Source organism: Paractinoplanes toevensis, from assembly GCF_018332695.1.
In the GTDB taxonomy this organism is placed as follows: Bacteria; Actinomycetota; Actinomycetes; order Mycobacteriales; family Micromonosporaceae; genus Actinoplanes; species Actinoplanes toevensis.
The window spans coordinates 55,841-111,267 of sequence record NZ_BOQN01000095.1 but is presented as its reverse complement, the minus strand read 5'-3'; the positions used below and the strand labels follow the sequence as shown (position 1 = coordinate 111,267).

55 protein-coding genes, 1 tRNA gene and 1 pseudogene (1 of these 57 cut by a window edge) are annotated in these 55,427 nt (G+C 70.8%); 15 read left to right on the top strand and 42 right to left on the bottom strand.

From position 1 onward, the window contains the following. The first annotated feature begins 51 nt into the window (after positions 1-51). Positions 52-417, top strand: a complete 366-nt coding sequence (locus Ato02nite_RS36875; protein ID WP_213011318.1) for a hypothetical protein — start codon at positions 52-54, stop codon at positions 415-417. A gap of 65 nt (positions 418-482) precedes the next feature. After that, a tRNA-Tyr gene (locus tag Ato02nite_RS36870) sits at positions 483-615 on the top strand. Between the two features lie 125 nt (positions 616-740). Here Ato02nite_RS36870 and Ato02nite_RS36865 read toward each other — a convergent pair. The 6 genes from Ato02nite_RS36865 to htpX all read right to left on the bottom strand — a co-directional run bounded on the left by Ato02nite_RS36865 (position 741) and on the right by htpX (position 5,995). Next, positions 741-1,430 (bottom strand): hypothetical protein, encoded by a 690-nt coding sequence (locus tag Ato02nite_RS36865; RefSeq protein ID WP_213011317.1) that lies wholly within the window; start codon positions 1,428-1,430, stop codon positions 741-743. 203 nt (positions 1,431-1,633) lie between these two features. After that, on the bottom strand, positions 1,634-2,644 hold the full coding sequence (locus tag Ato02nite_RS36860; protein ID WP_213011316.1) for an LLM class flavin-dependent oxidoreductase: 1,011 nt from the start codon (positions 2,642-2,644) through the stop codon (positions 1,634-1,636). Between the two features lie 49 nt (positions 2,645-2,693). Next, the gene (locus tag Ato02nite_RS36855) at positions 2,694-3,146 is read right to left on the bottom strand and encodes a DUF1707 SHOCT-like domain-containing protein (protein WP_213011315.1); all 453 of its coding nucleotides are present in this window, start codon (positions 3,144-3,146) and stop codon (positions 2,694-2,696) included. A gap of 22 nt (positions 3,147-3,168) precedes the next feature. Further along, positions 3,169-3,639 carry a DUF4396 domain-containing protein gene (locus Ato02nite_RS36850; protein WP_213011314.1) on the bottom strand — a complete coding sequence of 157 codons (471 nt, stop codon included), beginning with the start codon at positions 3,637-3,639 and terminating at the stop codon, positions 3,169-3,171. A gap of 93 nt (positions 3,640-3,732) precedes the next feature. Further along, positions 3,733-4,986, bottom strand: coding sequence for an MFS transporter (locus tag Ato02nite_RS36845; RefSeq protein ID WP_213011313.1), 1,254 nt, complete (start codon positions 4,984-4,986; stop codon positions 3,733-3,735). A 139-nt stretch (positions 4,987-5,125) separates the two neighbouring features. Continuing rightward, positions 5,126-5,995 (bottom strand): zinc metalloprotease HtpX, encoded by an 870-nt coding sequence (htpX, locus tag Ato02nite_RS36840; protein WP_213011312.1) that lies wholly within the window; start codon positions 5,993-5,995, stop codon positions 5,126-5,128. Between the two features lie 102 nt (positions 5,996-6,097). Between htpX and Ato02nite_RS36835 the strand changes: the two genes are divergently transcribed. The 3 genes from Ato02nite_RS36835 (at position 6,098) to Ato02nite_RS36825 (ending at position 8,138) form a co-directional block, all read left to right on the top strand. Next, positions 6,098-6,571: a GNAT family N-acetyltransferase gene (locus tag Ato02nite_RS36835; protein WP_213011311.1), complete on the top strand. Its 474-nt coding sequence runs from the start codon at positions 6,098-6,100 to the stop codon at positions 6,569-6,571. Between the two features lie 71 nt (positions 6,572-6,642). Next, on the top strand, positions 6,643-7,482 hold the full coding sequence (locus Ato02nite_RS36830) for a GNAT family N-acetyltransferase (RefSeq protein WP_213011310.1): 840 nt from the start codon (positions 6,643-6,645) through the stop codon (positions 7,480-7,482). Positions 7,483-7,547: 65 nt separating this feature from the next. Beyond that, on the top strand, positions 7,548-8,138 hold the full coding sequence (locus Ato02nite_RS36825; RefSeq protein WP_213011340.1) for an MOSC domain-containing protein: 591 nt from the start codon (positions 7,548-7,550) through the stop codon (positions 8,136-8,138). Here the strand turns inward: Ato02nite_RS36825 and Ato02nite_RS36820 are convergent. The 6 genes and pseudogenes from Ato02nite_RS36820 to Ato02nite_RS36795 form a co-directional block, all read right to left on the bottom strand. Further along, entirely contained in the window at positions 8,131-9,579 is a 1,449-nt protein-coding gene (locus Ato02nite_RS36820; RefSeq protein WP_213011309.1) for an NADH-quinone oxidoreductase subunit N, read from the bottom strand. The two genes, Ato02nite_RS36825 and Ato02nite_RS36820, sit on opposite strands and share 8 nt — an antisense overlap. Then, positions 9,576-11,045, bottom strand: coding sequence for a complex I subunit 4 family protein (locus Ato02nite_RS36815; RefSeq protein ID WP_213011339.1), 1,470 nt, complete (start codon positions 11,043-11,045; stop codon positions 9,576-9,578). The genes Ato02nite_RS36820 and Ato02nite_RS36815 overlap by 4 nt, the downstream gene beginning before the upstream one ends. A gap of 17 nt (positions 11,046-11,062) precedes the next feature. Beyond that, on the bottom strand, positions 11,063-12,961 hold the full coding sequence (locus Ato02nite_RS36810) for an NADH-quinone oxidoreductase subunit 5 family protein (RefSeq protein ID WP_213011308.1): 1,899 nt from the start codon (positions 12,959-12,961) through the stop codon (positions 11,063-11,065). Further along, positions 12,958-13,332, bottom strand: a complete 375-nt coding sequence (gene nuoK, locus Ato02nite_RS36805) for an NADH-quinone oxidoreductase subunit NuoK (protein WP_213011307.1) — start codon at positions 13,330-13,332, stop codon at positions 12,958-12,960. Before nuoK ends, Ato02nite_RS36810 begins: the two co-directional genes overlap by 4 nt. 517 nt (positions 13,333-13,849) lie before the next feature. Next, positions 13,850-14,345 (bottom strand): annotated as a pseudogene (locus tag Ato02nite_RS36800) (NADH-quinone oxidoreductase subunit J family protein); the annotation flags it as partial. Next, positions 14,342-14,977 carry a NuoI/complex I 23 kDa subunit family protein gene (locus Ato02nite_RS36795; RefSeq protein WP_246607900.1) on the bottom strand — a complete coding sequence of 212 codons (636 nt, stop codon included), beginning with the start codon at positions 14,975-14,977 and terminating at the stop codon, positions 14,342-14,344. The pseudogene Ato02nite_RS36800 and the gene Ato02nite_RS36795, both read right to left, overlap by 4 nt. Positions 14,978-15,088: 111 nt before the next feature. Between Ato02nite_RS36795 and Ato02nite_RS36790 the strand changes: the two genes are divergently transcribed. Further along, positions 15,089-15,301, top strand: coding sequence for a hypothetical protein (locus tag Ato02nite_RS36790; protein WP_213011306.1), 213 nt, complete (start codon positions 15,089-15,091; stop codon positions 15,299-15,301). On the opposite strand, the gene nuoH is transcribed toward Ato02nite_RS36790, so the two are convergent. From nuoH to Ato02nite_RS36760, 6 genes are read right to left on the bottom strand one after another with little or no spacing between them, the layout of a single operon-like run. Beyond that, complete coding sequence (gene nuoH, locus Ato02nite_RS36785) at positions 15,302-16,261, bottom strand: NADH-quinone oxidoreductase subunit NuoH (RefSeq protein WP_213011338.1); 960 nt, start codon at positions 16,259-16,261, stop codon at positions 15,302-15,304. It abuts the gene before it with no gap. Beyond that, the gene (locus Ato02nite_RS36780) at positions 16,261-16,872 is read right to left on the bottom strand and encodes an NADH-quinone oxidoreductase subunit C (RefSeq protein ID WP_213011305.1); all 612 of its coding nucleotides are present in this window, start codon (positions 16,870-16,872) and stop codon (positions 16,261-16,263) included. Before Ato02nite_RS36780 ends, nuoH begins: the two co-directional genes overlap by 1 nt. 23 nt (positions 16,873-16,895) lie before the next feature. Continuing rightward, on the bottom strand, positions 16,896-18,191 hold the full coding sequence (locus Ato02nite_RS36775) for a DUF2252 domain-containing protein (RefSeq protein ID WP_213011304.1): 1,296 nt from the start codon (positions 18,189-18,191) through the stop codon (positions 16,896-16,898). A 10-nt stretch (positions 18,192-18,201) separates the two neighbouring features. Further along, the gene (locus Ato02nite_RS36770) at positions 18,202-18,759 is read right to left on the bottom strand and encodes an NADH-quinone oxidoreductase subunit B (RefSeq protein WP_213011303.1); all 558 of its coding nucleotides are present in this window, start codon (positions 18,757-18,759) and stop codon (positions 18,202-18,204) included. A gap of 9 nt (positions 18,760-18,768) precedes the next feature. Beyond that, entirely contained in the window at positions 18,769-20,214 is a 1,446-nt protein-coding gene (locus Ato02nite_RS36765) for a pyridoxal phosphate-dependent decarboxylase family protein (protein WP_213011302.1), read from the bottom strand. Positions 20,215-20,223: 9 nt separating this feature from the next. After that, positions 20,224-21,564, bottom strand: a complete 1,341-nt coding sequence (locus tag Ato02nite_RS36760; protein WP_213011301.1) for an MFS transporter — start codon at positions 21,562-21,564, stop codon at positions 20,224-20,226. 49 nt (positions 21,565-21,613) lie between these two features. Here Ato02nite_RS36760 and Ato02nite_RS36755 point away from each other — a divergent pair, with 49 nt between their 5' ends. Then, the gene (locus Ato02nite_RS36755; protein WP_213011300.1) at positions 21,614-23,005 is read left to right on the top strand and encodes a gamma-glutamyltransferase; all 1,392 of its coding nucleotides are present in this window, start codon (positions 21,614-21,616) and stop codon (positions 23,003-23,005) included. 4 nt (positions 23,006-23,009) lie between these two features. Here Ato02nite_RS36755 and Ato02nite_RS36750 read toward each other — a convergent pair whose 3' ends face one another. Then, a complete protein-coding gene (locus Ato02nite_RS36750) occupies positions 23,010-23,942 on the bottom strand; it encodes an NAD(P)H-binding protein (protein ID WP_213011299.1) in 933 nt (310 codons plus the stop codon). Positions 23,943-24,044: 102 nt separating this feature from the next. On the opposite strand from Ato02nite_RS36750, the gene Ato02nite_RS36745 reads away from it, so the two are divergent. Next, positions 24,045-24,728 (top strand): TetR/AcrR family transcriptional regulator, encoded by a 684-nt coding sequence (locus tag Ato02nite_RS36745; protein WP_213011298.1) that lies wholly within the window; start codon positions 24,045-24,047, stop codon positions 24,726-24,728. On the opposite strand, the gene Ato02nite_RS36740 is transcribed toward Ato02nite_RS36745, so the two are convergent. Then, entirely contained in the window at positions 24,712-25,515 is an 804-nt protein-coding gene (locus Ato02nite_RS36740) for a class I SAM-dependent methyltransferase (RefSeq protein ID WP_213011297.1), read from the bottom strand. The genes Ato02nite_RS36745 and Ato02nite_RS36740 overlap by 17 nt on opposite strands. Next, entirely contained in the window at positions 25,515-25,817 is a 303-nt protein-coding gene (locus Ato02nite_RS36735) for an MGMT family protein (RefSeq protein ID WP_213011296.1), read from the bottom strand. The genes Ato02nite_RS36740 and Ato02nite_RS36735 overlap by 1 nt, the downstream gene beginning before the upstream one ends. A 61-nt stretch (positions 25,818-25,878) precedes the next feature. On the opposite strand from Ato02nite_RS36735, the gene proB reads away from it, so the two are divergent. Next, entirely contained in the window at positions 25,879-26,991 is a 1,113-nt protein-coding gene (gene proB / locus Ato02nite_RS36730; protein ID WP_213011295.1) for a glutamate 5-kinase, read from the top strand. A gap of 12 nt (positions 26,992-27,003) precedes the next feature. After that, positions 27,004-28,251, top strand: a complete 1,248-nt coding sequence (locus Ato02nite_RS36725; RefSeq protein ID WP_213011294.1) for a glutamate-5-semialdehyde dehydrogenase — start codon at positions 27,004-27,006, stop codon at positions 28,249-28,251. Here Ato02nite_RS36725 and Ato02nite_RS36720 read toward each other — a convergent pair. The 6 genes from Ato02nite_RS36720 to Ato02nite_RS36695 all read right to left on the bottom strand — a co-directional run bounded on the left by Ato02nite_RS36720 (position 28,248) and on the right by Ato02nite_RS36695 (position 35,344). Then, positions 28,248-29,054, bottom strand: a complete 807-nt coding sequence (locus Ato02nite_RS36720) for a prenyltransferase/squalene oxidase repeat-containing protein (RefSeq protein ID WP_213011293.1) — start codon at positions 29,052-29,054, stop codon at positions 28,248-28,250. The genes Ato02nite_RS36725 and Ato02nite_RS36720 overlap by 4 nt on opposite strands. Before the next feature lie 91 nt (positions 29,055-29,145). Continuing rightward, complete coding sequence (gene moeZ / locus Ato02nite_RS36715; RefSeq protein ID WP_213011292.1) at positions 29,146-30,327, bottom strand: adenylyltransferase/sulfurtransferase MoeZ; 1,182 nt, start codon at positions 30,325-30,327, stop codon at positions 29,146-29,148. A gap of 107 nt (positions 30,328-30,434) precedes the next feature. Continuing rightward, a complete protein-coding gene (locus Ato02nite_RS36710) occupies positions 30,435-31,211 on the bottom strand; it encodes a DUF3152 domain-containing protein (protein ID WP_213011291.1) in 777 nt (258 codons plus the stop codon). A 141-nt stretch (positions 31,212-31,352) separates the two neighbouring features. Beyond that, positions 31,353-32,219, bottom strand: coding sequence for a DUF3152 domain-containing protein (locus Ato02nite_RS36705; RefSeq protein ID WP_307854176.1), 867 nt, complete (start codon positions 32,217-32,219; stop codon positions 31,353-31,355). Between the two features lie 39 nt (positions 32,220-32,258). Beyond that, positions 32,259-33,230, bottom strand: coding sequence for an alpha/beta fold hydrolase (locus tag Ato02nite_RS36700; protein ID WP_213011290.1), 972 nt, complete (start codon positions 33,228-33,230; stop codon positions 32,259-32,261). Continuing rightward, on the bottom strand, positions 33,227-35,344 hold the full coding sequence (locus tag Ato02nite_RS36695) for a Daple (RefSeq protein WP_213011289.1): 2,118 nt from the start codon (positions 35,342-35,344) through the stop codon (positions 33,227-33,229). The genes Ato02nite_RS36700 and Ato02nite_RS36695 overlap by 4 nt, the downstream gene beginning before the upstream one ends. 248 nt (positions 35,345-35,592) lie before the next feature. Here Ato02nite_RS36695 and Ato02nite_RS36690 point away from each other — a divergent pair, with 248 nt between their 5' ends. From Ato02nite_RS36690 to Ato02nite_RS36680, 3 genes are all read left to right on the top strand, one after another. Then, on the top strand, positions 35,593-36,252 hold the full coding sequence (locus Ato02nite_RS36690) for a TetR/AcrR family transcriptional regulator (RefSeq protein ID WP_213011288.1): 660 nt from the start codon (positions 35,593-35,595) through the stop codon (positions 36,250-36,252). A 38-nt stretch (positions 36,253-36,290) separates the two neighbouring features. Further along, complete coding sequence (locus tag Ato02nite_RS36685) at positions 36,291-36,515, top strand: DUF3107 domain-containing protein (protein ID WP_213011287.1); 225 nt, start codon at positions 36,291-36,293, stop codon at positions 36,513-36,515. Between the two features lie 245 nt (positions 36,516-36,760). Next, on the top strand, positions 36,761-38,698 hold the full coding sequence (locus Ato02nite_RS36680; protein WP_213011286.1) for a DEAD/DEAH box helicase: 1,938 nt from the start codon (positions 36,761-36,763) through the stop codon (positions 38,696-38,698). Positions 38,699-39,112: 414 nt separating this feature from the next. Here the strand turns inward: Ato02nite_RS36680 and Ato02nite_RS36675 are convergent, their stop codons facing one another. Then, a complete protein-coding gene (locus tag Ato02nite_RS36675; RefSeq protein ID WP_213011285.1) occupies positions 39,113-39,412 on the bottom strand; it encodes a DUF2470 domain-containing protein in 300 nt (99 codons plus the stop codon). 19 nt (positions 39,413-39,431) lie between these two features. After that, entirely contained in the window at positions 39,432-40,064 is a 633-nt protein-coding gene (locus tag Ato02nite_RS36670; RefSeq protein ID WP_213011284.1) for a biliverdin-producing heme oxygenase, read from the bottom strand. 130 nt (positions 40,065-40,194) lie between these two features. Between Ato02nite_RS36670 and Ato02nite_RS36665 the strand changes: the two genes are divergently transcribed. Then, on the top strand, positions 40,195-41,331 hold the full coding sequence (locus tag Ato02nite_RS36665) for a class I SAM-dependent methyltransferase (RefSeq protein ID WP_213011283.1): 1,137 nt from the start codon (positions 40,195-40,197) through the stop codon (positions 41,329-41,331). On the opposite strand, the gene Ato02nite_RS36660 is transcribed toward Ato02nite_RS36665, so the two are convergent. The 5 genes from Ato02nite_RS36660 to Ato02nite_RS52680 all read right to left on the bottom strand — a co-directional run bounded on the left by Ato02nite_RS36660 (position 41,324) and on the right by Ato02nite_RS52680 (position 47,219). Then, positions 41,324-42,475: a DUF8832 domain-containing protein gene (locus tag Ato02nite_RS36660; protein WP_246607899.1), complete on the bottom strand. Its 1,152-nt coding sequence runs from the start codon at positions 42,473-42,475 to the stop codon at positions 41,324-41,326. The genes Ato02nite_RS36665 and Ato02nite_RS36660 overlap by 8 nt on opposite strands. After that, positions 42,468-42,680 carry a heavy-metal-associated domain-containing protein gene (locus Ato02nite_RS36655; protein ID WP_213011282.1) on the bottom strand — a complete coding sequence of 71 codons (213 nt, stop codon included), beginning with the start codon at positions 42,678-42,680 and terminating at the stop codon, positions 42,468-42,470. Before Ato02nite_RS36655 ends, Ato02nite_RS36660 begins: the two co-directional genes overlap by 8 nt. Before the next feature lie 32 nt (positions 42,681-42,712). Further along, a complete protein-coding gene (locus tag Ato02nite_RS36650; protein ID WP_213011281.1) occupies positions 42,713-43,018 on the bottom strand; it encodes a metal-sensitive transcriptional regulator in 306 nt (101 codons plus the stop codon). Positions 43,019-43,333: 315 nt separating this feature from the next. Continuing rightward, positions 43,334-45,487, bottom strand: a complete 2,154-nt coding sequence (locus Ato02nite_RS36645) for a RecQ family ATP-dependent DNA helicase (protein WP_213011335.1) — start codon at positions 45,485-45,487, stop codon at positions 43,334-43,336. 172 nt (positions 45,488-45,659) lie between these two features. After that, positions 45,660-47,219 (bottom strand): nucleotide disphospho-sugar-binding domain-containing protein, encoded by a 1,560-nt coding sequence (locus tag Ato02nite_RS52680; RefSeq protein ID WP_213011280.1) that lies wholly within the window; start codon positions 47,217-47,219, stop codon positions 45,660-45,662. Positions 47,220-47,331: 112 nt separating this feature from the next. On the opposite strand from Ato02nite_RS52680, the gene Ato02nite_RS36635 reads away from it, so the two are divergent. After that, positions 47,332-47,730 carry a hypothetical protein gene (locus Ato02nite_RS36635; RefSeq protein WP_213011279.1) on the top strand — a complete coding sequence of 133 codons (399 nt, stop codon included), beginning with the start codon at positions 47,332-47,334 and terminating at the stop codon, positions 47,728-47,730. Between the two features lie 3 nt (positions 47,731-47,733). Here Ato02nite_RS36635 and Ato02nite_RS36630 read toward each other — a convergent pair whose 3' ends face one another. The 8 genes from Ato02nite_RS36630 to Ato02nite_RS36595 all read right to left on the bottom strand — a co-directional run. Then, positions 47,734-48,462, bottom strand: coding sequence for an SDR family NAD(P)-dependent oxidoreductase (locus Ato02nite_RS36630; protein ID WP_246607903.1), 729 nt, complete (start codon positions 48,460-48,462; stop codon positions 47,734-47,736). Between the two features lie 19 nt (positions 48,463-48,481). Continuing rightward, positions 48,482-50,260: a serine/threonine-protein kinase gene (locus tag Ato02nite_RS36625; RefSeq protein WP_213011277.1), complete on the bottom strand. Its 1,779-nt coding sequence runs from the start codon at positions 50,258-50,260 to the stop codon at positions 48,482-48,484. A 145-nt stretch (positions 50,261-50,405) separates the two neighbouring features. Further along, positions 50,406-51,872 carry a fused MFS/spermidine synthase gene (locus Ato02nite_RS36620; protein WP_213011276.1) on the bottom strand — a complete coding sequence of 489 codons (1,467 nt, stop codon included), beginning with the start codon at positions 51,870-51,872 and terminating at the stop codon, positions 50,406-50,408. After that, on the bottom strand, positions 51,869-52,870 hold the full coding sequence (locus tag Ato02nite_RS36615) for a coiled-coil domain-containing protein (RefSeq protein WP_213011275.1): 1,002 nt from the start codon (positions 52,868-52,870) through the stop codon (positions 51,869-51,871). Before Ato02nite_RS36615 ends, Ato02nite_RS36620 begins: the two co-directional genes overlap by 4 nt. A 63-nt stretch (positions 52,871-52,933) precedes the next feature. Further along, the gene (locus Ato02nite_RS36610) at positions 52,934-53,707 is read right to left on the bottom strand and encodes an SDR family NAD(P)-dependent oxidoreductase (RefSeq protein WP_213011274.1); all 774 of its coding nucleotides are present in this window, start codon (positions 53,705-53,707) and stop codon (positions 52,934-52,936) included. Then, complete coding sequence (locus Ato02nite_RS36605; protein ID WP_213011273.1) at positions 53,704-54,489, bottom strand: inositol monophosphatase family protein; 786 nt, start codon at positions 54,487-54,489, stop codon at positions 53,704-53,706. Before Ato02nite_RS36605 ends, Ato02nite_RS36610 begins: the two co-directional genes overlap by 4 nt. A gap of 16 nt (positions 54,490-54,505) precedes the next feature. Beyond that, entirely contained in the window at positions 54,506-54,961 is a 456-nt protein-coding gene (locus Ato02nite_RS36600; protein WP_213011272.1) for a response regulator, read from the bottom strand. Beyond that, a protein-coding gene (locus Ato02nite_RS36595; protein WP_213011271.1) for a sensor histidine kinase crosses the window boundary here: on the bottom strand, positions 54,958-55,427 show its 3' portion. 1,135 nt of this gene lie beyond the right edge of the window; 470 of the gene's 1,605 nt are visible here — the last part of the coding sequence; the start codon falls outside the window, past its right edge — the gene reads right to left on this strand; the stop codon is at positions 54,958-54,960. Before Ato02nite_RS36595 ends, Ato02nite_RS36600 begins: the two co-directional genes overlap by 4 nt.

The following is a 55,427-nucleotide window of genomic DNA, read 5'->3' as shown; positions in this document are numbered from 1 at the left end:
TGACGTGATGCTTACCAAAGGTGGACCTCCGGAGCTCCCGAGACTAGGCTCGTGGCCCGCTATCGGGAGAGCCTTGGCGCTTCCGAGGATCAGCGACTCAAGTCCGCGGTTGGGTTCACCGACCTATACCTGAGCGAGGATGGCGACATCATCGAGGCGAAGCGCGGCGCCGAGCATCGCTATCTCCGCGAAGCTCTGGGCCAGTTACTCGACTATGCCCTCAATCCAACCTTCGCTGTTCATCGACTTACTGCCCTGCTGCCCGCCCGGCCGGTCGAACCTGACATCCGACTACTACATACCTACGGCGTCGACTGCCTGTACTGCAAGGGTGGAAACGACTTCACTCGCCTCGAAGCACCGGGCTCGACCCGTACGCTGATGCGCCCGCTATGGGGCACTGCTGTGCGTTCGTGAGGGCGTGGCCAGAGGCGCTGGTCTCGACATACCCGGTCACCGAGGTCGTGGGCCATTGAACGGCCGGCGGCCACTGCGGCAAATGCGTGGTACCGACCGTCTGTCATCGGCTATCTCAGCAGCTCACAGACTATGAACGGCGCGGACTGTAAATCCGTCGCGAAAGCTACAGAGGTTCGAATCCTCTACCCGCCACCACAGGGACAGATGGGCCCCTCGCCAGCCGAACGGCCGGGGAGGGGCCTTCTTCGTCAGTCCCGCCGAGTCCCGCACGGGACCCAGGACCGCGGCTTCATTGTTCTACCAGCCCTGGCAGAGCTGCATTAGTTGTGTTCGTCCGGTGGACCAGCGCCTTCGACACCAGGACCAAGGACCTTGTGCATCTGAGCGCGAACCCTTGGTATCTGGATCAGGTCTGCAAGCCGACGTGCCTCGGCAAGTAGCTCGCCCGCCGAGCCGCCGTCAACCTCTTCCGTGGACCAGAACTTGAGTGTCTCGATCGCCTTGACCAGGGAATTGTCATCTTGATCTACGGAGCTGACGGCTAGCCGCATCTGTGCCCTGGCGTCGTCCGAGCGCCCGGCGGCGAATAGGAAGTAGGCGTATCCGCGATGGGCGAAGAGGGTCTGTGTTGCTCCTTCTGAAGTCGCCCGGAGGATCGCTCGGAGCCAGGCGCGCTCCGCCTCGGATGGGTAGCCGGCGCGGCTCAGGGCATACGCGAGCACCCGAAGTTCCGAGCTGGTGATCTTCTTCTCGAATCCCGGCAGTAGAGCAAGTGCTTGAAATGACAACACCTCACGTCGGCTGTTGATCGCGTCGGTGAAGTCGCCCGTACCGAGACCATCTGGTGTCTTCAGCTGTTCGAAGTACAGGGCATCAAGGTCGGCGACGATGGCGGTGAGGCGCAACCACTCGCTACGCCTGGCGCCGCGGTGCCGTTCCAGCACGCCATAGATGGAGATGGCGAGCGCAGACGCGCTGATCAGCAGAGGCGCGTAGTTGCCGCCAAACATGCGCCAAAGCTAGCGGTACAGGTCAAGCACGTTGGTCTATCCGTCTCCGTCGGCCATCAGCGGGCCACTCATGATCACTCCAGCCGCTCGACCCAAAGAAGGCTTGCGAATCCCGGTCATCTAGGGACCTTGGCTGAGCTCTTGAACCCTCCGCCGATCCCGCCACATATCGGGCCTTTTCCCGATCGACCGGCAACCTGGGACTAAAGACCCCAGACCTTTGCTATCCGGGCGAGCGAATCCTGTCGGGTCGCCGGGTCGTAGACCGTTCCGGCGAGGATCAGCTCGTTGGCGCCGGTTCGGTCGACCAACTCGTCGAGGTTGGCGACGACCTCCTCGGCGGTGCCTGCGTACTGCGTGCCGGGCAGTGAGTCGAGCATCGCGCGGTCCAGGTCGGACAACTCGACCGTCGCGGCCTCCTCGGGCGAGATGATCGGGCCAAGGCGGCCGGTTCGCAGGCTCAGGGCCATGATGCGGCTGGGGCCGGCCAGGTAGCGGGCCTCCTCGGTCGTTTCGGCGGCGATCACCGAGGCGCTGACCATGACGTGTGGCTCGGGGTGTTGCGGGGACGGCTTGAAGCCTGATCGGTAGAGGTGCAGCGCCGACTCCACATCGGAGCTCATCGCGAAGTGGTAGGCGTAGCAGAAGGGCAGCCCGAGTGCGGCCGCGACCTGAGCCCCGTAGGTCGAAGAGCCCAGCATCCACACCTCGGGGTAACTCTCCGCGGCGGGCGTGGCGGTCAGCCGGGCGGCCGTCCCGGTGTCGATCCGGTCGTCGCCCAGCAGTGCCATCAGCGTCTGCAGGTGCTCCGGGAACTGCTCGACGGTGAGATAGGGGGAAACGCCGCGCAGCGCCGCCGCGGTCGCCTGGTCGGTGCCGGGTGCGCGGCCGATGCCCAGGTCGATGCGGCCCGGGTGCAGTGCCTCCAGGATCGCGAACTGCTCGGCCACCACGAACGGCATGTGGTTCGGCAGCATCACGCCGCCGGAACCCACCTTGATCCGCCGGGTCTGCGCGGCCACCGAGGCGATCAGCACCGGCGGCGCGGTCGACGCCACGGCCGGCATGTTGTGGTGCTCCGCCACCCAGAACCGGTGGTAGCCCCACTCGTCGGCGGTGCGGGCGATGTCGAGGGTGCCGCGGAGTGCGTCGGCGCTGGTGTGCCCCGCACGGACGGTGGCCAGATCGAGCACGGAAAGCGGGACACGCGTCATGTCTGTGACACTAACGCGGCCCCCGATCGGAGCCGGTGTGACCTGGGCTTCAGTACCGCTGGCTGCGGATCGCCTGCACCCCGACGCTGACCGCGCCGAGCGCCGCCCCGGGCACCAGCATCCAGACCGGCCAGGGGTAGATCGGATCGTCCACGGTCGCCGTCACCAGCCCGAACACCACCAGGTTGACCACCGTCAGGGCGGCCCAGATGGTCCAGAGCACCAGCAGGGCGGTCGGCATCCGGCGCGCCTCGCGGCGCTTCTCCGCCCGGCGGCGGGCGGCGACGTCGGTCGCGCTCAGGCCGGGCCGCGGCAGGTCCGCGACGAGGACGAGCAATTCCTTGTACGTCTTTGCGGCGTACGCCTCCCGCACCCGGTCGTCGTACTCGTGGAGCGACAGCCGCCCCTCGTCCAGGGCCGTCTTCAGCTGGTCGGCGACCTTCTGCCGATCGGCGTCGGCCGCGCGGAGCGTCTCGATCTCGGTGCGGACCTCTTTCCCCATCGGACGCTCCTTCGCACGGCGCTCAGTGATGGTGCTGATGCTCCTGCGCGTGATGGTACTGATGCGCGACCGCGTGGCCCTTCCCGCGGGCGATCATCCATCGATTGACCGGAACGGTCACCACGAATGCGATCGCCAGCGAGGCCACCAGGCTGCCCCAGAAGAGCAGGTCGGCGAGGCCGGCGTCCATCGCGCCGGGGATGACGAGCAGGCCCGCGTTGTCGACCAGCTCCATGACGGCGATGGAGACGGTGTCGGCGGCCAGCGCGACGCCGATCGCCCGCCGGAAGCCGACGCCGGCCGCGAGCACCGGCCGGATGGCCAGCGTGTAGCCGAAGAAGAAGGCCAGCACGATCGACAGCGCGATGTTGCCGGCGTTGTGCCAGCCGAGTGCCGTGCTGATCACCATGCCGAGGATCTCCCCGATGGCGCAGCCGGTAAGGCAGTGGAGGGTGGCCGAGATGGCCGCCTTGGTGAGCTCCCGCGATTCCATGCGGCCAACATACCCCTGGGGGGTATAAAAGCAAGGGGGTGCGCACGAAAAAGCCCCCGACATCACGTCGAGGGCTGCCGATCTTGGCGCCGGCTATGCCGGCTCGGTGGTGAGCTGTTGCCGGAGACGCTCCTCCGCCCGCCGGTCGGCGCGGGCGATCGAGCCACTCGGCACCGCCGCGACCAACGCCGCGACGAGCAGCACACCGCCGGCGAAGACGAACGCCCACGGCAACCCGCCCGGCCGGTCCACGATTGCACCGGCGATCGCGCCGCCGGCGGCGCTGCCGCCGACCGAGACGGTCACCGTCCAGGTGTACGCCTCGTTCAGCATCGCGGCCGGCGCCAGGCGCCCGACCAGCGTGTTGCCGACGGTCAGGGCCGGCGCGATGGTCACCCCGCCCAGCACCAGCGCCATACCCAGATAGAGCGGGCTCGGCATCACGGTCAGGATCAGGAAGCTGACCGCGACCGCCCCGAGCAGCCAAGCGAACTGCCGGGCCAGTGCCATCGCCGGTCGCCGGGTGCCGAACCAGATGCCGCCGATCGCGCTGCCGACACCCCAGATGCCGAGGAGTACGCCGCTGAGCCCGTCACCGCCGCCGTGGTGTCCGGCGTACGCCGGAACGATGACTCCGGCCGCGCCGAACGCCGTACCCAGCGCCACCACGCAGATCATCAGGGCGGGGAACCCGCCCGCCGTCAGCGGGCCCAGCCCTTTGGCCGCGTGGTCCGACTCGTTCCGCTGCCGGCGCCGCATGACCGGCAGGCGGGAGATCCAGGCGGTGCCCACGAAGGTGGCGATCGCGGCCGCGAGCAGCGCGGTGGCCGGCCGATGCGTGATCACCACGAGCGCCGACACCAGCAGCGGCCCGAGCACGAACACCAGCTCGAACAGGGAGGTCTCGGCGGCGAGGGCGGCACCGCGCAGATGATGCCGGCCGGAGCCGGCCGCGGTCATGTTGTTCCAGCCGCGCCGGATCGCCGCGGTCAGCGGTGGATAGGTGGCCCCCGCGACCGCCGCGGCCACGAAGATCCACGGGAGCGAGGTCGCCAGCACCAGCCCGATCAGGGCCAGCGGGTGCAGCACCGCGGTGGCCAGCAGGATCGGGGCCGGCCCGATCCGGTCGGCGAGCCGTCCCGCGATCGGGCTGACGGCGGCACCGGCGATCGCGTAGACCCCGGCGGTGAGGCCGGCCGCCGAGTAGCTGCCGGTCGTCTGCTGCACGAGCAGCAGCAGAGCGAGCGGGGTCATGCCGATGCCGAGGCGGGCGAGAATGCCGACGCTGAGCAGGATCCGGCCGCCGGGTAGCCGCCAGACGCCAAGGTACTGACGCAACGCGGTCACCGTGCTCGCCTCCCCGATGTAATGAGCAAACCCGCCCATAGACCCTAACGGGGAAACATGCCGGAAACGAAGGGCCGGTGTCGCGGAACACACGGCGAAGGGGCCGCCCCGATCGGGACGGCCCCTTCGTTGTCGAAGGTCAGCGGTACTGGATGGCACCGGCCTGCTGACGCAGCCGGGCGATGCGCTGCTCCATCGGCGGGTGGGTGGAGAACAGGGCCGAGATGCCGCCGCCCCGGAACGGGTTGGCGATCATCAGGTGCGCGGCGCTGGCGAGCTGACCGTCAGCCGGAAGCGGCAACCGCTGTGCCCCGTACTGAATCTTCTCGAGGGCACTCGCCAGCGCGAGCGGATCGCCGGTCAGCGCGGCGCCGGAGGCGTCCGCCTGGAATTCCCGGTTACGGCTGATCGCCAGCTGGATGACCGAGGCCGCCAGCGGCCCCAGGATCAGCATGAGCAGCAGCGAAGCCGGGTTCGGGCCGTCGTCGTCGTCCGAGCCACCCAGCGGCAGGAAGATCGCCAGCTGGGCGAACATCGTGATGATGCCGGCCAGCGCGCCCGCCACGCTCGAGATCAGGATGTCCCGGTTGTAGACGTGCGACAGCTCGTGCCCGATCACGGCCCGAAGCTCCCGCCGGTCGAGCAACTGGGTGATCCCCACCGTGACGGCGACCGCCGCGTGCTGCGGGTTACGCCCGGTCGCGAACGCGTTGGGCTGCATCGAGGGCGAGACGTAGAGGCGCGGCATCGGCTGGTCGGCGGTGGCCGAAAGCTCCCGCACCATCTGGTAGAGCGCGGGGAACTCGGCCTCGCTCACCGGCCGGGCCCGCATCGACCGAAGCGCGAGCTTGTCCGAGTAGAAGTAGCTGAACGCGTTCATCCCCACCGAGATGAGCACGGCGAACACCAGACCTCCGCTGCCACCGACCCAGTAGCCGATCGCCAGGATCAGCCCGCTGAGAAGACCGAGCAGGGCGGCCGTCTTGAGACCGTTGTGATGGCTGGACAACTGAAACTCCTTGCTGAGTGCGTACTCTCGTAAACGCGCCTCACCTGCGATTTCATCCGCCCCGTGCTGTGAGTTCGCTGAACCCTTGCTACCGTCCGCCGCATGCCCGTGATCGCCCTGCGCCCGGTAACCGACGCCGACGTCGAGCCCCTGTTCCAGATGATGCGCGACCCCGAGGCCGTCCGGATGGCCGCCTTCACCTCCGACGACCCCGACGACCGAGCGGCCTTCGAGGCCCACCTGGCCCGCATTCGCGACAACCCCGAGGTCACCAACCGGGTGATCACCGAGGACGGCGAGATCGTCGGCAGCATCGCCTGCTTCGTGATGCACGGCGACACCGAGATCACCTACTGGATCGACCGCTCCCGGTGGGGTCAGGGCATCGCCACCCAGGCACTGGCGCTGTTCCTGGACCTGGTCAAGACCCGGCCCCTGCACGCCCGGGCCGCGAGCGACAACGCCGGCTCCCTGCAGGTGCTGCAAAAGGCAGGCTTCGCCCCGATCAGGACCGAAGTTTCGTACGCCGTGGGAAGGCTCGCCGACATCGAGGAGACGGTCCTGCTGCTCGCCTGAGCCCGGGTGGCCGCGGCCGCACGCTCGATAATCGGGGTGCGTTCCATTCGCGGGGCGGCCAGGATCGGGGGATGTCCTGGGAGCTGACCGCGGACCTTGACGACTTCGTCGCGGACGCGGGGGAATTCTTGCGGTCTCGGCCGGTTCAGCACACCGTCTTTCTCACGCTGATCGACACGTTGCGGCGGCGAGGGCTTCATGCGTACGGGTCGGGGGATCCGGTTTTCGGGGTCTGGCGGGCCGGCTCCGGTGCGGTCGATGGCGTGCTGCTGCAGACACCGCCGTACCCGATGAACTTCAGTGCGTTGCCCGCCGCGGCCGTGTCCGCGGCCGTGCCGGCGCTCGCCGGCCGCTCGCTGAGTGGCGCCAATCTCCCGGCCGAGGCGGTCGATGAGTTCGTGGCCGGGTGGCGGGAACAGACCGGCGCCGGCGCGGCCGTGAAGATGCGGACTCGGCTGTACCTTTTGGACACTCTCCTGCCGTTTGTCGCGTCGGCCGGGCATTCTCGGGCCGCCACCGCGAACGACCGTGAGCTGCTGCAGCGCTGGCACGTCGAGTTCCACGACGAGATCTATGAGACGCACTCCGGCGACTTCGGCGAGGTCGTCGACGAGCGGCTCGACTACGGCGGCATCGTGCTGTGGGAGGTCGACGGTGTCCCGGTGTCGATGGCACTGCGCTCGCGGCTCTCGGCAGGCATGATCAGGGTGCAGATGGTCTACACGCCCCGGGAGCACCGGGGGCGTGGTTATGCGGGTTCGGCCACCACGGTCGTCACCCGGGACGCCCTCGACCAGGGGGCCGAGGCCGTCGTGCTCGTCACCGACCTGGCCAATCCGACCAGCAACGGGCTGTACCAGCGGCTGGGGTACAAACCCATCGAAGATCGAGTGGTGGTGGAGTTCTCGTGAGCGACGGCAAAGTTCTTCAGGTGAATGTCGGGGTGCCGCGGGCCAACCCGGCCAAGAAACTCGCCATGACCGGGATCGACAAGCGGCCGGTCGAGCACCCGGTGCAGGTGCGGGCGCCCGGGCCGAAGACCACCGGGCTGCACAGTGGACTGATCGGCGACCCGATCGGCGACATCAAGAACCACGGCGGGAACGACCAGGCGGTTTACGCGTACGCACGGGAGGACTACGACTGGTGGGAGAAGGAGCTCGGGCGGCAGCTCGCCGGTGGCGCCTTCGGGGAAAACCTCACCACGATCGGGCTCGACGTGTGCGGGGCGATGATCGGCGAGGTGTGGCGGGTCGGCGACGAGCTGGAGTTGCAGACCACGTTCGGGCGGATCCCGTGCGCCACGTTCCAGGCTCGGATGGAGGAGCCGAAGTGGCTCAAGCGGTTCACGAAGGAGAACCGGACCGGGGCCTACCTGCGGGTGGTGACGCCCGGGTCCGTGCAGGCGGGTGACTCGATCTCGGTGACCTACCGGCCCTCGAAGAGCGTCAGCATCGCCGAGGCGTTCGAGGTGTACATGCTCGACCGGCCGCGGCTCGCCCGGCTGCTCGACGCCGAAGGGCTGCCGGCGGATCTCCGCGAGGACGTGCGGCGCAGGGTCAGCTGAGGGCGTCGAACAGCAGCTGCGGCGCGAAGCCGATCGCCACCGCGGTGATCGCCGCGACGATCAGGGCGGCCGCCACCGCGCGGGACACCGGCAGGCGCGGGTGGGTGGCCGCCTCCAGCAGGTTCGGGTCGACGACCTGGATGCCGGGCCGGGGCGGGGTCACGTAGAGGTTGGCGGTGACCCGCACGTAGTAGGCAAGGCCGATCACCGCGTTCAGCGCCACGAACCCGGCCAGCCAGCCCCAGCCCTGGTCGATCAGCGCGTCCACCACGGTGACCTTGGCGAACAGGCCGGCCAATCCCGGCGGCAGTCCGGCCAGGCCGGCGATGGCCAGCACCCAGGCGGCGCCGAGCCACGGGTGGCGGCGGCCGGCACCGCGGTAGGCGAGCAGGTCACCGCCGTCCGAGGCGGGTGGCCGCAACGCCACCACGACGCCGAACGCGATGAATTCGAGCAGCACGAAGAACACCGCGTAGACGGCCGCCGCCCGCACCCCCTCGGCGCCGAGGGCGAGCGCGGCCAGGATGTAGCCGGCCTGCGCGATCGACGACCAGGCCAGCAGCCGCACCATCCGCTGCTGGCGTAGCGCCACCAGGTTGCCGGTGGTCATGGTGAGCACCGCGAGCGCGGCGACGACCGGGGCCACGTCCAGCCGGGACACGATCGCCACCAGGGCCAGCACGCCGCCCAGCTTTGAGGCGGTGGACAGGTAGGCGGCCACCGGGAGCGGCGCGCCCTCGTACGTCGGCGGGGCCCAGGCGTGCAGCGGCACGGCCGCGACCTTGAAGGCGAAGCCGATCACCAGGAGGGCGGCGCCGGTCTGCGCTACCGGGCCGAGCGGGCCGATCCCGGCGACCAGGTGATTGAGGTGGATCGCGCCGGTGGCCGCGTAGTTGAGGGCCGCGCCGAGCAGCGCGATCGCCGTGGAGACCACGCTGATCAGGAAGAACGTGATGGACGCGGAGGCGCCCGCGGTGCTGACCTTCTCGCCGGGGGCGAACCGGCGCAGGCCGACCAGGATGTACAGCGGCAGGGTCAGCGTTTCCAGACCGACGATCAGGGTGATCAGGTCGCCGGCGTAACCGATCACGACGCCGCCGGTCATCGAGGCGGCCAGCAGGAAGCAGAACTCGCCGGCCGGTGCGGCGCCGATCTTCAGCGACGGCGACGACAGGGCCAGCACACCGACGGTGAGCGCGGCGAACATCACGGCCATGGTCACCGCGAGCGGCGTCGGCACCCAGGAGCATTCGGCCCCGGCGCAGAACGTCGCCGGCCGCACTCCCACGACGATCGCGCTCGCGGCGGTAGCAATCCCGCCGGCAGCAAAAGCAACGACCGTGGCAGTTCGGCGCGCGAACAGCAGGTCCATCAGCAGCACGAGGACGGCGGTGCCGGAGGCCGCGTACAGCGGCAGCAGCGTCACCTGGTCGATGGTCATCGGATCAACGCCTCCACCGGCAGCGACGTCGCGGCCAGCACCAGCGTGGGCACCAGACCCACGGCGAGGGTGAGCGCCACCAGCGGCGCCCACGCGAACCACTCCACGCCGGCGATCGCCGGCGAAACCGGTGTGCCCACCGGTCCGTGCGTCACCTTCCGCAGCAACCGCAGGAAGTACGCGGCGGTCAGCGCACCACCGATCGCGGCCAGCACGGCCAGGATCGTCCACAGAACGCCGCCCCGCTCCACCGCCGCGACCACGGCGAACGCCTCACCCCAGAAGCCGGCCAGACCGGGCAGGCCGAGTGACGCGATCGCGGCGAAGCCGAGCAGGCCGGCCAGCCGGGGCGCGGTCTCCCGCAGGCCGCCCAGGTCGGCCAGGTCGCCCGTGTGCGCCCGGTCCTTGATCGCGCCGGCCAGGAAGAACAGCAGGCCGGTGATCAGGCCGTGCGCCACGTTGCCGAGCAGGGCGGCCTGGATGCCGGTGGTGGTGAGGGTAGCGATGCCGAGCAGCACGAAACCCATGTGGCCGACGCTGGAGTAGGCGATCAGCCGCTTCAGCTCGGTCTGCTTCAGGCAGATCAGGGCGCCGGCCAGGATGGCGGCGACGGCCAGGATGCCGAGCAGCGGCGCGGCCCACCGCGCGCCGAGCGGTGTCACGCCCACGCCGACCCGGATCAGGCCGTAGGTGCCCATCTTCAGCAGCACCCCGGCCAGGATCACCGAGCCGACCGTGGGGGCCTGGGTGTGCGCGTCCGGCAGCCAGCTGTGCAGCGGCCACAGCGGCGCCTTCACCGCGAACGCCACGGCGAACAGCGCGAAGGCCGCGTACTGGGTGCCCTTGGACAGCCCGATGCCGCCGGTGAGGGCAACGATGTCGGCGGTGCCGGCGTGCACGGCCACGGTGAGCACCCCGATCAGCAGGAGCACCGAGCCGAAGAGCGTGTAGAGCACGAACTTGCGGGCCGCGCGGCGCCGGTCCTCGCCACCCCAGCCGGCGATCACCGCGTACATCGGCAGCAGGGTTACCTCGAAGAACAGGAAGAACAGGATCAGATCGAGGGAGAGGAAGGTGCCGAGGATGCCGGCTTCCAAGATCAAGAGCAGACCCAGGAGGGTACGCGGTGAGCCGCCCGCCGGAGGCCGCCACATCGTGTACGCGCAGCACAGCAGCGTCAGTAGTCCGGTCAGCGCGACCAGCGGGTAGGACACGCCGTCGACGCCGAGGTGAAAGTGGAGGTGCAGGGCCGGAACCCAGGACAGGTCCAGCTCGGCCCACGGGCTGACAGTCGGCGGGTCCGCCGCATAGGTCGCCCAGCCGCGATCGTGACCGAAGGGCAGCACGATGATCGGGATCAGCGCCGCCGCAGCGAACCCGGTCGCCGTCGGGCCGGCGAACCGAATCGGCAGCACCGACAGCAGCGCCGCGCCGGCGGCCGGCAGCGCCACCGCCGCGACCAGCATCACCTGGTAGACGTCGTTCACGAGGCGGCTCCGAACCAGACGGTCAGCAGGAGAGCGCCCGCGAAGACGATGAGCGCGGCCCACGGCAGGGCGATCCGGTGCATGTCGGCGACCAGCTCACCCAACCAGGTCGTGCCGGTGCCGGTGCCCTCGACGGTGGCGTCGACGACCCGCTCGTCGGTGGCCCTGGCCAGCCGGGCCAGCTGCCGCACCGGGCGAACCACCAGACGGTCCTGCACGTCGTCGAGGCGGAAGCCGGCCGCGAAGAACGGCCGGACCGGGCCGAGCACGGCCGCCGGGTCGACGCCGGGGACCGCCCGCCACAGGTACCAGGCCGTCCCGGCGCCGAGGACCAGCAGCACGAGCGGCAGCAGCACGGCCACGCCCAGGTGCGGGTCCGCCAGCTCGAGGGCGGTGCGGAAGCCGGGGGCGTACGCGGCCAGGCCGAGCAGGGCGGCCGGGATCGCCAGCAGAATGATCGGCCAGCGCATGTGGCCGGGCGGGTCGTGCGGCGTGTGCGGCGGGGTGTACCGGGCGTCGTCGAAGCCGATCTCCCAGTCCGGGCCGTCCGGGCCGTGCGCTCGGGAGATGCCGAAGAACGCGCAGAGCAGCAGCCGGGTGGCGTACCAGGCGGTGATCGCCACGGCGAACAGCGCGGCCACCCAGACCAGCCAGGCCACCCAGACCGGAGCCGGACCGCCGCCATCGGTGGCGTGCGCGGCCGCGGTCAGCACGTTTTCCTTGGACCAGAAACCGGCCAGCGGCGGCACCCCGGCCAGCGCGCCCAGTCCGACCACGAACGACCAGAAGGTGATCGGCATGTGCTCGCGCAGGCCACCCATCCGGGACAGGTAGTTGGTGCCGACCGCGTGGATCACCGCACCGGCCGCGAGGAACAGCAGGGCTTTGAACGCGGCGTGGGTGAGCAGGTGGAACAGGGCCGCGGCGGGTGAGCCGACGGCCAGCGCGCCGGTCATGTAGCCGATCTGGCTCACCGTCGACCAGGCCAGTACCCGTTTCATGTCGTCCTGCGCGGTCGCACTCAGCGCCCCGAGCAGGATGGTGATCGCGGCGGCGACACCGAGCACGGCCAGCGCGGCCGGGGACTGCTCGTAGAGCGGGTACATCCGGAAGACCACGTAGACGCCGGCCGCCACCATCGTCGCCGCGTGGATGAGCGCCGAGATCGGGGTCGGGCCGGCCATCGCATCGGGCAGCCAGGTGTGCAGCGGGAACTGGGCGCTCTTGCCGGCCACCCCGGCCAGGATCAGCAGCAGGGCGGCGGTCAGCGTGCCGTGGCCGTAGTCGTGGGTCAGAACCGCGCCGATCCGGGTGGTGCCGGCGTCGACCGCTAGCAGCGCGATGCCGAGCAGGAAGCCGACGTCGCCGACCCGGGTGACCAGGAACGCCTTCACCGCGGCGGCGGGTGCCTCGGGGAGCCGCCGATCGTGGCCGATCAGCAGGTAGGAGCAGGCGCCCATCACCTCCCAGCCGACCAGCATGCCGACCAGGTCACCGGACGTGACGACAAGCAGCATCGCGCCGGTGAACAGACTGATCTGTGCGGCGTACGGCGCGTAGCGGGGATCGTCGTGCAGGTAGTCCACCGAGTAGATCTGCACGAACAGGGCGACCACGGTGACGGCCAGGGCGATGTAGAGCGCCGCGAGGCCGGCCTCGAAGCCTAGGGTCACCTCGATGTCGCCGATGCGGGTCCACTGGGTTCCTGCGATGAGCGGCTTGGTCGCGAACAGCAACAGCAGCAGGGTCACGACGAGTGAGACGAACGCGCCGGCGATGCCGATCGTGGCGGCCAGTCGTCGCGGACCGTGCTCTCCGGGCTTGAGAACCAAACCCACCAGGCCGAACAGCAGGGGTACGCCGGGGATCAGCGCACCGTACGTCGCGGCGCTCACCCGGTCACCTGCTTCTCGTGGTCGTGCTCGTCCAGCACCACCTCGTCGATCACGACCGCCCGGTGCAGGCGGTAGTACTGCAGGACGATCGCCAGGCCGACGCCCACCTCGGCGGCGGCCAGCACGATGATGAACAACGCGAAGATCGCGCCGGACCGCGGTTCCGGCACCGGGTAGGCCCACGCCTCCGGGGTCACCCCGTTCAGCACCGAGCGGACCGTCGCGTCGGCGGCCACCAGGATCAGGTTGACCGCGTTGAGCATCAGCTCGACCGCCATCAGGACCAGGATCGCGTTGCGCCGGCGCAGCACGCCGTAGACGCCGAGGGCGAAAAGCAGAGAGGCGATGACGTACGGGATGACCGCGTGCATCACTGCTCCTCCTTGTCGTCGCCGGCCGGGAGGGCCGGGCGCTCCGGGCGACCCTCGAGCTTCTCCCTCTCGGGCTGCGGCCTCTTCTCCTCCACCAGATCGCCCTCGATGACGTTGCCCTCGATCGAGCGCCGGCCGGTGGTGGGGCGCTCGCCCTCGATCGCGCGCCGGGGTTCGATCGGCTCGTCCCTCTCGATCACGCTCTCACCCGGAATGATCCGGGAGTCGAGGATCTCGGCCTCGCCCGGCTCGCCGATCTTCGGCCGGGCGTCGTGCGCGCCGAAGATCAGGTCGGCGGCCCGCTGCTTGAGCGGGTCGACCGGCTCGGGTTCCGCTTCCGCCGCCTCCGCCGCGGCGGCTGCCGCCTCGGCCGCCAGTGCGTCGGCCCGCGCCTGCCGGACCCGGGCCTGGGCGGCGGCCTGCCGGGTGGCGATCCGCTCCAGCCGGGCGACCACCTCGGCCGACTCGTCGGTCGGGTCGTGCGGTGGCTCGGGCGGCGGGGCCGAGGGGTCGGGGCGGGCGCCCAGGTCGGGGCGGGACAGCACGATCGCGCCGACCAGGGCGGCCAGCAGCAGGATCGACAGCACCTCGAACGGCAGCACCCAGGCACCGAAGACCTGCTCGCCGACCCGTTCGGCGTTGCCCGGCGGGGGCAGCTCGAACTCGGTCCAGCGGAACGCGTCGGCCAGCAGGGCGGTCAGTCCGAAACCGACACCGGCGCCGATGATCGCGGCCGGGGCGATCGGGCGGTCCAGGTCGCGGGACGGGCCGATCGGTGCGCGGGTCAGCATCACCGCGAACAGCAGCAGCACGACCACGGCGCCGACGTAGACCAGAACCTGCACCCACGCGACCATCTCGGCACCCAGCACGAGATAGAGGCCGGCGATCGCGCCCAGGCTCACCACCAGGTAGAAACCGGCCCGGACCAGATGACTGCTGGTTACCACGAGCGCCCCGGAGCCGACCGCGATCAACCCGAGAGCCAGCATGAGAGCATCCGCCACGGTCACTGCGGTTGCTCCGGTGGTTCGGGCTTGGATCGAGCTTCCCGGGGCGGGCGATCTGCGGTTGTGGGAGTTGCTCGGCGTACATCTGCTTTCGCGGCCGTTGCCGCCCCCGGGCCCGCAGCCTTCCGCGCCGCCGTCGCCTCCTCCTTGGAGGGTTCGCCGAGCACGTCGTGGGCCGGCGGCGGAGGCACCGTGCGCATCCACTCCCCCAGCCGGTTCTTGTCGTGCAGAAGATCGAGCACGTCGGTCTCCGCGTACTCGAACTCGGGGGTCCAGTGCAGCGCGTCGAACGGGCAGACCTCGATGCAGATGCCGCAGTACATGCAGAGCGAGAAGTCGATGTCGAAGCGGTCGAGCACGTTGCGCTGCCGGGCCCGCGCGGCGCCCGGGACGACGACCTCTTCCTTGTGCGAGTCGATGTAGATGCACCAGTCGGGGCACTCGCGGGCGCACAGCATGCAGACCGTGCAGTTCTCCTCGAGCAGCGCGATCACGCCCCGGCTGCGCGGCGGAAGCTCGGGCTCGACGTCCGGGTACTGCTGGGTCGTCGACGGCTTGGTCATCGTCTTGAGCGTGACGGCAAGCCCTTGCACCAGCCCTTTACCGGGCGCGCCCCGCTCCCCGTCATCAGTCACAAACGCACATCCTGCCTCGTCGACCGTCCGGACGCGAGCACACCCCCATCGGATCTTCCGGAACGGTGAATCCGTGCCCGACTGTTGGAGGCCCCAAAGATGACGGCTGCGATGAGCGACTACCTACCGCCCGCAGACGGCTGGACTGTTGACGATCTTGACGCCATGCCGGAAGACGGCGTGCACCGCGAGCTGCACACCTACAAGATTGATCCGGAGAGCGAGATCTATCGCCCGTTCGGGACCTTCGACGTCGAGATCGACACGGCGGAACCTTGGCCGATCAAGGTGCCGATCGCGCAGATCAAGCCCCGTTTCCTCTGATCACATCGCGATCTTCACGGCGGCGGTCAGGACCAGTTGGGCCAGGGCCAGCGGCACCAGGATCAGCCAGCAGAGGCGTTGCAGTTGGTCCTCGCGCAGGCGGGGGTAGGTGACGCGGAACCAGATGATCACGAAGGACACCGCGAAGACCTTGACCAAGGTCCACAGCCAGCCCAGGTGGTCGGCGGCCGGGCCGTGCCAGCCGCCCAGGAACAGGACCGTGGTCAGGGCCGCGATCACCACGATGCCCACGTATTCCGCCAGCAGGAAGAACGCGAACCGCAAGCCGGTGTATTCGGTCATGTAGCCGAAGACCAGCTCGGAGTCGGCGATCGGCATGTCGAACGGTGGGCGGCGGATCTCGGCCAAGCCGGCGATGAAGAAGATCATCGCGGCGGGCGCCTGCCAGAGCAGCCACCAGGGCTTCCATGCCTCGACGATGCCGGGCAGGCTCAGGGTGCCGGCCGCCATCGCCACGCTCGCCGCCGCCAGCACCAGGGGCAGCTCGTAACCGAGCAGCTGGGCCGCGCCGCGCAGGCCGCCGAGCAGGCTGTATTTGTTGGCGCTGGCCCATGCCGACATCAGCACCGCGAGCACGCCCACGCCGAGAACGGCGAGGACGAAGAACAGACCCACGTCCAACGGCTGGGCGACGAGGCCGTTCGGGCCGAGCGGGATGGCCAGCAACACCAAGAGGTATGGAAACAGCGCGACGAGCGGCGCCAGCCGAAAGACCCGGCGGTCGGCGTCGCGCGGGGCGATGTCCTCTTTCTGGACGAACTTCACGCCGTCGGCGACCAGCTGGGCCCAGCCGTGGTAACCGCCCGCATACATCGGACCGAGGCGGCCCTGCATGTGTGCCATGACCTTGTGTTCGGCCTGGCCGACGATGAGCGGCAGGGTGAGGAAGCCGACCACGACGGCGACCACGCGGATGGTGAGATCGAGCCAGAGCGGCATCATCGGGCGTTCGGTCCCCACTCGGCGGGATCGGGCACGCCCGGCGGGCGCATCGGGGCGCGCTTGGTCGTGCCGGCCTCGGACTCGCCCGGCTCCTTCGCACCCGGCCAGGCCTTGGCCACTCGGGCCGCCAGCACGAACTCCTTGCGCAGCGGATGGCCCTCGAAACCAGGCGGGAGCAGCAGCGGCTTCAGGTCGGGGTGCCGGGCGAACGTGATGCCGAACATCTCGAACGTCTCCCGCTCGTGCCAGGCGGCGCCCGGGAACAGCTCGACCACCGACTCGACCACCGGGTCTTCCCGGGAGATGCGGGTGCGCAGCAGCAGCGAGTGCTTGCGGCGGGTCGAATACAGGTGGCAGAGGACCGAGAAGCCGTCGTCCAGCTCGTCGACCGCGGACAGCCAGTCGAAGAAGTCGCAGCCCAGCACGCCGTTGTGCTTCGCCGTGCCGACCGCCTCCCACCAGCGGGCGACCGGCACGTCGACGACGGCCCGATCGTGGCCGGGACCGCCGCCGGAGACGGACGCGGTCGCGTTTCCCTTGTCGGGGGTCTCCGGTGTGGTGTCCTCCATCAGGGCGACCAGGCGTTCGCCGACCTCTTCGGGCGTCATGGCGTCATCCTATGTTTTTTGGATCAGAGGCCCGGCAGCCGTCCGTTACGGAAGACGTCGACGAAGTCCTGGTGGTCCTCGCGGGCCTGGTCGCCGTAGCGGTGGGCGAAGTCGACGAGGTGGTCGACGAAGCCCTTCTCGTCCTTGTCGACGGCTGCCACGATCGACTCCTCGGTGGAGAAGTCGACCAGGTCGTGGGTGGATTCGTCGTCGGCCACCGAGTGCATGCGGGCGACCGCCCGGCCCAGGTCGGTGATGACGCCGAGCAGCTCGTCGGGCTCGTTCACGTCGGCCCAGTCGAGGTCGGCCGCGTAGGGGGAAACCTCGGCGACCAGCTGGCCGACGCCGTTGAGCGTGGTGTAGCCGACCCAAGGGTCGGCGTGCGCCTGGAGGGCGTGCTGCGACTCGGCGGTGCGGTGGCCCTGGTGCTTGAAGTACGACTTGACCCGCTCGTCGTCGATCCAGCGGGCCACCGCCGGCACCTGAGCCTGCTTCATGTAGATGATCACGTCGTTCTCCAGGGCCTGGGTGTGGCCCTCGAGCAGCAGGTTGTAGGACGGCAGGCCGGCCGAGCCGATGCCCACGCCCTTGCGCAGCTTGATGTCCTTGATGTTGGTGGCCAGCGGCCGGGATTTCTCGGGCAGCGTGCCCAGGTAGTCGTCGAAGGCGGCCTGGACCAGGGACACGGTCACCTCGTCGACCTCGAACACGCCGTCGCCCAGCGAGAACCGGCGCTCGTAGTCGTCGATCGTGGTCTGGCCGGCCAGCAGGTCGACCCGGGTGTTGAGGCGCGCCTCCTGCAGCACCCGGCGCAGCACACCGTCGGCCGTCTCCAGGGTGATCGAGCCGATCGCGTCGTCGCCGCCGGTCGCGATCGCCCGCAGCTCGATCAGGTAGGACTGGGCGAACGCCTTGACCAGCGCGGTGATGTTGTCGTCGGACAGCGCCTTCTGATAGCCGATCAGTGCGAGGCTGGCCGCGAAGCGCTTGAGGTCCCAGGAGAACGGCCCCACGTAGGCCTCGTCGAAGTCGTTGACGTTGAAGACCAGGACGCCCGACGAGTTCATGTAGGTGCCGAAGTTCTCCGCGTGCAGGTCGCCGTGGATCCAGACCCGGCTGGTCTGCTCGTCGAGGAAACGATCATCGGCGAACGCGCTCGTCTGGTCGGCGTAGAAGAGTGAGGCGCTGCCCCGGTAGAAGGCGAACGGCGAGGCCGCCATCTTTCGGAACTTCCGCCGGAAGGCGGTCGGGTCGAGCGCCATCAGCTCGCCGAACTCCCTGGCCAGAACGTCGATGATGAAATCCGCGCGCGCACTCATGATGCGCAGACTAGTCGGCGGTGACCATCGGCGGAGTGACCATCGGGGCAGTCAGAGAGGAAGCGTCGCGAGGCCGGGTGATCGGGTCGGGCCGCGGCACGCCACCCGGACCGGACTGCTCGGCGGCGATCTTCTCCTGCAGGCGCAGGATGCCGTGCAGCAGCGCCTCGGGCCGGGGCGGGCAGCCGGGAACGTAGACGTCGACCGGGATCAACTGGTCGACGCCCTTGGTCACCGAATAGGAATCCCAGTAGGGGCCACCGCAGTTGGAGCAGCTGCCGAAGGAGATCACGTATTTCGGCTCGGGCATCTGGTCGTACAGCCGCTTGATGGCCGGGGCCATCTTGTCGGTGACCGTGCCGGAGACGACCATGAGGTCGGCCTGGCGGGGGCCGTGCGCGAACGGGATCACGCCGAGGCGCATGAAGTCGTGCCGGCTCATGCTGGACGCGATGAACTCGATCGCGCAGCACGCCAGCCCGAAGTTGAACACCCAGAGCGAATAGCGCCTCCCCCAGTTCAGAACGAACCGGATGGGCTCCCCGAGCACTCCTGGCAGACCGGCCACGTCGTCAACCTACTCCGTGGACCTGCCGGGACGCTGCAGCAGGCTCAGGAAGCCGGTCAGCAGCGCCTCGCGCAGGGCCGGCGGGACAGCGTCGAGCAGGGAGTTGACCGCGGCCATCCGGGTGAAGTCGCCGCCGCCCAGGCCGAGCCCGTCGGCCAGGCCGGCCACCAGCTGCGGCGTGATCATCTCGGGGGTGAGCGAGGCGGCCGCCTCCAGCATCGGCCCCGGGAGCTGGGCGGGCCCTCGATCGCGGGTCGTGGTGACGGCGGCAGCCAGGTCGGCGGCGAACTCCTTCGCCGTCGGGGCGACGGCGGCGGTCACGGTGAGGTGGATGGTGGCGGGCAGGTCGCCGAACGACATCTGCGGCTGCGTGTGCCAGCCCCGGGCGGCGAGCTCGTCGGCCAGCACGAAGATGTCGACTGCCGGGTCGGTGGCCAGGCACACGACGCTGGTCTCGGGCGGGGCGAAGAGGCGGACGCCGTCGGTCTCGGTGACCGCCGCGGCCAGGGCCGACACCGCTTCCCGGGTGTGGCGGGCCAGGTCGAGGTAGCCCGCGTCGCCGATGTGGCGCAGGGTGGCCACGGCCGCGGCGATCGGGCCGCCGGAGCGGGTGGACGAGACGATCGGGTTGATCATCGTGTAGCCGGGCCAGCCGGCGAACGCGAAGTACTGCGGGAGGCGGAGCTCCTCGGTGCGGTGCAGCAGGATCGAGACGCCCTTCGGGGCGTAGGCGTATTTGTGCAGGTCGACCGAGATGCTGGTGACGCCCGGGACGGACAGGTCGAACGGCGGCAGGCCGGCACCGAGACGCTGCAGATAGGGCAGCACCCAGCCGCCGAAGCAGGCGTCCACGTGGAAGCGCACCCCGCGCTCGGCCGCGATCGCGGCCAGCCGTGGGATCGGGTCGACGACACCGTGCGCGTAGGACGGGGCGGACGCGGCCACCAGCACCGTGTCGACGGTGATCGCGGCGGCCATGGCCTCGGGGTCGGCGCGCAGATCGGGGCCGACCGGCACCACGTCGAGCGCCACCCGGAGGTAGTGCGCCGCCTTGGCGAAGGCGGCGTGCGCGGTGGACGGGATCACCAGGCGCGGGGTGGCGAGCTCGGGGCGGCTGTCGCGGGCCGCCTTGACCACGAGGATCAGCGACTCGGTGCCGCCGCTGGTGACGCTGCCGACCGTCTCCTCGTCGCCGCCGAGCAGCCCGGCCGCCGCGCCGACCAGCGCATTTTCCATCGCCAGCAGGGACGGGAACGCGGTCGGGTCGAGGCCGTTGACGTGCGCGGAGATCGCGTAGGCGGCCTGGGCCAGCTCGTCGAGACCGTCGAGGGCGGGGTCGTAGACGTAGGCGAAGAGGCGGCCGCCGTGGGTGGGCAGGTCGGCCCGGCGGAGCTCACGCAACTCGCCGAGGACCTGCTCACCGGGGACGCCCTGCTCGGGCAGCGCTTCGAACATGCGATGACGCTAGTCGACCCGGGTCCGCTCGACATCGCGGTAGGCGCCCAACAGCAGGATGGCGGCGCCGACCAGCACGGCCGGAACCACGGTGAAACCGAGCAGCACACCGAGCCGCGCGGTGCCGTCCTGGGTGGCGGCCTCGCCGGTGGACGACGAGACATAACCGAAGAGCTGGAGAATCAAGGCGTAGAGCCCGGGCCCGAGGGCCAGCCCGAGCGTCTCCCCCGCGGTCCACAGGCCGGTGAAGACCCCGGCCTGCCGTCGGCCGGTCCGTGCGGTGTCGTAGGCGATGCAGTCCGGGAGCATCGACAGCGAGAAGACCTGCTGCCCGGCGTAACCGCAGCCGATCAGGGCGACCACGAGATAGACGGCGACCGGGGGCAGGGCCGGGGCGGCGAGCAGGATGAGCGCGCCGACCGCGAAGAGCAGCGAGGCGGCGACCAGCGACCGTGGCTTGCCGAAACGGGCGCCCACCCGGCTCCACACCGGCATGACCAGCAGCGCCGGGCCGACGAAGGCGGCGAAGAGGAAGGTCGCGCCGGAGCCGGACCGCACGATGTGGTCGGCGAAGTACTGCACTCCGGCCAGCATCGTGCCGACGCCGACGGCCTGGACGATCCAGCACAGCAGCAGCGCGCGGAACGGCCGGTTGGCCGCGGCGATGCGCAACTGGCTGCGCAGATCGGGCTCGGACTCGCCGGCCGAGCGGGTCTCGGCCGACCGCGTGCCGAAGTAGACGCCGAGCGTGCCCACGACGATGAGCACGCCCACGAAGACGCCGGACCACCGGTGCCCGGCGAGGCCACCGCCGGTCTGGTCGACCACGAGCGGGGCCAGCGCCCCGGAGACCAGGATGGCGAGCGCCAGGACGGCGACGCGCCAGGTCATCAAACGGGTGCGCTCGTCGTAGCCATCGGTAAGTTCGGCCGGCATCGCGACGTAGGGCACCTGGAAGAACGCGTACGCCGTGGCGGCCGCGAGAAAGGAGATCGCCACATAGGCGCCCGCACCGGCGCCGCTGCCGAACGGGCCGGCGAAGATCGCCGCGAAGAGCACGGCGAGCAGCAGGCCGGCGACGAGCAGGAAAGCTCGCCGGTCACCACGGCGGTCGGAGATGCGGCCGGCGACCGGGTTGACCAGGACGTCCCACGCCTTCGGGAGCAGCACCAGCAGACCCGCCACACCCGCCGCGACACCTAACGTATCGGTCAGATAGGGCAGAAGAAGCAAACCCGGCACGGTGCCGAAGGCGCCCGTGACCAGCGAACCCAGCGAATAACCGGCCAGAACGCGGCGGGGCAGCACGCCGTCAGGCCGTACTTCCGGAGAGGGACCGGTGGTCGTCATCGTCGCGCATGCTAACCACGATCTTGCCGTGGCGCCTACGCTTCCCCAGATGAAAAGCGTTGCGGCCGGGGTTGCCGCCAGCCATCCGGCGACCGCGCGGGCCGGTCTGCAGATCCTGCAGGACGGCGGAACGGCGGCGGATGCGGCGGTGGCGGCGGTTCTCGCGACCTGCGCGGCCGAGACGATCTTCACCGGGCTGGGCGGTGGCGGGTTCGCCACCTACTTCGAGGCGGCCACCGGCGAGGTCACCTGCCTCGACTTCTTCGTAGCGGCGCCCGGCCTGGACGGCGACGCCGAGCCGGGCCCGATGATCTCGGTGGACGTGTTCTTCGGCGGCCTGCCGCAGGTCTACTCGATCGGCGGGGCCAGCGCGGCGGTGCCCGGTGTGCCGGCCGGCTGCGGCGAGGTGCACCGACGCTGGGGCAGGCTGCCCTGGGCCGAGGTGGTGGCGCCCGCTTTCGCGCTGGCCAAGACCGGGGTGCCGACCCCGGAGGCGCACGCCCGCACGCTCGACGCGTGCGCGCCCGCGCTGGCCTACGGCGAGGGTGCCCCGATCTACACCCCGAACGGGCGCCGCCTGCAGGGCGGCGAGCTGCTCTTCCACCCAGGTCTGGCGACCGCGATGGAGGCGCTCGCGGCGGTCGGGCCGTCGATCTTCTACACCGGTGATCTCGCGCCGGTCATCGTCGACTCGGTCCGGGCCGCGGGCGGTTCGCTCGGCCCCCGTGACCTGGCCGAATACCGCGTGCTGGAGACTCCGGTCGACCGGGCCACGCTCGCCGGTCACCAGGTGCGCGCGCGGCACGACCTGAACCGGGTGGTGGACACGATCGGCGCGCTGCCCGCCGACCTGTCCCGGCCGCAGCGGGCGCTCGGGCTGGCGGAGGCACTGCGCGACCAGGGACGGCAGCGGGTCGGTGAGACCACCAACGTGTCGGTGGTGGACGCCGAGGGGAACGCCTGCGTGATCACCACGACCCTCGGGCTGGGCTCCGGCGTGTGGCTGCCCGGCCTCGGCATCAACCTCAACTCGATGCTCGGCGAGGGTGAGCTGATCATCGGGGACCTCCGGCCGGGTGATCGGATGCCGTCCAACATGTGCCCGCTCGTGGTGATCGACCCGGACGGGCGGCTGGCCGTGGCGGCGGGCTCGGCCGGGGCCTCGCGCATCCGCACCGCGCTCATCGACACCCTGCTCGGCGTGCTGGTCGACGGCCTCGACATGGCCGCGGCGACCGGACGGCCGCGCTTCCACGTCGTGGGCGACACCGTGCACGCCGAGGACGGTTACCCCCGCGACGAGCTGGCTGCCCTGGACAACGCCGGCTGGAAGATCAACCAATGGTCCGGCCTCAACCACTACTTCGGCGGGGTCACCGCGGTCGGCCAGGCCGGCGCGGCGGGTGATCCCCGCCGGGCCGGCGTCGGCCTGTTGCTCTGAACGGTCAGCCCACCCGGCGGGCGAGGGTGCTCTGCACATCGGCGGCGGTCTCCCGCAGCGGGACATCCAGGTCGGTGGGCTTGAGGCCGAAGGTGTCCTCGGTCAGGCGGCTGTCCAGGTGGAACGGTGCGTAGAACTGGTAGTCCATCTCGGCCAGCTCGCGGGCGATCGGGACGACCAGGCCGGCGGTGCGCATGACGAACCGGGGCAGCTGACGGATCTTCACGCGGGGTTGACCGGTGAGGTCGGTGTACCGGTTCGCCAGGTCGCGGATCGAGATGGCGGGCTGAGTCGGCGCGTGCCAGGCCTTGCCGTACGCCCGCTCGTCGCGCGCCAGCGTGACCATCGTGCGGGCCATGTCACCGGTGTAGGTGAAGCTGTGCGGCAGGTCGGGGTTGCCGGTCGCCCACGCCGTACGCCCCTTCTCGATGGCCGGCAGCAGCACCGAACTGAACACGCCGACCGCGCCGGCACCGACGTAGTCGGAGCCGCGCACCTCGACCGTGCGCACCCCGCTGTTCAGCGCGTCGTTCCACATCTTGATCCGGACCTTGCCCTTGCGGCCGACCGCGGCCATCGGGGTGTTCTCGTTCATCCGCCCGCCCGGCTGCGAGCCGTAGACGTAGAGGTTTCCGGTGATCACGTAGACCGCGCCGGCCGCCTTGGCCGCGGCGATCATCGCGTCGTTCATCGGATACCAGAGGCGCTCCCACTGGGTGTAGCTCGGGTTGGCGCAGTTGTAGACGGCCGAGGCGCCCTCGGCGAGCGCGGTCAGCCGGGCCGCGTCGGAGGCGTCCGCGGCGACCCGCTCGATGCCCGGCAGGTCGGGGCCGCTGCCGCTGCGGGTGATCATCCGGACGCTCTCGCCCTGGTTGACCAGGAGCCGGGCGATGGCGCTGCCGATCGGGCCGGAGCCGATGATGACGTGGTTCGACATAGCTGTTCTCCTTTGCGAGCACTGCTCTCTGTTGAGAACAACAGTTCCACGCTTTCCAACGAAAAGCAAGAGCAGTGCTCTCGTTATGGCACACTGGTCTGCATGAGCGCCGCTGGAGTACGCGCCCGCGTCCGGGCCGAGATGACCGAAGAGATCAAAACGGTGGCCCGCCGGCACCTCGCCACCGACGGGGCCAACCTGTCGCTACGCGCGGTCGCGCGGGACGTGGGCATGGCCTCGTCCGCCGTCTACCGCTACTTTGCGAGCCGGGACGACCTGCTCACGGCGCTGATCATCGAGGCGTACGACGCGGTCGGTGACACCGCCGAGGCGGCGGCGGACCAACCCGCGGGTGGGGACGCCGATCGGTTCCTCGCGCTTGCCCATGCCGTACGCGAATGGGCGCTCGCCGACCCGCACCAGTGGGCGCTGATCTACGGCAGCCCGGTCCCCGGCTACCAGGCGCCGCAGGACACGATCGGGCCGGCCACCCGGGTGATCTTCAAGATCGCCGCGATCGTGGAGGCGGCGTACCGGGCCGGCCAGATCGCCCCGGGCCCGGAACCGACCGGCCGCTACGCCGAGGAACTGGCGGCGGTCGCCGCGCAGTTCGGTCCGGACGTGCCGCCCCGGCTCATCGGCGCGGCCCTGTCCGCCTACTTCCAGCTCATCGGTGCGATCAGTGCCGAGCTGTTCGGCCAGCTCAACAACTCGGTCGACGAGGACCGCCGGGGCTTCTTCGAGTTTCAGATGCGGGGTGCGGCCGCCTTCATCGGACTGCCCTGAGGAGATGGCCGCCGGGAGTGTCGGCCGGCACGTCACTGCGACCGAAGAAGTGCGCCGCCAGCTGGGCCGGCCCGAGGTCCTCGATCTCGGTGAAGCCGAGCCCGGTCAACTCGCCGGCGATCTCGGCCGGCTCGAAGTAGGTGAGCCACGGCTCGCCGATCCGGGCCACCCGCTCGGCCCGGGCCTCCAGCTGGGCCCGCCGCTCCGGCGACATCCGTTCGGGCGACTGGGCGTAGTCGAGGACGACCTCGTTGCCGGGGGTGCCGGCCACGAAGCCGAGTGTCTCGTCGAATCCTTCTCGGGTCAGGTAGGGCACGACACCGAGCCAGACGAAGAAGGCCGGCCCGTCCAGTTCGAGCCGGTCGGCGAGCGACTCCTTCTCGAAGTCGACGCCGGCGTAGGACACGGTCGGTGGGATCTCGATGCCGGTGGTGGCCAGCCGCTCCCGCTTCCAGGCCTGGGTGTCCGGGTGGTCGACCTCGATCACCCGCACGCCGTCGAACGGGTTTCGGTAGGCGAACGTGTCGAGCCCGGCGCCGAGCACCACGACCGTCCGGATGCCGCGCCGCACGGCGGCGGCCAGGGCGTCCTCGGCGAACCGGTGGCGGGCCGCGATGAACACCCGCATGGCTCGACGCGGTGCGTCTTTCTGCAACTCCTCGGCCGACGCGCCGAGAATGCGCGGGGCCAGCGGATCCTTGAAGATCGCGCCGAGTTCCAGGAACTGGTGCGCGGCCCGGTAGCGCGCCGCGCTGTACGCGGTCCGGCTCGGCTGTCCGGTCTCCATCACGGCCCCCACAAAGCTCGAGAAACGTCCACACGCTCACCCTTCAGGGGGACACCCTCGCTCAGCAGCCGCTGCCGGGCCTCCTGCTCGTGACCGGGCGGCATCCGTCCGGCGCTGTTCACCACCCGGTGCCAGGGCACACCCCCACCGTGCCGGGCCATGATATTGCCGACCTGGCGAGCCGAGTTCCGGCCGGAGACGTCGGCGAGCGCGTCGGCGACCGCTCCGTACGTCATGACCTTGCCCGCCGGGATCCGCTCGACGAGTGAAAGCACCTCTTCCACGTACTCCTGGGGTGTCACCCGGGCCACGATATGGGATCTCGGCGCGGCTCGGGCAACCCACCCGAGCACAATGGGCCAGGTGCGCGAAGTAGTGACCGGTGCGCGCCGCATCGTGGTCAAGGTGGGTTCGTCCTCCCTGACCACGGCGGCCGGCGGCCTCGATGAGCAGCGCGTCGATGCCCTGGTCGACGTGCTCGGCAGCCTTGCCACCCACGGCCGGGAGGTGGTGCTGGTCTCCAGCGGCGCCATCGCGGCCGGCCTGGCGCCGCTGCGACTGCGTCGCCGCCCGCGAGATCTGGCCACCCAGCAGGCGGCGGCCTCGGTCGGGCAGGGGTTGCTGATCGGGCGGTACGCCGCCGGTTTCGCCCGCCACGGCCTCACGGTCGGCCAGGTGCTGCTCACCGTGGACGACGTGACCCGCCGCGTGCACTACCGCAACGCCTACCGCACGCTGCGCAAACTGCTCGATCTGGGCGCGCTGCCGATCGTCAACGAGAACGACACGGTCGCCACCGAGGAGATCCGCTTCGGTGACAACGACCGGCTCGCCGCGCTGGTGGCCGCGCTGGTCGACGCCGACCTGCTGGTGCTGCTCTCCGACGTGGACGCGCTCTACACCGGCAGCCCGTCCGACCCGGCGTCCCGCAAGATTCCGTACGTCGCGGGCGACGAGGACCTGGCCGGCATCCGCATCTCGGCGCCCGGCAGATCCGGGGTCGGCACCGGCGGCATGGTCACCAAGGTGGAGGCGGCCCGGATCGCCACCGGGTTCGGCATCCCGGTCGTGCTGACCTCGGCGCCGCAGGCCGGCCCGGTGCTGCTCGGCGAGGACGTCGGCACCCTGTTCCGGGCGGCCGAGAGCCGCCCGGCCGCCCGGCTGTTCTGGCTCGCCCACGCCACCGCCCCGCGCGGCCGGCTGCACCTCGACCCGGGTGCCGTCGCCGCCGTGGTGGCCCGGCGCAAGTCGCTGCTGCCCGCCGGGATCACCGCGGTGGACGGTTCGTTCGCGGCCGGCGATCCGGTCGACCTGGTCGATGCCGGTTCCGGCGCGCCGGTGGCCCGCGGTCTCGTCAACTACGACGCCGTCGAGCTGCCCGCGCTGCTGGGACGCTCCACCCCCGAGTTGGCTGCCGCGCTCGGGCCAGGCTATGAACGAGAGGTCGTCCATCGTGACGACCTCGTCCTTCTGTAACGGGAGCTCCGGATGACGACTGTGCTGAAGCAGGCCGCCGACGCGCGCGCGGCCTCGATCGATCTGGCCGCCGCCACCCGGGCCGAAAAAGATCGAGCGCTGCTGCTGATGGCCGACCGCCTGGTCGAGCGGGCCGAGGACATCGTGGCCGCGAACGCGGCAGACGTGAACAACGCCCGCGACGCCGGGCAGAACGAGGCGATGATCGACCGGCTGACCCTCACCCCGTCCCGGGTGGCGGCGATGGCCGACGGCCTGCGCCAGCTCGCCGCGCTGCCCGACCCGGTCGGTGACGTGGTGCGCGGCTCGACCCTGGCCAACGGGCTGGAACTGCGGCAGGTCCGGGTGCCGTTCGGCGTGGTCGGCATCATCTACGAGGGGCGGCCCAACGTGACCGCGGACGCGGCCGGCATCTGCCTGAAGTCGGGCAACGCGGCACTGCTGCGCGGCTCCGGCTCGGCGTACAGCTCAAATGCCGCCATCGTCGCCGTGCTGCGCAAGGCGGTCGCGGACGCCGGCCTGCCGGCGGACGCCATTCAACTGCTCGATGCCACGACCCGTGATTCGGTCAAGGAGCTGATGCGCGCCCGCGGCCTGGTCGACGTGCTGATCCCGCGCGGCGGCGCCGATCTGATCAGGACGGTCGTCGAGGAGTCCACGGTTCCGGTGATCGAGACCGGGGTGGGCAACTGCCACGTGTACGTGGATCAGGCCGCCGACCTGGAAAAGGCCCTGGCCGTCACGATCAACTCGAAGACCCAGCGCCTGTCCACCTGCAACACCGCCGAGTCGCTGCTGGTGCACATCGACATCGCCGACTCGTTCCTGCCGCTGGTGCTGGAGGAGCTCACGCTCAAGGGAGTGACCGTGCATGGCGACCCGCGGGTGACCGGTTACAGCGACGACGTCGTCCCGGCCACCGAGGAGGACTGGGGCAAGGAATATCTCTCGGCCGACATCGCGGTGGCGATAGTCGACTCGATGGACGACGCGCTCGACCACATCCGGCGTTACGGCTCCGGGCACACCGAGGCGATCGTCAGCGAGTCGGGCACCGCGACCCGGCGCTTCGCGGCCCGGGTGGACGCCGCGGCCGTGATGATCAACGCGTCGACCCGGTTCACCGACGGCGGCGAGTTCGGTTTCGGCGCCGAGATCGGCATCAGCACGCAGAAACTGCACGCCCGCGGCCCGATGGGCCTCCCCGAGCTGACCTCGACGAAGTACGTCGTGACCGGCAACGGCCACACCCGGAGCTAACGGCAGGCGCGCAGCACGGTCAGCGTCGTGTTGACGTCGAAGTTCGGCCCCTCGGCGCTGTCCCAGCCACCATCGGTGCGCTGGGTGGCGGCGAGTTTCTTGCGCGCCTCCTGCAGCAGCCAGTCGTCGCCGAGGTTGACCCGGCGCAGGGCCGCCGCCATCGACGCCACGTCGGCCGCCGTCATGTCGTGCAGCCGGTCGCCCAGCACCAGTTGCACCCGCGCCGACTCGTAGAAGAACTGCTGGCCGTGCAGCAGGCCGGCGGCGTGCCAGCCGGCCGCCAGGAACGACGGCCAGGTGCCGTCGGGGCGCAGCAGGGAGACGAAGTGGCCGGCCGCGGCCTGGAGGGTGTTCGCGTATTTCGGCACCTGTTCGAGGTGCGGGTTGATCTCCACCTCGGCGACCGTGAACCAGAAACCGGCCAGCGCGGTCAGGTAGAGCGTGGCCTCCGGATCACCCGGCATGGCCCAGGGCGGCGCCTCGGCGGCCAGCGACTCGTTCTCCTGCCAGGTGCCGTCCATCCGCTGCGCGGAAGCCAGCCAGCCCAGCGCCCGGTCGACGACGTCGCCGTGCAGGCCGCCCAGGTCGTCGAGCTCGTTCAGCCGGAAACAGGTGGCGTCGACCGACGGAATGACCCCATCGGTGGACGCCGGCCAGCCGCCCGCCGCGGTCTGCCCGGCCGCGATGCGCTCGACGACGTGCGGGGGCGGCGCCTGCCCGGTGCGCAGGAACGACAGACGTGCGCGCTCCACGGGGTCGCCGTGAGCGACCACATATCCGATCGCGGCGTCGATATCGACCACGACGGTGACGCTACCGCGCCGCTCGGTAGTTTGCCTCGGCGTACGGGCAACCACTCTGGGGAGTCACCGCGTGACTCCCCAGAGTGACTGGTCAGTACGACGGGAGCGACGGGTCAACCGTGTTCACCCAGGAGACGATGCCGCCCTGGACATGCACGGCGTCCTTGAAACCGGCCTGCTTGATCGCGGCCAGTGCCTCCGCCGAGCGCACGCCCGACTTGCAGTGCAGCACAATCTGCCGGTCCTGCGGGAAGCGGGACAGCGCCTCGCCGGAGAGGATCTCGCCCTTCGGGATCAGCACGGCACCCGGGATGCGGTTGATCTCCCACTCGGCGGGCTCGCGCACGTCGACCAGGAAAACGTCCTTGCCGGAGTCCTGCCAGTCCTTGAGCTCACGCGCCGTGATGGTCGCGTTGAGCGTGGCCTCCTCGGCCTCGGCCGAGACCGCACCGCAGAAGTCCTCGTAGTCCTCGAGCAGCTCGGTGACCGTCGGGTTCTCCCCGCAGAGCGCGCAGTTCGGGTCCTTCCGGACCTTGATCTTGCGGTACTCCATCTCCAGGGCGTCGTAGACCATCAGCCGGCCGACGAGCGGCTCACCGATGCCGGTGATCAGCTTGATCGCCTCGTTGACCTGGATCGAGCCGATCGACGCGCACAGCACGCCGAGGACGCCGCCCTCGGCGCAGCTCGGGACCATGCCGGGCGGCGGGGGCTCCGGGTAGAGGCAGCGGTAGCAGGGACCGTGCTCCTCCCAGAACACCGAGGCCTGACCGTCGAAGCGGTAGATCGAGCCCCAGACATAGGGCTTACCGAGCAGCACGGCCGCGTCGTTGACCATGTAGCGGGTCGCGAAGTTGTCGGTGCCGTCGACGATCAGGTCGTACCCGCTGAAGATCTCCATGACGTTGTCGCGGTCCAGCGCGGTGTTGTGAATGATCACGTTCACCAGCGGGTTGATCTCGCGAATGCTGTCCGCGGCGGACTCGGCCTTGGGCCGGCCCACATCGGAGACGCCATGGATGATCTGGCGCTGGAGGTTGGACTCGTCGACCGTGTCGAAATCGATGATGCCGAGCGTGCCCACCCCGGCCGCGGCCAGGTAGAGCAGGGCCGGCGAGCCGAGGCCACCCGCGCCGACGGCGAGCACCTTGGCGTTCTTCAGCCGCTTCTGCCCGTCCATCCCGACGTCCGGGATGATCAGGTGACGCGAGTAGCGGCGGATCTCGTCGATGGTCAGCTCAGCGGCCGGTTCGACGAGCGGGGGCAGTGCCACGGTTTACTCCCCGGATAGGCGGTAAGGATCGCTAGCCATTGTTGCTCGTTGACGGACGTCGTAGCCATGACGTTGCCCACCGGCCCGACATGCGGGACGGGGAATATTCACGGGTACGGCCATGCGTTGGCCCGGCAACCCTTCAAACCGTACGTCTGCTGCATCATCACCGGCGCGAGCTTGCCCTTCCCCGGGCAGCGTTGGTGCCCGTGCCCCAGCTGATGCCCGACCTCGTGGTTGATCGCGTAGGCACGGTAGATCGCCAGCGGGGCGCCGTAACCGCGTACGGCGCCCGCCCAGCGGTCGGCGTTGATGATCACCTTGCGGGGCACCCGGCAGGACGTGAACCCGTCGGTCTCCAGGCCACCGGTGCGGCACATCCGCTCCGAGGTGCGGGCCGAGGCCAGATAGACGATGAACTCGGCGCGCGCGGACTCCGGGACCCGCTGGAAGCGGACCCGGTGGCTCGCGATCCAGCTGCGGCGATCCCCCAGGGCCCGGTTGACCTGGTTCGCGAAATCGGTGGCATCGCCGGCCGGCTTCTCCACGGCGATCTTGAAGCGGTGGATCGTCCCGCCGCTCCCCACGACCGGACCGAAGCCGGCGACGTAGGCGAATGTCCCGCTGGTGCCCACCGGGGCCGTCGACTTCCGGGGAACGGCCGCGGCCGGGCGGGCCGAGACGACCGGGACCGCCGGAACCACGATGCGGTCGCCGCCGTCGGCCCGGACGTACCGGCCCACGGCCAGGACACCCACCGCCAGCACGACGTAGATCAGGGCGAACAGCAGGCGGCGACGAAGCCGAGCGGTACGCGGCTCGGGCTCGTCCAGATCCGGCGCGAGCAGCGGCGGCGCCTGGCGGATCAACGGGGTCCGGCTCATCGCCGGCGGGTTCAACCGGGGATCCCAGACCGGCGTACGGGGTTCGGCCGCGCGCCCCAGGGCCCGCGTCGTCGCTGTCCTCCCCCGCGAAGTCATGACATAGCCGAGATTGCCACGCCTGAGCGCCGGAGATGAGCGGTTTTACCTCGCGGGGCCGGTCAGGAAGCCGTTCCCCCGCCGCGGCCAGGCGTACGGCACGCAACCACGGGTGGTGAGCGTCTGCTGCACCATCACCGGCGCCGGGCCGCCCGCCTTCGGGCACCCCTCGTGCCGATGCCCGAGCTCGTGCCCGACCTCGTGGTTCACCACGTACTGCCGGTAGGTGGCCAGCGGCACCTTCGCGTACAGGTAGGGCTTGGCGGAGAGCCGCCAGCGGTCCAGGTTGATGATCGCTTCACCGGTGGTGCGACACGACGTGTACGGCACCCCGTTGATCCGGATGTTGGTGCCGCCGCGCCGGCACATCTTCCCGGCGGTGTCCCGGGTCGCCAGGTAGACCGTGAAGTCCGCCCGGTCGGAGCCGGCCACCAGCTGCAGCCGCACCTGGCCGCCGCCGATCCAGCTGCGCGAGTCGCCCAGGGTGGCCGTCACCGCGTCGACGAACTCGGTCAGGGCCTCGTTGCTGCCCTGCTCGACGGCCACGTGGAAGCGGCGCAGCTTGCCCTTGGTGCCGAGCACCGGGCCGCGGGTGTTCGCGTACACGAACTTGCCGGAACCGTGCGTCGGCACCTTGCCGGCCAGACTCAGTTGATCCTCCACCACCTCGGGTTCGGTGGTGGCCTCCGGCGTCGGAGCGCTCGGTGCGGGTGACGGCGACGCGGACGCGGACGGGGTGGCCGAGGGGACCGTCGGCACCGTCGCGGCGCTGGAACTCAGCCCTCGACCGGCCAGGAAGCCCGACGCCACCACCGCGGTCAGCACCAGCAGCGCCAACCACCAGCGCCGCCAACGATCCTGCGAAACGGGCGACGGGGCGGCTTCCTCGATCATCGATCGCCAGGGTTTCACATTCGGCGATCCTTGTCCTCCCCGGGTGATCTTGTCGCCCTATCCGGTTGCCTCCACCACCGGGGCCGAGAGCTCGTCGAGCATCCCGACGATCGCCCGCGCCACCAGGCGCGGCACCTCCATCTGCGCCACGTGCCCGACACCCGGCAGGATCAGCAGCCGGCTGTCCGGAACCGCCCGGGCCACCTGCGCCGGCACCCGCGGATCGATCAACCGGTCGTTGAGGCCGCCGATCACCAGGGTCGGTGCGGTGATCTCGGCGGCCAGCCGCCACTGCGAGTTACGGCCGGGCAGGTAGGCGCGCAGGAAGCTGGAGACCAGCCCGCGCAGCGTGCGCAGGTAGGCGCTCGGATAGTGCGCCACCGTGTAGCGCAGCCGGATTTCCTCCATCGCCTCGGCCCGGCGCTGCTCGGTCGCCTTGCGCGGATCGCCGAAGCAGGCCGCGAGCACCTGCTCGGCCATCTCCTCGACCGGGATCCGAGTCATCCCCCACGCGAAGATCCGGTCGGCCAGCGGCAGGGCCAGCACCGGCAGATAGGGGCCGTGCGCCGTCCGGCGCGGATCAAGAAACGGCATGGCCGGGGAGATCAGGGTGAGAGAGCGGATCAGGTCGGGCCGCAGGGCCGCGACGCGTACGGCGATGGAGCCGCCCAGCGAATTGCCGATCAGATGCACCGGGCCGCGACCCGCATGCTCCAGGTAGCCGATCAGGGTCGCCGCGAACGACGGGATCGAGTAGCGCGGGCTGGGATCGCTGTACCCGAACCCGGGCAGGTCGACGGCCTGCGCGTCGAAGCGGCCGGCGAGCAGCCCGGCCACGTCGGTGAAGTTCTGCGACGAACCGCCCAGGCCGTGCACGTAGACCGCCGGTTCGGCGCCGGGCTCGGTGGCCGGGGTGTCCCGGACGTGGAGCATCGACCCGCCGATCACAACCCGGCGTGCGGGCCACGGGGGTGGAGCGTCGCCGTCCGGCAGCAGCACGCTGTCGTCGGCCAGTCGTGCGCCCCTCATCGAGACAAGAGTGCCTCAAGGCGGCGATTGACCGCCGCCAGAGTCGCCCGAACCATGGCATGCCGGTCGTCACCGGACACCACCGACGACCCGGCCAGCTGTTCCACCCAGCTGTTGCAGGACAGCAGCAGCACCACGACCGCGACCTGGGAGTTCCCGAACGGGACGGCGGCCGCGTGCTCGACATAACAGCGGGCCGGACCGTCCGGATGGTCCGACTCGGACAGCAGGTCGTTGACCGCACCGACGGTCGCCGTCGCACACAGCCGCAACAGGTAGCCGTCGACGGCCGGGCCGTCGGCCACCCCGGACGCCGTCCGCCCGCCCACCGCCAGCTGCACCTCCACCGAGGCGTCGGTGCCGTACGTGTTGACGTGCACGTTCTCGATGACGATGCGGGGGCCCGGGTGCTCGCCCGGGAAGAGCGGGCGCGGCGGGCCCGGCTCGTCGTCCACCTCGGCCACGGCGGTCTCCTCCACCCGCGGTTCCGGCTTCTCCGCGCGACGCGGCGGCTCCGGCCGCTCGACCGGGCGCTCCTCACGGGGTGGGCGCACCCGCTCGACCAGCGGCGCCGGGGGTTCCGGCACCGGCTGCACCTCGGGCGCGGGCGGCGGCGTCGTGCGCTGACGGATCGGGGCCAGGGCGGCCGGCGAAACCGGGGCGGCCGGCGGCGGAGGTGGCGGGGCCGGCGGCGTCTCGCCCTGCATGGCGGCGTCCAGGCCCATCCGGTCCTGCAGCAGACGGGCCACCCGCCGGCTCACCTCGGCCGGGTCGGCGCCCTCGGCCAGGTCGAGTCGCAGGCTGTGTGCGCCGGACGGGGTCGAGCGCAGGGAAGCATCCCGTACGCCGTCCACTCCGCGCACCGCAGCCAGGATCGCCTGCACGTCGAAGCCTTCCTGCCGCTCGCGCGGCTGCAGCACGTCACCGCGGCGCAGGTGCGTCGCGATCCGGGCCAGCGCCGGCGTTTCCGCCGTGGGCTCCGTCAACGGCGGCTCCGGGACTTTCGGCACATCCGGCTGGGCCGGTACGCGCTGCGGCAACACCCGCGAACCGGTTTCGTCCGACCCGCTCGCTCCGGCGCCGGAGGTCGGGCGACTGCCGAACGCGGCGTACGCCGGGGGCGGGACATAGCCCGACGGCTCGGCGGCCGGTCCGGATTCGTACGACACCCGGCGCGGGAAGCTGGACGGATCGTACGACGGGCGGCCGCTCGGCGATTCATCGGCCGGTGTGCTCGGCGATGGCGGGGCGGGCGACTGGTAGGGCACCGCCGCCTGCGGCTGATAGGACACCGGGGACTGGGGCTGGTAGGGCGCCGGGGACTGCGGCCGGGGCGGCTCGGGAGCGCTCCAGTCGGCCCGGCGAGCGGCCGGCGCGGCGGGGCGGACGAGCGGTACCGCGGCACGCTGCTGGGCGGCCACCGGCGTCGGCGACGGTTCGTCGAGGTCACCCTCGTACGGATAGGGGGGTGCGCTGTTCGGGGTGGGCAGGTCGTAGCGGCTCGGCTCGGCCGACCGCAGGCTGGTGGGCCGGCCGGTGGCGGGAGTGTTGCCTCTGGAGACCAGCCCCGGCTCGGGCGGAACACTTCTCGGCGCCAGGCCCGGCTCGGGGAGAACGCTTCTCGGCGCCAGGCCCGGCTCGGGGAGAGCGCTTCTCGGCGCCAGGCCCGGCTCGGCGGGGCGGGTGATCGGCGCGCCGGTGGACTCGCCGATCCCGCGGGGTGGCGGGCTGGGCGGCTCGGTGCGCGGCGACGGCGGGCGGGCCGGTTCCCCACCGGGGGGCGTCAGGTGGGCCAGCAGGTCCGAATAGCGGGGGCGAGCCTCCGCCCAGCGGCGCTCGGTCTCGGCCGCGGGTGACACGGACGAGGGAATCTCGCCGGATTGTTTCGCGTCGACGAAGCCGGGCGGGGTGGGCGCGGGAACCGGGCCGGGAGCGCCCGGGGCGGGCGGCATCGCGGTCGGCTGGACGGGAGCGGGCTGAACCGGGCTGTAACCCCGGTCGGGCGGGGGAAATGCCTGATTGCGCGGAAACGGCGTCGGGCGGCGCCACGCCGGTACATCATTTTCCGCGTCGAGCGGGGCACCCGCGTTGGACCAGGGACTATCCTGCGTCACCCAGCCGTTCACCCGAGTGCGCTCACGCGAATCGGCACTGTTACCGCTCTCTGCGGCTCCAGTGTCTCCGGAATGCCCTGATTCATCCACCGCGCGCTCCTCGCTCGCCCGTGCTGAGGCTACCGTGTGCATGCGGTGGCGATAAGTTGCAGCGTCGCGACAGTTGCCCGGCTCGGCCGCGTTGTGCGCCGATCCGGACAATAGGTGCCGACCCAACCGCGGGGACCGACCCCCTGGAGGTTAGAGAGATGACCGCTGCGTCCGGCGGGGCTCAGACAGCCCGGCCTACCCGCCTGCCCCGTTCCGCGCGCCGCAAGCAACTGCTGGCCGCGGCTCAGCAGGTCTTTGTTGCGCACGGTTACCACGCCGCCGCGATGGATGACATCGCCGAGCGCGCCGGGGTCTCCAAACCCGTGCTCTACCAGCACTTCCCCGGCAAGCTCGAGCTCTACCTGGCACTGCTGGACACACACTGCGACGCGATAATCGCCAAGGTGCGGGACGCGATGCTGGCCACCAGCGACAACAAGGAGCGCGTCAAGGGCGCGGTCCGGGCCTACTTCGACTTCGTCGATCACGAGAGCGAGGCGTTCCGGCTCGTCTTCGAGTCCGACCTGCGCAACGACCCCCAGGTGCGGCAGCGGGTCGAGCGGGTCGAGCAGGGCTGCATCGCCGCCGTCACCGACACCATCATCTCGGACACGGCGATCCGCGACGACGCCGCCGAACTTCTCGCCTCCGGCCTGGTCGGAGCGGCCGGCCAGTCGGCCCAGTTCTGGCTCGCGAACGGGCGGCGTACGCCTAAAGCTGAAGCCGAAGCGCTCGTAGCAGCACTGATCTGGCGCGGCATCGCCAGCTACCCCCTCCAGGGCGGCGCATCCGGCGGAACAACACCCGAAATCGGATAACCTTCAGTGCGGTAACACCGGTACAGAGGGAGGGCCCCGTGGAGGTCAAGATCGGCGTGCAGCACACGCCGCGCGAGCTGGTGCTGGAGAGCGCTCAGTCCCCGGCGGAGGTCGAGCAGGCCGTGGCCGAGGCGATGGCCAAGGACAGCGTGCTCTCGCTCACGGACGAAAAGGGTCGCAAGGTGATCATTCCGATCGCCAAGGTGGCTTACGTGGAGATCGCCGAGTCGTCCAACCGGCCGTTCGGCTTCACCACCCGCTGAGGTAAAGCCTCGTCCGGAGGGCATCCCGCTGTCCCGGGGTGCCCTCCCGTAACTCTGGTCTGAGGTGCGGGATCTCCCGGTCGGGTAGACTTGCGGGCGTTGCCGTCGACGTCGACTCATCTTCCTGAGTCGCCGCGGCAACCCGCGCGCGTGCGGCCCGCTTTTTACGAGCGTGTGGCCCGCGCCCTACCCATAGCGCGCCCCAGATCCGACGGGCGCACCACGAGAGGCACCCGTAAAACTTCATGACAGACATCGAAAGCTCCGAACCCGCACTCGTACCAGTTGTCAATCGCGCTCCCGTCCGTCCGGACAGCCCCACCTTTGCCGAGCTGGGTGTCCGCCCGGAGACCGTCGAGGCGCTGGCCAAGGCCGGCATCACCCGGGCCTTCGCGATCCAGGAATATGCCCTGCCGATCGCGCTGCGCGGCACCGACCTGATCGGCCAGGCGCCCACCGGCACCGGCAAGACCCTCGGCTTCGGCCTGCCCCTGCTCGAGCGGGTGCTCGCGCCTAGCGAAGGCGCCGACGGCAAGCCCCAGGCCCTCATCGTCGTGCCCACCCGCGAGCTGGGCCTGCAGGTCGCCCGCGACCTCGCGGCCGCGGGCAGCACCCGCGGCGTGCGGGTGCTGCCGATCTACGGCGGCGTGGCGTACGAACCGCAGGTCGAGGCGCTCAAGAAGGGCGTCGAGATCCTGGTCGGCACCCCCGGCCGCCTGCTCGACCTGGCCAAGCAGAAGCAGCTCAACCTCAAGTCGATCAAGGCGCTCGTGCTCGACGAGGCCGACCGCATGCTCGACCTGGGCTTCCTCGACGACGTCGAGAAGATCCTCGCGATGATCCCCGATCAGCGGCAGACCATGCTCTTCTCGGCCACCATGCCCGACCCGATCGTCGCGCTGTCCCGCCGCTTCCTGCACAACCCGGTCACGATCCACGCCGGTCACACCACCGAGAGCGGCCCGTCGCCGCTGACCAAGCAGGTCGTCTACCGCACCCACCCGATGAACAAGCTCGAGATGGTGGCGCGCATCCTGCAGGCCCGCGGCCGCGGTCTCACGATGATCTTCTGCCGCACCAAGCGGGCCGCCGACCGGGTCGCCGAAGACCTCGACTTCCGCGGCTTCGCGGTCGCCGCCGTGCACGGTGACCTCGGTCAGGGCGCCCGCGAGCGGGCGCTGCGAGCCTTCCGCAGCGGCAAGATCGACGTGCTGGTCGCCACCGACGTCGCCGCCCGCGGCCTGGACGTCTCCGGCGTCACCCACGTGATCAACTACGACTGTCCGGAAGACCCGGACACCTACACCCACCGGATCGGCCGCACCGGCCGCGCCGGGGCCACCGGTGTCGCGGTCACCTTCGTCGACTGGGAGGACATGCCGCGCTGGGTGCTCATCGACAAGTCGATGGGTCTCAACATGCCGCAGCCTCCGGAGACGTACCACACGAGCCCCGCGCTCTACTCCGACCTGGACATCCCGACCGACATCTCGGGCACCCTGCCGACCGCCGAGCGCAGCCGGGTCGGCCTGGCCGCCGAGGTCGAGGAAGACCTGGGCGGCGGCCGCCGGCGACGCGAGCCGAGCGGGCGCGGCGGTGGCGGCACGCGCGGTCCGCGCCGCGGACGCAACGGCAGTTCCGCGCCGGCCGACGAGGCTCCGGCCGTCGAGGAGGGCGGCGACCGGCCCAAGCGCCAGCGTCGCCGCCGCCGGGTCGATGAGCCCATCGGTTCGGACACTGCTTCCGGTACGCCGTCCGATGCGCCCACCGGCACCCCGGATGTGACGCCCTCGGACGACGCGGCCGCTCCCACGGTAGAGGGCGAGGCGGCTCCGAAGCGCGCCCGCACCCGCCGCCGGGCACCGGCGACGTCACTCTCCTTCGACGACGGCAGCGCAGCCACACCCGTCTCCGCCGAGCCGACCGTGACGGGCGAGTCGACCGTGGCCGGTGAGTCCGTCGTGGCCCGCAAGTCCGCCGTGATCGGCGAGTCCGCCGGTGCGGACGACGCCTCGTCCGACGACGATGGTGATGGTGATGGTGATGGTGACCGGCCGCGTCGGCGTCGGCGTCGCGGTGGCCGCGGCAGCCGGGGATCCGGCAACGGCGGCGCCGAGGCTACGGCTACGGCCGACATGTCCGGTGGCTCCGAGGCCGGCGTGGGCACCACCGCCGACGCCTGATCCACTTCACGCTCCTTCGGCCACGGTCCCCGTCCGGGACCGTGGCCGATTGCGCGACTGGCGCCCCTGACCCGGCGAGGCCGTTGTCGACCCCAGGTCCGTTCTGACTTCGGGTCGGTACGCGCCGTGGTCAACGACGATGAACGGGCCGGACAGGGCCCGGACCGCCTTGCGGCGCCGGGGAGACGCCAGCCCTGCCTGCGGCCAGCCCCGGCTGCGGCCCAGCCCCGCCCTACCAGCGGCCCAGCCCCACCTGCGGCCCAACCCCGCCGCGGCCAGCCCGATCTGCGGCCCAACCCTGCCCGCAGCCGGGCCGCAAGGGGCGGACGGCCCTGCGGCCGACGGTGCTCCCACTGCTCGGCGTGCACGCTTCGATGCGCGTACTGAAAAAAGGCGTGAGGGGATTACGCAGCGTTAGTGGGTTGGGGTTACGCCTAGCGCGGCGCAGGCGTCGCGGTACATGCGGACGGCTTCCGTCCGGACCTGGTGGCGTTCGGTGAGGCGTTCGGCGAAGGGGATGCGGACCGGGACCTCGATGCCGTCGAGGACGGCGGCGAACTCCATGGCGTCGGCGTCCAGGCCGGACATCCGGGCCGCGGTGGCCGACGGAATGCCGCCCAGCGCGCGCACGATCAGGACGTTGTCGTCGGCGTGGTCGTCGTTCATGTGGCGGGCGATCTGCGCGATCACCTCGGGAGTGAACGGGTCGGACATGTCGGGCTCCTGCATCGAGTCAGGTCCAGCGGCGGCGGAGATCTTCGAGTACCGCGGTGTTGAGCCGGTAGGCCTCGAGCACCTCGGTGACGAACTCGTCCTGTTCGTAGGGTGACCATGGCAGTGTGTCGAGTAACTGCCGGTAGTAGGTCTTGAGGGCTTCGGGATTGATGCCGTCGAACATGTAGAAGCGGTGGCCGTCGCCGTTCAGGCCGTAGGCGCGGGCGATGCCGCGGCCGAGGTACTGCCCGCCGGAGAGATCGCCCAGGTAGCGCGTGTAATGGTGGGCGATGAAGCCGATCGGGTGCGAGTTGGCGGCGTACCGCAGGCGGGTGCAGTAAGTCGTGGTGGCCGGCAGCGCGGCGATCCGGTAGGACCAGCGCGGCCCGTGCAGGAAGCGCAGGTCAGCCTCGATCGACGGCAGTCGCACCAGCTCGGGGAAGACGAACGGGCGGGCCACCGGGTCGTCGGCCATGGTTCGCGCGGCCAGTTCGAGCGCCTCGTAGACGAACCAGTGCTGGGCGGTGAGATCCGCGTAGGCCTCCCAGGGCAGCAGGCCGGCGACCAGCGCGTCCAGGAATCCGCTGCCCTGCGCGGCGGCGTGCGCGGACCGGGTGTCCTGGCGCAGCCGGGCGGAGAGCCGGTCGCCCATCTCGCTCCTTCGCTGGGATTTTGCTGGAGGCACAGCGGTTTTACTGGGGGCACAGCGTAGCGATAGATCCACTTCGTGTCCCGCCCCTTGTGACGGAGTCGCCGCTCGGTGTGCCAGGCACAATTGAGGGATGCCCCAGCCCTTGGCGGACGTGCTCGCCGAAGTTCGCACCCTCCTGCTCGACCCCGCCCTCACCCGGGCCGTGGCCGCCGGCCGCCGCCGCGGTCAGACACCCACGGTGACCAGGGCGGAGCTACGGCCTGTCGCGCTGAAGGGCGGGCCGAAATTGCAGATCGTCACGGACGACGGGTCACGACCGTTCACCCGGAACGTTGCCTGGGGCGACGAAGCCGCCGTGGCCGTCGATGAGCTGCTCGCCGAGCCGTTCGGCAACTGGCATGTGGAGACGCCGTCGGCGACCGTGCAGGTGCGAATCACCAAGAAGGGTGACGCCCAGGTGCACCGCTCCTCGCCGGCCCCGTCCGCCGCGGTCACCTCCCACGACCGGGCCAAGCAGTGGCTGCTCGATCCGGGTGATCCGCTGTTCTCAGTGATCGGCGGCAATGCAGCCAAGCGGCGGCAGGTCGACGCGTTCCTCCGGGCGCTCGCGGCGACGCTGCCGGCCGAGCTGCCGACGCCGCTGCGCGTCGTCGACCTCGGGTGCGGAAATGCGTACCTGACCTTCGCGGCCTATCGCTACCTGGCCTCGCTGGGCGCGCAGGTCCAGGTCGTGGGGGTCGATGTCCGCGAGGACCAGCGCGTACGCAACACCGCCGTCGCCGCCGAACTTGGCTGTTCCGCCGACGTGAGCTTCGTGGCCGGCACCATCGAGGAGGCCTCGGTTCCGTTCACCCCGGATCTGGTGCTGGCCCTGCACGCCTGCGACACCGCCACGGATCAGGCACTCGCCCGGGCGGTGCGCTGGTCGGCCCGCTGGGTGCTGGCCGCGCCGTGCTGCCACCACGACATCGCCGCCCAGTTGAAGGGCTCCCCCGCCCCGGCGCCGTTCGGCGAACTGACCCGGCACGCGATCATGCGGGAGCGCTTCGCCGACGTGCTCACCGACACCCTGCGGGCATCGCTGCTGCGGCTGAACGGCTACCGGGTGGACGTGGTCGAGTTCATCGACTCGGCGCACACCCCGCGCAACCTGCTGCTGCGAGCCCGCCGCACCGACGCGTCGCCCACCGCGGCCCAGCGCACCGAGTACGAAAACCTGACCACCGAGTGGTCCGTGACTCCCGCGCTGGAAAAACTGCTCAGCTGACGTCGACGGTCCAGGCCGCCGTGTGCACCTTGCCGGCCACCTGGAAGTCGAAGAACATCCGGTACGTCCCGGTGCTCGGCACCGCCAGCCAGAACTTGACCTTCCCGTCGACCGGTTGCGCCTCCGGGTGAACGTGCACGTAGGCGAGGTCACCCTCGCGCAGCACCACCAGATGCCCGTAGGCGCCCAGGTAAGGCTCGAGGACCGCGGCTTGATGATCCGGCCCGGCCACGCTGATCAGGATCGGCTGGGTGGACTTCGTGCTGGGCATGCCCTCGTAGCCGACCGCGAACCCGTCGGTGGCCACGGCCTTGACCGGCGCGGGCAACGCGGCCGGCGCGTAGTTCCCGGCCACCGTGAGATCGCTGCCCAGCGTGGTGGCGATCGGCGTGCCGCCGACCAGCGCGGTGAAGTCGGCAATCATTCGGTAGATCCCGGGCTGCGCCAGCGTGAGGTCGATCCCCCAGGTGCCGTCGGCGGCCATGCTCGGGTGCAGGTGCTGGAAGCCGCTCAGGTCCCGCCGGATCACGATGAGGTGCAACAGCTTGTCGTGCACCACCGCGTAGGTGGTGACCGGCGCCCCACCCGGCCCGACGATGCGGAAGCCGAGCCGTTGCGGTTTCCCGGCCACGAAGACCGACGTGGTGGGCACCAGGGTGAGACCGCCGGAGCTCAGCGAGAGCCCGCCGACCGCCGCGCCCGCCGCGGCCGGGCTCGCACCGCCCGCGGTGACCGTGCCGTCGGTGCTGTGTGTGTGCGGCTGGCTCTCGTCCATGGCCATGCCCGGCATAGCGGCGCTGGCGCCGCCCGTCGGCGCCGAGGCCGACACCGTGCTGTTGTTGAGGCGGCCCAGGCCGTAGCCCGCGAACAGCACCACGATGAGCAGCGCACCGAAGGCCGCCAGGCGGAACCCGGCCTTGTCGCCGGCCGCGGTCGTCTCCAGCAGACCGATCTTGGTCAGGTCTCGTTCGCTGCCGCCGGCGGGTTGCTCGGGCGCCCTCCCACCTGCCGTCTCGGCCGCCGAGCGCTCGCGGTCTGTCGTTCCGTCCGCCAATAGGTCGCCGCCTGGTGGGTGCTCGGCTGTGCCGCCGGCTGGGCGCGCGGCGGCGTCGGTCGTGCCGTTGGTGGGTGAATCGTCAGGCATTCGCGAGCTCGTAGCCGGCCTCGTCGACCGCGGCGCGAACGGCGTCGTCGGCCAGGGGCGCCTCGCTGGTCACCGTGACCGCGCCGGAGGCCAGGTCGACCCGCACGTCCGCGACGCCCGGCAGGGTGGACAGCTCCCCGCTGACGGCCTGGACGCAGTGCGAGCAGGTCATCCCGGTCACGGTGTAGGTGCTGGTCACAGCCATGGCATTGCCTTTCATCGTTGGTTTCTCGTCCGTCAGGACCGCACGAGCCGCGCGATCGCGTCGGACGCCTCCTTGACCTTGGCGCTAGGGTCGCCCTCCCGAGCCGCATCGACGACGCAGTGGGCCAGGTGATCTTCGAGCAGCCCGATCGCGACCGCCTGGAGCGCACTCTTGGCCGCGGAGATCTGGGTCAGGACGTCGATGCAGTAGGTGTCCTCGTCGACCATCCGCTGAAGCCCGCGAATCTGCCCCTCGATGCGACGCAGCCGCCCGAGCAGCGCCGCCTTGTCGCCGGAGTAACCGTGCGGACCGTGTTGTGACGTCGACTCGTCGGACATGCCGCCAGCATACCCCCTACCCGTATCCTCGCTGCTCCCGCCTATCTCCGATCATGGTGTCCGTTTGCAGGGGTTTTGTCACTCAAAGGCACTCTTGGGCGCTACGGCGCCCGCCTCCACCCGGCCTCCCCGCCAAGGCCAGCCCCACCTCTCAACCGGCCGGCCGCCAAGGCCAGCGGCGTCCCCCTCAGCCGGCCCACCGCCAAGACCAACGGCATCCCCTCAGGTCGCCCAGCGTCAAGATCAGCGCCATTCCCTCAGGCCGACCAGCGTCATTCCCTCACGCCGCCCAACGTCAAGACCGGCGCCATCTGCTCAGCCGGCCACCGCCAAGGCCAGCGGTAGTACCCCCTCGGCGCCGGCTCGGCGTAGTGCCCGGCCGGCCAGCACCATCGTCCAGCCGGAGTCGACCAGGTCGTCGACCAGCAGGACCGGGCCACCCAGCGCGGGTAGTTCGCCGGCCACCTCGGCCGGAACCGTGAAAGCCTCGTGCAGCGCCCGCACCCGCTGCGCGCTGTTGCCCCGCGAACCGTCGCCGGACGGCGCAGCCGAGGCGACCGCGCCCAGCAGCGGCAACCGGCCCACCCGGGCGATGTGTTCGGCCAGCGTGTGAATCAGCTCGGGGTGGCGCCGGGAACCCACCTCGACCACCGCTGCCGGGCGGCGTGACCAGGCGTCCTCGCCGTGCGCCCAGGCCTTGAGGATTTCCACCACCGCTGCCGCCAACTCGTCGGGGATCGGGCCGTCGGCCGACTCGGGCGCGACCAGGGTGCGCAGCCGGCCACCCCACCCCAGGTCGGACAGGCGGCCGACGGCACGGCCCGGCTCGATCTGGTCGGCCGGAGCGATCTTGCCCTTGAGCGAGATGCCGACGGCGGCCATACCGGTGGGCCACATCTTCTTCGGCGCGATCTCGACACCGGGCCGGCCCAGGAAGGCGTCGGCTGCGGCCAGCGATGCCGGCGAAACCTCGGCGTCGAACAACGGCTCGGCGCAGTTGTCGCAGCGACCGCACGGTTTCGCCTCGGGATCGTCCAGGCAGCGCCGCAGGAACTCCATACGGCAGGCGTCGGTCTCGGCATATTCGATCATGGTCTGCTGCTCGTTGGACCGCGCCTCGGCAACCCGGCGGAGCCGTGCGGTGTCGTAGGTCCACGGCTCGCCGGTGGCGAACCAGCCACCGCGGGCACGGCGGACCGCACCGTCGACGTCGAGGACCTTGAGCATCATCTCGAGCCGGTTGCGGCGCAGATCGACGAGCGGCTCCAGTGCCTGCGTCGACATCGGACGGTCGGACGACAGGTTGGCCAGGACCAAACGCACCTGATCTTCCGGCGGGAAGGCCAGCGAGGCGAAGTATCGCCAGATCGCCGCGTCCTCCCGGCCGGGCAGCAGCACCACCTCGGCGTGCTCGACGGCCCGGCCGGCCCGGCCCACCTGTTGGTAATAGGCGATCGGGGAGGGCGGCGCGCCCAGATGGATGACGAACCCGAGGTCGGGTTTGTCGAAGCCCATCCCGAGCGCCGACGTCGCCACCAGTGCCTTGATCTTGTTGTCCTGCAGGTCCTGCTCGGCGGCGCGACGCTCGGCATCCTCCACCTGGCCCGTGTAGGACGCCACCGGGAAGCCCCGCGAACGCAGGAAGTCGGCGGTCTCGGTGGCACCGGCGACGGTCAGCGTGTAGATGATGCCGGAACCGGGGAGCCGGTCGAGGTGATCGGCAAGCCAGGCCAGCCGATGCGCCGGGTTGGGCAGATCGAGCACGGCCAGCCGCAACGAATCGCGGTCGAGCGGACCGCGCAGCACCAGCGCGTCACCCAGCTGCTCGGCCACGTCGGCGGTCACCCGCGCGTTGGCGGTCGCGGTGGTGGCCAGCACCGGGGTGCGCCCCGGCAGGCCGGCCAGGAACGTGCGCAGACGTCGATAGTCGGGGCGGAAGTCATGCCCCCAGTCGGAGACGCAGTGCGCCTCGTCGACCACGAGCAGGCCGGTGCTGGAGGCCAGGCCGGGCAGCACGTTGTCGCGGAAGTCGGGGTTGTTGAGCCGCTCGGGGCTGATCAGCAGCACGTCGACCGCGCCGGCCCGGATCTCGTGCTCGATCTCGGACCACTCGTCGAGATTGGCCGAATTGATGGTGCGGGCACGGATGCCGGCGCGGGCGGCCGCATCGACCTGGTTGCGCATCAGCGCCAGCAGCGGCGACACGATGACGGTCGGCCCGGCGGGCGGGTCATCGGCCTGGGCGGTGACGCCGTCGCGCAGCAGGGCGGTGGCCACGAAATAGACCGCCGACTTCCCCCATCCGGTGCGCTGCACGCAGAGCACGCGCCGCCGGTCGACGGTGAGCGCCTCGATGGCTCGCCACTGATCCTCGCGCAGGACGGCATGCTCGCCGGCGAGCCGGCGCAGCACCCCCTCGGCGCGCTCACGCACCGCTGCCCGCTCGGCCTCTCCGGCTGTCGTCCGCATCGTCTCGGTCACCCGGCATGTCTATCAGCCGCCACCGACAGAACCGGAGTTATCCACAGGCCAACCGTTGTCCACAGGCCGCCGAAAATCTTGCGCACGGCCGGGACCGCCGCCGCCAGAATCGAGCTCGTCCCCGCACCCCCAGGAGCCGATCATGCACGTCGAGCCGAGTTCAGCGCGTCAGCAGACCTTCGATCAGATCGACGGCCACCGGCACTCCCCCGGCCGCCGTCATGGCCGCGCCGAGCTCGCGAGCTCGCGTGCGGAAGTGGGGGTCGGAGCGCACCCGGTCGACCGCCTCCGCGATCCGGTCCGCCTTCGGATTGCCGGTCCGCAGATCGAGCCCCGCGCCCGACCAGGCCACGCGACGCGCCACCTCCGGCTTGTCCAGCGAGCCGCCGGCGACGACGAGCGGCACCCCGGCCTGCAGGGCGGCCAACACGCCACCCCAGCCGCCGTTGGTGACCATGACGTCGACGAGCGGCAGCAGCAGGTCGTGCGGGAGGAAGGCGGCGGCTCGCGCGTTCGCCGGCAGCGGTCCCAGGGTGGCCGGGTCGGCGCCGCCCGTCGTGCAGACGACAAGCACGTCCCGGTCCGCAAGCCCCGCCAGAGTCGGCCGCAGCAGGTCGTCCGGGTCGACGTCGAGGGTTCCCTGGGTCACGTGCACGACCGTGCCGGCCTCCGCGAGCTCGGCCCACCAGTCCGGCAGCCGCGCCGGGCCAGACGCGGCGGCCGGGCGGGGCTGAGCCACCGGGCCGGGCCGCGCCTCCAGGTCCAGCTGAGCGGCCAGATCCAGATGGCCGGCCAGGTCCAGATGGGCAGCCGGGTCCGGCTGAACGTCCGGGTCGAGCTGGGCGGCCGCCTTCGGCTTAGCCGCCGAGGCTAGCTGTGTAGCGGGGCCCGGCTCAGCGGCCGCCTTCGGCCCAGTCGTCGGGTCGGGCTCCCCAGCCGGGGCGGGCTCCCCAGCCGGGGCGGGCTCCCCAGCCGGGGCGGGCTGGGGGGACGGGTCGGGCTGGGGGGCGGGTTGGGCCAGGCGACCGACGAAGTGGGCGTAGGGCGGTAGGTCGGGGCGGGGGTACTCCAGGCCGGGGACGCCCTGGGCGATGATCAGGTCCGTTGAGTAGATGCCGTCGAAGAGGCGGCCCGGCGGGACCGGGCCCAGGCCTGCGCCGGCGCGGATCTGGTTCAGCTTGGGGTCGGTGAACCGGCGGCCGACTGCGCTCAGCAGGCCGCGGAAGGCGGCGTCTCGGGCGTGGCCGAGCGGGCCGGTCCCCGGGTTCCAGGGCACGCCGACCGGCGGGAGGTGGCGGCTGGTCAGGGAAAGCGGTGTAACCGTGACCGTGGCCCATGGGATGCCTAGCGCCTGGCCCGCTATGGCACCGCCGAAGGCCACCTGGTCGGTCACCAGCAGGTCATAGGGTGCGGCGGCCATGATGTCGGCTACCTGGCCGGGGGCGGTGCCGAAGAGGACGTGTTCGACGTTGGCTCGGCCGCCTCGCAAGCCCTTGCCGTCGCCGACCTCTGGGAAGGTGGCCGCCAGGTCGGCGTCGTCGAAGTCGGTTGCCTTGATCCACGGCAGCCAGGTGGCGCCGGACGCGGTGAAGCGGTCGCGGTATTTCGCGCCGGTGTAGGCGACCACCTCGTGGCCTCGTCGCACCAGTTCCGCGGACACCGCGCTCATCGCGCCGACGTGACCGGCGAAGGGCATCGATGCGACCAGGATCCTTGCCATGCCGCGACCGTAGCGGACATCGACGTTACTAAGGTGCCCGCGCGGCCGGGGGAACGCATCGGACTCAGCGGAAAACCTTGACAACAAAATTTGTCGGTGTAAGGCTCGGGGTATGTCGAAGACGATTGCCGAGAAGCTGCTGATCAAGCCGCACTCGACCGTGTGGCTGTCCGACCCGGGGCGGCTGTCGTTGCTCACGCCGATGCCTGAGGGCGTGCGCGAAGTGGAGACACTGGCTACCGCGAGCACCGCGGTGGTCTTCGCCGAGGATGCGGCGAGTGCTCGCAAGCTTCTCGAGGAGCACACCGCCGATCTGGCCAAGCCGGGTGTGTTCTGGGTGGCCTATCCCAAGGGCAACAAGGCCGACATCAACCGCGACAGCCTGTGGCCGATCGTCGCCGACTTCGACATGCGGCCCTGCGGTCAGGTCGCCATCGACGACCGCTGGTCGGGGCTGCGCTTCCGGGCCAACCGCGAGGGCGAGGGTCGCTTCACCGGCGGCGGCAAATAAGCCTCATCGGCCCAGGACGGTGCCGCCGTTCACGTTGATGATCTGGGCGGTTACGAAGCTGCCGCCCGGGCCGGCCAGCCAGCGGACCGCCTCGGCTATCTCGTCGGGGGTGCCGGAGCGCTTGAGCAGGCTGGCGTTCACTCGGCGCTCGTGGCCCTCGGGGGTCATCCGGCCGTCGAAGAACTCGCTGTCGGTGATGTAACCGGGTGAGATCACGTTGGCCGTGATGCCGGACTCGCCGAGCTGCGTCGCCAAGTCCAGGACATAGCCGTGCAGCGCCGCCTTCGCCGCCGAATATGCGCCCCCGCCGCCTCGCTGGGCGGCGATCGAGCTGGTCAGGATGATGCGGCCACCGGGGCGGCGCAGCGACGGGAGCAGGGCCGTGGTCATCAGCACCGCGGTGAGCACGTTGGAGTCGAGGGTGGCGTGCCAGCGGGCGGCCACCTCGTCGAGTGTGGAGTCGTCGCCGGAGATGAACGCGCCGGCGTTGTTGACCAGGACGTCCACCGGGCGGTCGCCGACCGCCTCCACCACCCTGGTGATCTGGGCCGGGTCGGAGACGTCGGCGGTGACCGCGGTGGCCTGCGGACCGATCCACTTCACCGCGTCGGTCAGCACCTCGGGGCGACGCCCGACGATGATGACGTCGTATCCCTCCCCGGCCAGCATGCCGGCCGTCGCCCGGCCGATTCCCGTTCCGCCTCCGGTCACCACCGCAAGTCTCGACATGATCCGACCCTAGCCCGGAACCTCACAGCGCCAGGGAGAAGCCTGTGCCCTTGCGGGCCACCGGCGGCAGCGTTGGCGGCGAGGCCGGGGACGCGGGCTGCGGGCGTTGGACGCGTTTTCGGGGCGCTCCGCTGTTGCGGGGCGGCCGGTTGCGTTTGGTGCCGCCGACCGCCCGCTGGGTTTTCTCGGTGCCGGCAGCCTCGCTGACTTCCCGGGTGGTGCCGCCCATCACCTCGGCGCGGCATCGCCGGCCGTCCAGGGTGAACGCGAGCGGCAGCGGGTTGTAGCCGCGGTAGTCGCCGCGCAGCCAGAACGTACGCTGCTGGCCGCGGCCCTTGGCGAACACCTTGCGGCCCTTCTGGGCGACCGCTTTCGGATATCCGGTCAGCCGCTGGGAGCCAGGATAGACGAAGGCCACCCGCCACGGATCGCGGCCGAGGTCGGCGGTGGTGGAGACCGTCAGCAGCGCCTCGTACTCTCGGCCGGAGTCTCGTTTCAGCTGGTAGCGGACTACGCAGGGGGCGTTCGTCGGACCGGCTGCGGAGGCCGGGCCGGCGCCGGCGGCCTGGGCCTGTTCCGCGGTCGGCGACTCGCGACTCGCCGCCCAGCCGACGCCGGCCGCGCCCAGCAGCGTCGCGGTGATCAGCGCGGCCTGCACACGGTGCCGGCTCGCCAGGAGGGCGCGGCGGCGGGTCACGCTCGCACCGGCGAAGAGGCCACCGCCGAGAGGCCGGGCCCCGCCCAAATGCAACCATCCGCCGAGCTTGAGCCCCGCCCGCAGCCGCAACAGGCTCATCGAGGCCGGCAGCCGCCGGGCGCCGCCGGCAAACGCGACGGCCGGGACCGCAGAGCCGGCGGCGGGATGCCGGGTGGAAAAGCGGGCGGCGGCGGAGGCGCGGATCGGTGGTGCAGCGTCGTCGGGACAGGGGCGCGGAGGCGGAAGGACGGGCTGGAGACCGAGCGTGGTGGCCAGGGTTCGGGCCGCCTCGGCCGCGCCGGGACGATCCGACGGGTCCTTGGCCAGGCACCGAAGGCAGAGTGAACCGACCTCGGACGGCATTTCCGCGAGGTCGGGCAGCGGGGCGGGGTCGGCGTACAGGTGGGCGCGGAGGGCTTCGGCGGTGTTCTCGGCGGGCCAGGGCAGGCGGCCGGTCAGCGCGCGGTACAGGAGCAGGCCGAGCGCGTACACGTCGGTGGCGGCCGCGACGTGGGCACCGCCGAGTCGTTCGGGGGCCAGGTAGGCGGGGGTGCCGAGCAGGCTGCCGTCGGGGGCCGCGTCACGTTCGCCGACTATCGCCGAGATGCCGAAGTCGACCACTTTGGCGCCGGCCCCGGTCAGCATCACGTTCGCGGGGGTCACGTCGCGGTGCACGACCCCGCGGGCATGGGCGGTGGCCAGGGCGGACGCCACCTCGACGGCGACGGTGACCGCCTCCCGCCAGGGCAGGGGGCCGGCCCGGGAGAGGCGGGCGGCGACCGACTCACCGTCGTTGAGTTCCATCACCACGTACGGGACGGTGACCTCGGCCGAGAGCGGTGACTCGCCGAAGTCGAAGATGCCGGTGATGTGCGGGTGGACGAGCCGGGCGGCGGCCAGTGCCTCCTGCTTCAGCCGGTCGCGAAAGCTCTGGTCGTCGGCGAGCCGCGGGGACAGCACCTTGACGGCGACCGGCCGGCCCAGCGTCTCGTCGTAGCCGCGCCAGACCTCCGACATGCCGCCGGTGCCGAGCTTCTCGAGGAGCCGGTACCGTCCGGCGATGCGACGCGGGGCATCCTGACCGTTTCGCCCTGTCCGCCCCATCTGCCGATTGTGACCCGAGGTCCGGCCCGCCCGACGCAGCACGGGAAAACCCAGTCGCTTTCCTGGCGAACCCTGGGCACGACCAAAGGCGACCAGACGCGACCAAAGGTGACCAGACACGCCTCAGAAGGCGACCCGGCCGGCTTCAGAAGGTCAGAAGCTGGTCAACTGGGGCGTAGTCGTCGGTCAGCACCCGGGCATCCCCGGCGAACCCGGGACCGTCCTGCAGTGTCACCGGCTCCGGCAGCCCCACCAGCCCCGCGCGGATCGCGGCGAGCGGCAGCGGACTCTTGGACGCCACGATCACGAAGTTGGAGCCGCGTTCTCCGGCCAGGGCGTCGGGCGGCGCGATCAGCGCCACGTGCGGGAAGACCGCGGCGACGGTGGCCAGCTCGGCCTTGAGGAAACGGTCGGGCGGGTAGTCGATCACGTTCTGCGTGTAGATGCCGCCGGGCCGGACGACCCGGGCGACGTCCGACATCATCTCGCGGGTCGAAAGGTGCCACGGCACCACCAGGTAGCCGAACGCGTCCCCGACCACCAGGTCGTAGGAGGAGTCGGGCTGGGCGGCCAGGCCGACCCGGGCGTCACCGACCCGAACGCGCAGGTCCGGCCCGGTGACCAGGCCCAGCTCGCGCTTGTCGAGGTCGACGAGACCGCCGTCGAGCTCGACGACCTGCTGCTGAATGCCGGGCCGGGTCTGCCGCAGATAGCCCGGCAGGGTGAATCCGCCACCGCCGAGGTGCAGCGCGTCGCGGGGAGCGAGCACGTCCGCCACGGCGGCGATCCATTGGACGTACGCGAACTCGAGGTGTTTCGGGTCGGCCAGGTCGACGTACGAGTGCCGGGCCGAGTTCAGGATCAGGGTCCGCCCACCGGGCACCGCCGGGTCTCGATCGACGCGCGCGCAGTGATAAGCCGTCTCGACGTCGCACGGTGTCGGCCCGACCGCCCCGAGACCGGCCCCGACCAGCCCGACGCTGACCAGCACCGCCCGGGTGCGGGGCTGTCCGGGCAGGTCCCGCCGCAGCCACCCGGCCAGGGTGAGCCCGCCGACGGCCAGCAGCGCGGCCAGGCAGAGGATGATCCAGTTGGTGGGCAGCGCCGCCACGAAGATGAACCCGGTGGCGAGCGTCGCCGTGATCGCGCCGAGGGTCCCCACGCTGGACAGGCGCCCGACCACCGAACCTGTCCGGTCCAGGTCGCTGAGCTGCAGCTTTACCACCATCGGGGTGATCGTGGAGAGCAGGAACGCGGGCAGGAAGACGGCCATCGCGGCGAGCAGGAGGACGGCCGGTGCGGCCCCGCCGCGCAGGAGCTCGCCGCCGTAGCGGACCAGCGGCAGGGTGACGGCCGTACCGATGGCGGCCAGCAGCAGGGCCGGGGCCAGCAGGGCGCGCGGGTCGAACCGGTCGGCGAGGCGGCCGCCGAGCCATGTTCCGTACGCGATGGCGGCCAGCGAGATCCCGATGACCGAGCTGCTCACCTGCAGGGTGACGCCGACGTAGGGCCCGACGAGCCGCAGCGCCACGATCTCCAGGACCAGTACGGCACCGCTGGCGAAGAAGACGAGCGCGGTGGCGAGCCCGGACGGTAACGCTCGGGGCGTCACAACATCGACAGGTGGACGTGGTTGGTGTGCACCTCGGACGGGCCACCGCTGCCGCTGTAGGACTTCCAGCCGGTGCCCGGCATCCAGATCTGCCGGTACCAAATCACGTACATGACCCCGAGCCTATCCGCGTTCTTCACGAAGAAGGCGGCCAGGTTGTTCCCGTACGTCTTGTCGCTGCCGCTCGCCGCCACGTTCTGGAAGCCGGACTTGTTCGCCGAGAAGTCGCAGGCCCGCCCCTTGGGGTGCTCACCGGAGGAGCGCTTCGAATAGCAGTTCGTGTAGTGGGTGAAGTCGGCCGCCACCGCCTCCTGGTAGGCGTGCAGGGTGCGCGGCGTGACGCACCCGGTCGTGGTCGGATCGTCGATCGTGCACGATTCCTTGGGCCATGATCCGTCGGAGTTGCGCGGGGCCGGCTTGGCGAGCGGCGAGTTGACGCTGACGAAGCCGCCGGCCGCACCTCCGCCGCCGACGCTGCCGAGCGCCAGCTCGGCCTCCTTCTTCTTCTTGGTCAGCGCCGTGACCTGCTTCTGCTGCTCCTTGATCTCCTTGTCGACGGCGGCCTTGGCGGCCTGCGCCGTGCTGAGATCGTCCCGATAGCGGGCCAGGATCTGGCCGTCGAGCTGGGCGAGCATGTCGAGGTTCTGGATGCGCTCCAGGAAGGAGTCGGGCGAGGAGGAGTTCAGCAGCATGGACATGGTGCTGGTGCGGCCCATCCGGTAGGACCGGTTGGCGATCGTGCCCACCTGGGCTTCGAGGGCTTTCGCGGAAGCCGTCGCGGTCACGACCGTGGCCTGCAGCCGGGTCTGCCTCTTCTTGGACGCGCTGAGTTTCTGGATCGCGTCGGCCTGCCCCTTGGCCGCGGACTCGAGCGCGTTGCGCAGGGTCTTGTCGTCGCCCTCGTCCGGGTCGGCCAGAGCCGGCGTGCCCACGAGGAACACGAACGCGACGAGCAGCGCCAGGACAGCGCTGAATCGCCGAAGGACAACCGCCGCCACGATTACCTCCCAGAAGTCAGCGCGGGGAACTTTACCGTGCTACGCAAGGGAGACGCAGATCGTTCAAGTCGCGGAGTAACCACCGTCGACGAAGAGTGTTTGACCGGTCACCGCGACGGCAGCTTCACTGGCCAGAAAGATCGCACACGCCCCGAAATCAGCGGGTACGCCATTTCTGCCGATCATCGTGCGCGCGGCATGGGCGGCGACCTTCGTCTCGTCCGCGAAGACCGCCTCGGTGAGCGGCGTGTGCACGACGCCGGGCGCGATCGCGTTGCAGCAGACGCCGTGCCGCGACCACGCCTCGGCCTGCGACCGGGTCAGCCCGACCAGGCCGGCCTTGGAGGCTCCGTAAGCGCCGGAGTTCCCGTACGCCCGGAAGGCCTGCTGCGACACCACGTTGATGATCCGCCCCCAGCCCCGGTCGGCCATCCGTGGCCCGAACGCCTGCCCGAGCAGGAACGGCGCGGTCAGGTTGGCGGCGAGGGTCACGTCCCAGTCGTCCAGGCTGAGCTCGTCCATCGGCGGCCGGCGGTTCACCCCGGCCGCGTTGACGAGCACGTCGGGTTCCCCGTACCCATCAATGATCTTGTCGATGGCGCGGGTGACGGCCGCGCGGTCGGCGAGGTCCGCCGAGATCGCGTGCCCCACCGCGCCGTAACCGCGCAGCTCGGCGATCACCTCGACCATCGGTGCTTCGCGCCGGGCCACCAGCAGCACTTTCGCGCCGGCCCGGCCGAGCGCCAGGGCCATCGCCCGGCCGATGCCCGAGCTTCCGCCGGTCACCACCGCCAGGCGGTCACCAAGACCGAAAACTTCTTGGAGGTACGCGTTCACAGGACCGAGATGTCCGGGAACAGCGTGTCGCGAACCGTGCGCCAGATGTCATCGTTCGCCGCCACGAGCATGCCCCGCTCGGTGTCGGTCACCCGGTAGGGCGAGCCGTCGAGGTGACGGACCGTGCCGCCGGCCTCCCGGACGATCAGCGAGCCGGGCGCGTGATCCCACGGCAGAATGCGCCAGAACAGGGCGAACTGCTGTGCGTCGATGGACACCGCCGGATATTCGTACCCCGCGCAGTGATGACCGTTGGTGACCTTGCCGAGCTTCGGCGCGTTCCCGCCGGCGATCTCGCGCAGCTGCGGCGGCAGGTAACGGGCGGCGACCACGCCGCTCAGCGCGCCGGCGCCGGGGTCGTCGGTGCGGGTCTTGACGCGTACGCCGTCCCGGTACGCCCCCGAGCCCGCCTCGGCCATCGTCAGGTGGTCGCCGGGCACGTCGAGGATCCAGGACGCGGCGATCTCACCGTCCCGGATCAGCGCCGTCATGATCGCGAACGGCTCCTTGCCGGCGGCGAAGTTGTTGGTGCCGTCGACCGGGTCGACGATCCACACCGCGCCGGAGTCGCTCAGGTGGTCCAGCACCTTCGGATCGGCGGCGACCGCCTCCTCCCCCACCACAGCCGACCCCGGCAGCAGCGCGATCAGGCCGCTGGTCAGCGCCTTCTCCGCCTCCTGATCGGCGATCGTGACCAGGTCGCCGGGCGATTTCTGGTGGATGTCGGACTCGGCCAGGTGGCGGAAGCGCGGCAGCACGATGGTCGCCGCGACCTCCCTCATGAGATCGGCGACCTGATCAAGCACGCGGCGGCAACTTCACGACGCTGACGAAGAACTCGTCGATCTGGCGGATCACCGCGATGAACCGCTCGAAGTCGACCGGCTTGGTGACGTAGGCGTTCGCGTGCAGCTCGTAGCTGCGCAGAATGTCCTGGTCGGCGGCCGAGGTGGTCAGCACGACGACCGGGATCCGGCACAGCTCGTCGTCCTTCTTGATCTCCTCGAGCACCTCGCGGCCGTCCCGCCGCGGCAGGTTGAGATCAAGAAGGATCAGATCCGGGCGTACGGCGTTGACGTAGGCACCCTCGCGACGCAGGTAGGCGAGTGCCTCGGCACCGTCGGAGACGACGTTGAGCCGGTTACGGACCTTGTGCTCCTCGAACGCCTCCTGCGTCATGAGCACGTCGCCCGGGTCGTCCTCGACCAGCAGGACCTCGATCGGTGTGCCGTCAGCACGGGTCGGAGATGTCATGCCGCTGCAACCTCTTTCGGTGTCTCGTCCGTCGCGTCTTCAACGTCCGGAGCGCCGGGGAGCACCGGGATGGTGAAGTTGAGCGACGTGCCTTCCTCGACGTCGAGGTCCAGCCAGATCCGTCCGCCATGATATTCGACGATCTTCTTCACGATGGCCAGCCCGATGCCGGTTCCTTCATAGGCGTCCCGGGCGTGCAGCCGCTGGAAGATCACGAAGACCTTGTCGGCGAATTCCCGCTCGATGCCGATGCCGTTGTCCCGGACGCTGATCACCCAGTCGCCGCCGTCCCGCTCCGCGGTGATCCGCACGACCGGGGGGACCCCCTCGCGGCGGAACTTCAGGGAGTTGCCGATCAGGTTGACGAAGAGTGTGGTGAGCAGCGGTTCCTCGCCCTCCACCGTGGGCAGTTCGGACCAGCTGATCTCGGCGTCCTCGCCGGCCCGCACCTCCAACTGGGACTTCA

Coding starts and splice junctions, on each gene's coding strand:
- Ato02nite_RS36865 (WP_213011317.1), bottom strand. CDS start 1,430: ATGTTTGGCGGCAACTACGCGCCTCTGCTGATCAGCGCGTCTGCGCTC.
- Ato02nite_RS36860 (WP_213011316.1), bottom strand. CDS start 2,644: ATGACGCGTGTCCCGCTTTCCGTGCTCGATCTGGCCACCGTCCGTGCG.
- Ato02nite_RS36855 (WP_213011315.1), bottom strand. CDS start 3,146: ATGGGGAAAGAGGTCCGCACCGAGATCGAGACGCTCCGCGCGGCCGAC.
- Ato02nite_RS36850 (WP_213011314.1), bottom strand. CDS start 3,639: ATGGAATCGCGGGAGCTCACCAAGGCGGCCATCTCGGCCACCCTCCAC.
- Ato02nite_RS36835 (WP_213011311.1), top strand. CDS start 6,098: ATGCCCGTGATCGCCCTGCGCCCGGTAACCGACGCCGACGTCGAGCCC.
- Ato02nite_RS36830 (WP_213011310.1), top strand. CDS start 6,643: ATGTCCTGGGAGCTGACCGCGGACCTTGACGACTTCGTCGCGGACGCG.
- Ato02nite_RS36825 (WP_213011340.1), top strand. CDS start 7,548: ATGACCGGGATCGACAAGCGGCCGGTCGAGCACCCGGTGCAGGTGCGG.
- Ato02nite_RS36820 (WP_213011309.1), bottom strand. CDS start 9,579: ATGACCATCGACCAGGTGACGCTGCTGCCGCTGTACGCGGCCTCCGGC.
- Ato02nite_RS36815 (WP_213011339.1), bottom strand. CDS start 11,045: ATGCTGGTCGCGGCGGTGGCGCTGCCGGCCGCCGGCGCGGCGCTGCTG.
- nuoK (WP_213011307.1), bottom strand. CDS start 13,332: ATGCACGCGGTCATCCCGTACGTCATCGCCTCTCTGCTTTTCGCCCTC.
- Ato02nite_RS36790 (WP_213011306.1), top strand. CDS start 15,089: ATGAGCGACTACCTACCGCCCGCAGACGGCTGGACTGTTGACGATCTT.
- nuoH (WP_213011338.1), bottom strand. CDS start 16,261: ATGCCGCTCTGGCTCGATCTCACCATCCGCGTGGTCGCCGTCGTGGTC.
- Ato02nite_RS36780 (WP_213011305.1), bottom strand. CDS start 16,872: ATGACGCCCGAAGAGGTCGGCGAACGCCTGGTCGCCCTGATGGAGGAC.
- Ato02nite_RS36775 (WP_213011304.1), bottom strand. CDS start 18,191: ATGAGTGCGCGCGCGGATTTCATCATCGACGTTCTGGCCAGGGAGTTC.
- Ato02nite_RS36765 (WP_213011302.1), bottom strand. CDS start 20,214: ATGTTCGAAGCGCTGCCCGAGCAGGGCGTCCCCGGTGAGCAGGTCCTC.
- Ato02nite_RS36760 (WP_213011301.1), bottom strand. CDS start 21,564: ATGACGACCACCGGTCCCTCTCCGGAAGTACGGCCTGACGGCGTGCTG.
- Ato02nite_RS36755 (WP_213011300.1), top strand. CDS start 21,614: ATGAAAAGCGTTGCGGCCGGGGTTGCCGCCAGCCATCCGGCGACCGCG.
- Ato02nite_RS36750 (WP_213011299.1), bottom strand. CDS start 23,942: ATGTCGAACCACGTCATCATCGGCTCCGGCCCGATCGGCAGCGCCATC.
- Ato02nite_RS36745 (WP_213011298.1), top strand. CDS start 24,045: ATGAGCGCCGCTGGAGTACGCGCCCGCGTCCGGGCCGAGATGACCGAA.
- Ato02nite_RS36740 (WP_213011297.1), bottom strand. CDS start 25,515: ATGGAGACCGGACAGCCGAGCCGGACCGCGTACAGCGCGGCGCGCTAC.
- Ato02nite_RS36725 (WP_213011294.1), top strand. CDS start 27,004: ATGACGACTGTGCTGAAGCAGGCCGCCGACGCGCGCGCGGCCTCGATC.
- Ato02nite_RS36710 (WP_213011291.1), bottom strand. CDS start 31,211: ATGAGCCGGACCCCGTTGATCCGCCAGGCGCCGCCGCTGCTCGCGCCG.
- Ato02nite_RS36700 (WP_213011290.1), bottom strand. CDS start 33,230: ATGAGGGGCGCACGACTGGCCGACGACAGCGTGCTGCTGCCGGACGGC.
- Ato02nite_RS36690 (WP_213011288.1), top strand. CDS start 35,593: ATGACCGCTGCGTCCGGCGGGGCTCAGACAGCCCGGCCTACCCGCCTG.
- Ato02nite_RS36680 (WP_213011286.1), top strand. CDS start 36,761: ATGACAGACATCGAAAGCTCCGAACCCGCACTCGTACCAGTTGTCAAT.
- Ato02nite_RS36675 (WP_213011285.1), bottom strand. CDS start 39,412: ATGTCCGACCCGTTCACTCCCGAGGTGATCGCGCAGATCGCCCGCCAC.
- Ato02nite_RS36670 (WP_213011284.1), bottom strand. CDS start 40,064: ATGGGCGACCGGCTCTCCGCCCGGCTGCGCCAGGACACCCGGTCCGCG.
- Ato02nite_RS36665 (WP_213011283.1), top strand. CDS start 40,195: ATGCCCCAGCCCTTGGCGGACGTGCTCGCCGAAGTTCGCACCCTCCTG.
- Ato02nite_RS36660 (WP_246607899.1), bottom strand. CDS start 42,475: ATGCCTGACGATTCACCCACCAACGGCACGACCGACGCCGCCGCGCGC.
- Ato02nite_RS36655 (WP_213011282.1), bottom strand. CDS start 42,680: ATGGCTGTGACCAGCACCTACACCGTGACCGGGATGACCTGCTCGCAC.
- Ato02nite_RS36650 (WP_213011281.1), bottom strand. CDS start 43,018: ATGTCCGACGAGTCGACGTCACAACACGGTCCGCACGGTTACTCCGGC.
- Ato02nite_RS36645 (WP_213011335.1), bottom strand. CDS start 45,487: ATGCGGACGACAGCCGGAGAGGCCGAGCGGGCAGCGGTGCGTGAGCGC.
- Ato02nite_RS52680 (WP_213011280.1), bottom strand. CDS start 47,219: ATGGCAAGGATCCTGGTCGCATCGATGCCCTTCGCCGGTCACGTCGGC.
- Ato02nite_RS36635 (WP_213011279.1), top strand. CDS start 47,332: ATGTCGAAGACGATTGCCGAGAAGCTGCTGATCAAGCCGCACTCGACC.
- Ato02nite_RS36625 (WP_213011277.1), bottom strand. CDS start 50,260: ATGGGGCGGACAGGGCGAAACGGTCAGGATGCCCCGCGTCGCATCGCC.
- Ato02nite_RS36605 (WP_213011273.1), bottom strand. CDS start 54,489: ATGAGGGAGGTCGCGGCGACCATCGTGCTGCCGCGCTTCCGCCACCTG.
- Ato02nite_RS36600 (WP_213011272.1), bottom strand. CDS start 54,961: ATGACATCTCCGACCCGTGCTGACGGCACACCGATCGAGGTCCTGCTG.